Source organism: Dysgonomonas sp. GY75 (assembly GCF_015234155.1).
GTDB classification, from domain to species: Bacteria; Bacteroidota; Bacteroidia; order Bacteroidales; family Dysgonomonadaceae; genus Dysgonomonas; species Dysgonomonas gadei.
On the sequence record NZ_JADCLQ010000036.1, the window covers coordinates 57,672 to 115,342 of the forward strand.

Here is a 57,671-nt window from a genome sequence, read left to right on the forward strand (position 1 = left end):
TGCAGGAGAAGGTACTAAAATGATATTCTCAGGAGACTTGCAGCAGATAGATTCCCCATACCTCGACGCCCAGTCGAACGGACTCGCCTATATGATAGACAAGATGAACGGACAGGACCTGTTTGCTCATGTAAATCTGGTGAAGGGTGAAAGAAGTAAGTTATCTGAAGTGGCAAGTACATTATTATAATTAAAAAGCAGCGATTTGATACAGATTGTACCGAATCTTGTATCTTTGCACCAATTTTAAATAATAATACAGGAAATGAGAATTTTGATACTTGGAGCCGGAAAGATGGGTTCTTTCTTCGGCGATGTGCTTAGCTTCGACCACGAGCTTGCTGTATTTGATATTGATCCGCAAAAGCTGAGATTTATATACAATACCGTGAGGATGAGTGATCCAAAAGAAATTGCGGATTTCGATCCAGAACTTGTTATCAATGCTGCTACAGTTAAATATACGATAGATGCATTCAAAACGGTACTGCCATACATCAGCAAAGATTGCATCATCTCGGACATAGCATCTGTAAAAACAGGATTAAAAGAGTTTTATGCAACTGTGGAACAGCCTTTTGCTTCATCTCATCCTATGTTCGGCCCTACATTTGCCGACCTGCGCAACCTGAGTACACAAAGTGCAATCGTGATCTCGGAATCGAGCGAAGCTGGAAAGAAATTTTTCCTTGATCTATATAAAAGTCTGAATTTAAGAGTATTTGAATATACGTTTGAAGAACATGACGAAACAATCGCTTACTCTTTGTCTATACCTTTTGCATCCACCCTTGTTTTCACATCGGTAATGAAACATCAGGAAGCACCGGGTACAACATTCAAACGACATATGGATATTGCTAAAGGTTTGCTCTCGGAAGACGATTATTTACTTACGGAAATCTTATTCAACCCATATACACCTGCTCAGGTCGAAGGTATCCGTAAGGAGTTGAAGAACCTTCTGGAAATAATAGAAAAGAAGGATAGTACGGCCATGCTCGACTTCCTGACCAAGGCTAGAAAGAATATAGCAGAAAAGGAATAATTAATGAGAAAACAATATGAGCTGCATCTTGAGAAATCAGGGTGCAGTTTTTCGTTTCAATCTATACCGGTAATATTGCAATGCATTCAGTAATACCGATGTAACCATCAGTATTTCGAACGGATAGCTGAACCGTGAATTTGTCCCGTATGTAGCAAAAGCCTGAAGGAGCGAAGCAAATAATATAATCAAGGATATAATTGCTTCGGGCGTCAACTTCCTTCTGCGTATAGCAACTACAATATTGTAAGGGATAAGTAATACAAAAAGAATTTTCACCAGTTGCAGAACAATACGCCCCGCATAGCACACATACATAACTACAATATGCGACTCGGGTACAGAGAAACTATAAACCTCCCAATAAAGCGAGGTTTTCCAAAAATCGCGCCACGAGACAAGTACCTGTTCAAGATAAAGCCCCGGATTCTTTTTAATAGTAGCAATACTGTAATCGTACATTTTTTTTGACAAATCGGGGAATGATAAACCTGTGCGGGCTTTCAGCTCGGGATAGGCCTCCCAGATAGTCATAGCGATTTCTTTATCTTTAGGGTTTTCGTATCTGTATCTCACATATACATTTCCGATTTCCCTGTATTCTTCAGTCGTATTATCTGCAAACCATACACAATTCTGCGCAATATTGAAACCATAGAAAGTAGAAGAAACGAAAAGACCTGTGTTCAGTTTATTTACATAAGACCATCCTAAAAAGACAAATAGAGGTATCAGTAACGTCAAAGCATATTTACGGGTTATAATCTTCAGAGAACTATGATTGTGCAGTACCAGTATTATGAACAAGAGGATAGCCAGATAGACATAAAACATCTTTATCAGCACAAGGTAGCCACAGAGCAGAGACAGCCATAAATAGTTTTTCGAACTGCTTTCCTTATCCTTTATAATACTAAAAAACACATAAAATATAAGCGTGACAACCAGCAATATAAACGTCTCGGTAAGTATAGCGAATTCAAAGAAAACCGAAGGTAGGTAAGTTGTTCCGAAAAGGGTCATTACCAATGCAATCCTTTTCTCCACATCCATCAGCAATAAGGTCTTATAGCCTGCCACAAGTGTACAGACACCCATTACCAACTGGAATATAACCGTTACCAGATCAGACAAACCGGAAAAGCAAAGCAACAGCGGATAGCCGGGCGGCCTCTCACCTTCGTATCCGGCAAGATTTAAACTAAGAATGCGTTCTGCCAATACCTTGTAATCTTCGCTGTCAGGATATAATGTAATATGCCCGTAAAGGATAGCTATCAATAAACGGACAAATACCGCAACAATAACAATCGTTTTTACGGGGTGATTGATACACCACAGCCATATTTTAGTTGTTGATTCCAAATTATCTGACTTTAAATAACAGACCGGTATGATTATAACTAACAGGGCCTGATTATGTTCGCCAAGATATTAATATTTTGTGAAAACATTCCCATTAAAACTTTAATACTTTATATCTTTACAGACACAATTTTTATAAACATGGCAATAGTACTTATATCGTGGTTCATAATTTTCTTTGTATTATTCACTGCCGGAGATTTTTTTATTTCCATATATAATCTGATTTGCAAGAGAAAAGAAGTATATTCGGTTCCCGATACAATTCTATTCGGCCTGTTTTTTACAATCATACCTCTCTCTATCACCTCTTTCTTTATCCCTTCCAATCATTATATCTTGTTCGCCTGTATTGCATTATGCATAGGATACTGGATTTGGAAAAGAGAAAGAATAAGTCTGTTATTACAGAAATTGAAAGAAATTAGTAATCTGGCCTTCTATCAAAAAGTTTTACTCGCATTTCTCTTTTTATCCTTTATCTTAATTGCTGTGTGGGCACCAAACGGTTTCGACGCTATGTCGTACCATTATGCGAATATCCGCTGGAATGAAGAATATCCCGTAACGCCGGGCATAGCAAACCTTGAAGACCGTTTCGGATTCAATTCCAACCTGTTTTTGCTGGATGCCATTTTCACACTCAGGCTTTTTCTCGGTTATCCGGTTTATACTGTCCAGTCATTAATCGCCATTCTCATATTCTCGTGGATACTCTTAGAGGTTTTCAGGTCAAAATTTGAATTGAAACGGGTAATCCTTTTTATCGTATCAGTCGTTTATTTCTATTATGAACATAGGGGCATAAGCGATACATCGACCGATATAATCCCCGGACTGGTTACGTTTTATCTGGTTGTCAAAATCATTTTATATCCTGAATCTTTCAGGCAAAACTATTTACTATATATCTTCGTTCCTGTTGCTCTGGCCGGATTCAAACTGTCGGCCGCACCGGTTGCCCTGCTCAGTATTTTCCTTGCTATTGCTGTTATCCGTCAAAAAGAATACAAGCCGTTAATCTTTATCACCTCCCTTCTATTCTTATATTTTGTTTTGTGGATGGCACGGACTGTAATTATATCGGGTTACCTCATATACCCTCTTCACGAAATTAACCTTTTCGCTTTCGACTGGCAGGTACCTGTGGAGACTGCGGTCAAACAACGTTTCCTTATCGGCTATTATGCAAACGAATACATGGCAGAGGCTTTCCGAAACGGGATAGCAGTACACAACAAATATTATATAATACTTTCATTTATCTATTTGCTTACCGCATCATCTGTCGTCGTCTCCTTATACACAACCTTTAAAAGCAGGAATACAATATACAAATATGTACTGGCAACCCTGACACTCTGCTTGTGTTACTGGTTCTTTTTTGCGCACGATTTCCGTTTTGGCAGCGGCTATGTATTCGCGGCCATATTTACAGGGGCAGCATGTCTATTGGGAAAAAAAATATATTTCTTTCCTCGCTTAAGCATTGCTTCTATATCCTTACTGATCTTGTGGATGACTGTCTTTTCTTTTCGTTCAGCGTCCTATTACGACGAATGTCTGAAGGATCAGCTGGATGTGACTGAAAAGAGCAAACGCATAACAAGAATATTGTTGCATCCCTACTCTGCCAAAGATAAAATGGCCGCGTTAAAAGAAAACGAAGCTGCGGATGAAGACTTTTCGATAAAACAGCATAAGTTGAATAATTCGGTCTCCATCGGCATCAGCACCTACCCCAGTGGCTGGTATGGCGACAACATTCCTTGTATAGCCAATAAGGAAGGTACGCCGGATTTCTGGACAATCCCGGATATCAGGTGGATAGAAGCAAGAGGAAATTCAATAAAAAATGGGTTCAGAAGGAAAAGGGAATTTATAAATAAATGATTAATTTTACCCTCAATTTCACGAACTTTTTATTCTCTGAGTTTTTATAAATCTAAATCAATAATCCGATGTTCGACAACGAAAAAAGGGCTTTTATCGCCATATCACAAGATGCAGAGGTTTGTCTGGTTCCTAAGATGGCAAACCGTCACGGGCTTATTACCGGAGCCACCGGAACAGGGAAAACCGTTACCCTGCAAACATTGGCGGAGACATTCAGTAAAATGGGCGTACCTGTTTTTGCCGCCGACGTAAAAGGTGACCTGTCGGGTGTAGCCGCCACTGGAGGCAACAAGGATAGCGTAGTACAGCGCGTAGAGTCGTATCATCTGGCTGGCAAAGGATTTGAATTTCAGGCATTCCCCGTACAGTTCTGGGATGTATTCGGTGAACAGGGAACTCCTATCAGAGCTACAGTAGCCGATATGGGACCATTGCTGCTCAGCCGCCTGCTTTCGCTGAACGACACTCAATCTGCCGTTCTGACCATTATATTTAAGATAGCAAAAGACGAGTCTCTGGCGATAATTGATCTCAAAGATTTACAAAAACTACTCCAATATGTAGGCGATAATTCCAATAAATATACAACAGCATACGGAAATATATCGACAGCCAGTATCGGAGCCATACAGCGTGGATTAATAACGCTTGAGCATGATGGAGCAGACCAGTTTTTTGGCGAGCCTAACCTCAATATCGACGACCTGATACAAACAGAGGGAGAAAAAGGAGTAATCAATATCCTTGCGTCGGACAAGCTGATGAATTCTCCGAGGGTGTATACAACCTTCCTGATGTGGCTGATGACAAAACTGTTTGAAGTAATGCCGGAGGTAGGAGACCCTGATAAACCGAAAATGGTTTTCTTCTTCGATGAGGCCCATTTACTATTCACTGATGCGCCAAAAGCATTATTGGAAAAGATAGAGCAGGTCGTACGGCTTATCCGTTCGAAAGGGATAGGTATATATTTCATTTCCCAGACTCCTGCCGATATACCCGATTCTGTTTTGGGGCAACTGGGAAACCGTGTACAGCATGCACTCAGGGCATATACACCGAAAGACCAGAAAGCCGTAAAAGTAGCAGCACAAACATTTCGTGCCAATCCGAAATTCGATACGGAAACCGCTATCTCCGAACTGGGAACGGGTGAAGCATTAGTCTCTGTCCTCGATGAAAAGGGACGGCCAAATCAAGTGGAAAGAGCCTATATATTGCCTCCGGAAGGACAGATAGGCCCATTAGATGCAGATGTAAGAAAGAAAATGATAGCCGGTTCATTGCTTTACAGGCATTATGCACAGGTACAGGACAGGCAATCGGCCTACGAAATCCTTACCGAACGCCTGCAAGGCACATTGAGCGAAAAGGAACAGGCAGCACAAGAAAAAGCCGATGCCAAAGCTCAAAAAGAACAGGAAAAAATACAGAAAGAACAAGCAAAAATAGAACGTCAGGAAGCAGTGCAAAAAAAGAAATTCTGGGGAGCAATAGCAACTACGGTTGTAGTTCCATTGGCAAAGCAGGTTATTAACGCCTTCTTCAAAGGTTCAAAGAAAAGATAAAAAACAGATTGATGCAATTATTACAACCTCAGCACTGGATCGATTACGAACTGATCGACTCGGGAGAATATGAAAAGTTGGAGAGATTCGGCAAATACATTATACGCCGCCCCGAACCGCAAGCCGTATGGCGTAAATCATTACCGGAAAAAGAATGGGAGGATATACCGGATGCCATCTTCAGGAGGGAGAAAGGAAAAACTTCCCAGGATGGTAATGACAAGGGTGTATGGACTCAAAAAAAAGGAATGCCTGACCAGTGGTTCATCAATTATAAATATAAGGGAATGAACCTTAAATTCAGATTGGGACTAACCTCTTTCAAGCATGTCGGCATATTTCCCGAACAGGCCGAAAACTGGAATTTCATCTACGATACGATCAATGAAATAAAAGCAGAGGAACCTAAAATTCTCAATCTCTTCGCATATACGGGCGGAGCCTCTATCGCTGCTAAAAGCGCAGGAGCAGATGTAACACATGTGGATTCGGTGAGGCAGGTAATTACATGGTCGCGTGAGAATATGGAAGCTTCGGGACTGGACAATATCCGCTGGATAGTGGAAGATGCCCTTAAATTTTGTCGCAGAGAGGTAAAACGCGAAAAGAAATACAATGGTATAATCCTCGACCCTCCCGCTTATGGACGGGGACCTGACGGTGAAAAATGGATATTGGAAGAGAATATTGCCGAACTGATGGAGCTATGCCGTGAACTATTGGCTGAGAAAGATTCGTTCCTTATACTCAATCTCTACTCGATGGGATTCTCGGCTGTCATTGCTGAAAATCTGATAAAGGATTATTTTCCGGATGTAAAAAATTGCCAGTTCGGAGAACTTATTGTTCCGGAAAAATCGGGTAAGAATCTTCCGCTTAGTGTGTATGCCCGTTTCAAGAAGTAAGTGATGAAAATATCGATCTATGATCTTTCAAAGAACCAGATTACCATACTTAAAGGGCTTGGTATGATAATTATAGTTCTGCACAACTTTCTGCACTGGACAAACAAAATAGGTGAAAATGAGTTCTCTTTCGATCCCGGTCGTATATTCAGGTTTATAGATGCCGTTATTCATTACGATGCGTGGTTAATTATAGGAGGTAGTTTTTCTTTCTGGGGATTCCTTGGTATTGAAGTATTCATCTTTGCCAGCGCCTATGGTTTGACTAAGCAATTTCTGAAGAAAAAACCCGCATCATACAAATCATACATTGTACCGAAGTTGATAAAGATATACGGTCTGATTATAATAGGCCTCGTCTGCTACTTCATGTTGATGTATCGTTTCAATCCGGCAACCACAGACCGTTTTCCCGAATTTGTAATATCGTCTCTGCTATTATATAATAACTTCTCTTTCGATATGATTTTTTCGTATCCTTACATAGGCCCATGGTGGTATTTCAGCTTTATTATTCAATTATATCTGATCTTTCCCCTACTCTACTTCATAATAGATAAGTATAAAAAAAGGGGATTGTATATTATGTTTGCTATCAGTTGTATTCTGATATATGCGTTGTTACCTGTTTGCAATAAATTAAATATACCCCTCTTTGCCAATTTCATTGGGCATTTACCGGAATTTATTCTTGCTATTGGTTTTGCCATGTATAAAGACTGGTATATCGATTATAAAACGGTATTGCCTGCTCTCTGCATATTTATACTGTCATGGTTTTCCGAATACTTTTTTCCGTTGAGCTTTGTATCGGCAACTATTCTGATAATTTATTCTTGCTATCCTATATATAATTGTTCTTGGAAAATTATACAAAAGCCGCTCTTATTTGTTGGAGGCATCAGTATGTTTATGTTCCTTATCAATGGCCCTTTACGTGCTTACAGCCTCAGGTATATGTACGGAAAGGAACAACCCGAAATATTATTACTGACACTTATTCATTTGTTGATAACAATAGTTATATCATTTGTTATCAGTATATTTTATAACAACATGATCTCTCCCCATCTTAACAGATTGATAAAGAAGGTGAAATAATAATGGAAAGAAGAAAAAGTATCGGCGACCTTTGCGATTTTTGATATCATGTCAAAAAAAGTAGTAACTTCGGCTTGATTTTATGGAAAAATAAAACAAACACACAAACTTTCCGTTATATATAGATATACAAACAGAACAAATTACGAAAAATCAATAAATTATGAAGAAAGTATTAACCATTATTGGCGTAGTATTGGTAGTCATTATAATAGCAATGATATCGATACCTTTTTTGTTTAAGGACAAAATTAAAACCGCAGTACTGAATGTTGCCAACGAGCAACTGAATGCCAAAGTAGACATTAAAGACTTTGGTCTCAATTTATTCTCAAATTTCCCCAATGCCACATTATCTCTCGAAGATGCAAGTATTACAGGTATCGGTGATTTCGAGAAAGACACGCTAATACAGGCTAAATCGGGTAGTGTAACAATTGATTTGATGAGCCTCTTTGGAAATAACTACAATATTTCCAGAATCAATCTGGACAGGGCTTCCGTATATGCGAAAGTGCTGGCCGACGGGCGTACCAATTATGATATAATGAAAACGGATTCCACTGCGACCGGCACCGAAGCAGAAAACAGCACTCCGTTTAACCTGAATCTGAAAAGAATTACAGTGAATGACTGTAACATTGTTTATCAGAACGATTCTACAAAGATGAAACTCGTGCTCAATAAATGGAGCGGTGAAATCTCCGGTGATTTTTCTGCCAGTGAAACAACGATAAAAACGACGTCCGAGATCAGTGAAATTTCCTTTTACATGGATGGTATCCCTTACCTGAATAAAGTAAAAGGAAATGCGGATGCAACCATTAACGCGAATTTCGACAATATGAAATTCACATTCGACAAGAGTGAAATCAGGATAAATGAGTTGAAAGCCTCTATCGACGGATGGTTTACGATGCAAGGCAAGAACTATGAGGATATGGACTTCGACCTGAAACTGAATGCTCCCGACACGCAATTCAAAGATATACTCTCCCTTGTTCCGGCCATGTACACAGCCGACTTCAAAGATGTGAAAACATCGGGCACAGCAACCCTCGATGCCTATATCAAAGGGCTTTGGCAAGGAGAAAATTACCCTGCTTTCGATGTGAAGATAGGTGTAAACAATGCTATGTTCCAATATCCGTCATTACCTAAATCGGTGAACGACATCAATGTTGCTGTGGATATAAACAGTAAAGGCGGTTCGTTGGATAATATGATCATTGACATCAGCAAATTCAGCTTCAATCTGGGAGGAAATCCGTTCAGCGGAAACCTGAATATTACCACTCCTATGAGTGACCCTAACCTGAAAGCGCATGCCAACGGTACAATCAATCTGGGTATGATAAAGGAAGTATATCCTCTGGAAAAAGGCACGGAACTGAACGGTATAATCACAGCCAACATCAATCTGGCAACAAGAATGTCGGCTATAGAAAAAGAACAATACGAAAATGTATCGGCAACCGGAAAACTGGAACTGAACAATATGGCATATAAAGCTACCGATATGCCTGAAGTATTGATAAACAATGCATCCCTCGAGTTTACCCCACGTTATGTAAACCTTCCTTCGCTGGAAGTAAAAATCGGCAAGAACGATATCTCGGCAAACGGCCGTCTGGAAAACTTTATCGCATATGCGCTGAAAGATCAGACACTGAAAGGCCAGTTGAATATAAAATCGAATTACCTGAACGCTAACGATTTCATCAGCAGTGAAACGTCCGGCACAGCCGCATCTGATACCACATCGGCGACATCGGAAGACATCATTATCCCTAAGAATATAGATTTCACGCTGAGCGCTGTCCTTAACCAGATTGTATATGGTAAAATGAACATTACAAATATGGCAGGGAATATGACTATAAGAAACGGCATATTGACTTTGAATAATGTAGGTGCTAATGCTTTAGGTGGTTCCGCAAAAGTAAGCGGGTCATACAATACGTCCGACCCTAAAACACCAAAGGTCGACTTTGACATCGCATTGTCGAAAGTATCATTTGCAGAAACATTCAAATCAGTAGAATCAATACAGAAATTCGCTCCTATCTTTGAAAGCCTGATTGGTACATATTCCATGAATCTGAAATTTAATACATCACTGGGACAATCCATCATGCAAACCCTTGCTGGCCTTACCGGTAGCGGCGCATTGCAGACAAGCGATGTAAAGGTAGAGAATGTAGCTGCACTTACAGCCCTTTCATCTGCGCTGAAAACCGACGCGCTAAAATCTATATCACCGAAGGATCTGAACCTTCCCTTCAATATCGATAACGGACAGATTATTACCAAGCCATTCAATATAAATATCGGCAACGGAGGTATGATGAAACTGGAAGGTTCTACCGGACTCGACCAGAGTATCAATTACAAAGGAACTGTAACCCTGCCCAAATCATTGGCTAATAATTATATCAACAATGTGCCTATCACTATCGGCGGTACCTTCTCCAGTCCTAAAATCGGAGTGGACACCAAAGCTCTGGCAACCGATGCCGCATCGTCAATTGTCAGCGGTCTGCTTGGCGGAAAGAATAGTGACGGTACTGCAACTTCTTTGTCGGATGAAAAAGCTAAACAGATAGAAAAAATCAGGGCTGAAGCAGACAATACGGCTAAGAAGCTCGTTGAAGAAGCTCAAAAGCAATCAGATAATCTGGTAGCTAAAGCCGGCAGCAACGCCCTTGCAAAAGTTGCAGCAAAAGCCGCAGGTAAAAAACTGGTGGATGAGGCCGAGAAACAGGCTCAAAACCTAAGGAACAAAGCCGAAGAGCAAATCAAGAAGATTGAAGGCGAAACGGCTGCGGCTACAGAATAAAAACAGAATATATATCTTGCTCAGAGAGGTGCTTTAGTAATTGCTAAAGCGCCTCTTTTTGTTATGAAATACCCAAATGTTTATCTATACTATTTTTTCAGGAGGTATAAGAAAATAATTATTAATTGTTCATTCATAATTATTAATTGGTTTCTTGTTACGTTTGTTACCTTTTAACTATAAATTGCAAATATAGGTTAATAGTAAGCGGTCTTTGAAATGATTATTGTTAAGGAAGAAGAGAAAAGGTTATAGTTGAGAAGACAGAAAGAGTGTTACCTTTGTTACCTTTTCAAAGTAGTAAGTATTGAGTAATAAGTTGAAAGTTATATAAGATACGAGTAGACGAGTTATTAACTGATGACTGTTCACTGACGAGATGCTTCACTCTATTCAGCATGACAAGCTAATTATTAATTTTTCATTATTCATTCTTAATTGCTTTCCCTGTTACCTCTGTTACTTTTCATCTATATATGATTAACAGATGCAAAAATGACAAGGTATAAATAATGAAAAAACTGTCAGAAGTGTCAGGTTTTAACTAAATACCCCGGCTAGCGCGGACTTCCGGTGTCTGTTGCACAACTGAAAAGGGAAGTCTGCGCGAGCGAGGGACAAGATAATTATTAATTTTTCATTCTTAATTATTAATTGGTTTCTGTGTTACCTTTGTTACCTTTTTTATCCGGATTCGATTTGCTACATAAAAATTCCAGAAAAATATACACGCTGAATTTATGGAATCGTCAATAAAAATATATCTATCCAATAAACACAAATTATTAACTCAATACAGATAGATTATGAAAACATCAGCAATCGGATTGATTATTTTATCAGGTATATTTATGTTCTCGTGTAATACGAAGACTAAAACAGAATCTCCAAATGAGCAATACACTGTAATAGAAACACAACCCGAACAGTTAACAGAATTAACTCCACCGTCACCACCGATGACAGTCCAACAAAAGTTTGTCCCTCCTACGATAAGTAAGGACGAAGCAGTAAGTAATGATTATATGCTTAGCCAAAACGAAATTCAGGAATCTCAAATGCAAATTTCAGTAGCTGATGTAAAAGGTTCAGACGATAAGCAAGCTGCTGATATTGCCGAACTAAGGGAACACAAAGCGATCGTTGCAGAGGTCCCGGTCGCAAAACCCTTTATTATGGCTGAATCACCTCGCTACGACAGACAGCGCAACGAAGAATACAGCCAGTTTACGGAAAATAAGTTCAAGATGGCAAGAGAAGAACCTCTCTCTACCTTCTCCGTAGACGTAGATGCCGCATCGTACAGTAATATGCGGAGGTTTATAAACAGGGGGGAATTGCCTTATAAAGACGCAGTCCGCATTGAGGAACTTATCAACTATTTTAGTTATGATTATGCCGAACCTGCCGGAAATGATCCTGTAAGAATAACTACCGAAGTGGGTTCTTGCCCGTGGAATTCTCAAAACCGTCTGGTGAAAGTGGGTTTAAAAGCCAAGAGTCTGGCTTCGGACAATCTGCCTGCATCCAACTTTGTATTCCTGATAGATGTTTCTGGCTCGATGAGCGGCCCTACCCGCCTCGACCTGGTGAAATCGTCCCTGAAGCTGTTGGTGAATAACCTCCGGAAGAAAGACCGTGTAGCCATTGTTGTCTACGCAAGTTCTACGGGTGAAGTACTGCCATCCACATCGGGAGAGAATAAGCAAAAGATAAAAGAAGCGCTTAATAACCTTTCGGCAGGAGGCTCTACCGCCGGAGGCGCAGGTATTCAGCTTGCTTATAAAATAGCAAAGCAGAACTTTATAAAAGGAGGGAACAATCGCATCATCCTTTGTACCGACGGCGACTTCAATGTAGGTGTGTCAAGTAACGAGGGATTACAGAGGCTGATAGAAAACGAACGAAAAACGGGTGTATTCCTTTCTATCCTCGGTTATGGCATGGGTAACTATAAAGACAGCAAAATGCAGACACTGGCACAGGCCGGGAACGGAAACCATGCTTATATTGACAATCTACAGGAAGCTAATAAAGTATTGGTAAATGAATTCGGGGCAACAATGTACACTGTAGCCAAAGATGTAAAACTACAAATAGAATTCAATCCGAACAGAGTGCAGGCATACCGTCTTGTTGGCTATGAAACCCGGATGCTGAACAAAGAGGATTTCAATGACGATACAAAGGATGCAGGAGAAATGGGTGCGGGACATACCGTAACGGCTTTCTATGAAGTGGTACCGGTGGGTGTAAAAATGAATATGCAGGGAAACGTAGACCCGTTGAAATATCAAACCGAAGCGAAAAATCCGATACAGAAACGGCTTGGAGAAAGTATGCATCCCGATTTGCTGACTGTGAAACTAAGGTATAAGCAACCGAATGGCAGTACCAGCAAGAAGATTGAAGTACCGCTAATAGATAGTAATACAAATGAAGTATCGGATGATTTCCGTTTTGCCGCGGCTGTTGCGATGTTCGGGCAGGTAATGAAAGACTCGGAATATAAAGGAGAAGGAACATTTGACAAAGCCATTGAATTAGCACAATCTGGCTATGGAAACGATTCGCAAGGGTATAGGCGGGAATTTGTGCGGCTGATGGAAACTGCAAAAGGCTTAACTAGAAATTAAGGAGGAGGATGTCCTCGCTAAACTACTTATTACTAACTGAAAGCAAGAGAGGATGCAACCACACGGAAGCATCCTCTCTCTTATATATTTCATACCGGATTACCAGATATCCGCACGTTTTTCTTTTGGTATAAACAACGAATCTTTCTCTGTGATACCGAATGCATCATACCATGCATTGATATGAGGAAGAGTACCATTTACACGCCATTTTCCCAATGAGTGAGGGTCCATTTTGGTGCGGCGGAGAATTTCCTCGTCACGGATATTGCCAGCCCATACACCTGCATAAGAAAGGAAGAAACGCTGAGCCGGAGTGAAACCGTCAATATCTTTACCAGCTTTGGCTTCATCCGTTTTCTCAAATGCGTTGTATGCAATCTGAAGACCACCGAAGTCACCGATATTTTCACCCAGAGTAAATTCTCCATTGGCGAATACACCCGGTAGAACTTCTATTTTATTGAAATGTTGAACAAGCACCTGTGCTCTTTCAGTAAACTTCTTGGAGTCGTCTGCTGTCCACCAGTTTGCAAGATTACCGACTTTATCGTACTGGCTGCCCTGATCATCGAAGCCGTGAGACATTTCGTGACCGATAACAACGCCGATTGCCCCGTAGTTTACCGCATCATCAGCACCCAGATAGAAGAACGGTGGTTGCAAAATACCGGCAGGGAAACAGATTTCGTTAGTTGTAGGATTATAGTATGCATTCACCATTTGCGGCGGCATATGCCATTCTTCCTTATCCACAGGCTTGTTGATCTTCTTAATCATCTCGTTGTAAGAGAACTGTTCAGCTCTGACCATATTGGCCCAATAGCTTTCGTCTTTCTTGATTTCGAGGGATGTATAATCTTTCCATTTGTCAGGATAGCCGATCTTCACATTGAAGGCATTCAGTTTTTCCTGAGCTTTCTCCTTGGTTTCAGGGCTCATCCATGTGAGGTTGTTGATACGCTCACCCAAAGTCACTTGCAGGTTTTTCACCAGTTTCACCATTCTCTCTTTGGCTTCGGCAGGGAAATACTTCGCCACATACATTTGTCCTACAGCTTCGCTTAATGCACCGTCGACAGTGCTTACCGTACGTTTCCAGCGGGGTTGTAATGCCTTACGGCCACTTAGTTGCTTACCATAGAAGTCAAAATTGGCATTTACGAAGTTATCGCTCAGATACGAAGCCGCAGCATCGATCACACACCAAGAAAGATATGCTTTCGACTCTTCAAGAGGCAGTGTCTGAATAAGTTTTACGGCTGTAGCAACCGGTTTTACCTGAGCCACATTGATCTCAGTAAAGTCTTTCGCGTCGGCAGCGTCGAAAAATGCTTTCCAGTCGAAGTTGGCAACGGATTTGTTCAGTTCATCAACTTTCATCTTATGATAGTTCAGTTCAGGTTTTCTGGTATCCTCTTTCTTGAAGTGGTCCTGAGCCAAAGCCGTTTCTATTTTAAGAACTGCACCGGCAGCTTTCACCGCATCGGCTTCTGCATACCCTGCATTTACAAACTGTATCCGGATCAGATCGCTATATCCTTTACGGATAGCAACAGAAGTAGAATCGGTAGCAACATAATATTCACGTTCGCCAAGACCAAGTCCACCCTGATATAGCTGAACGATATTCATCGCACTGTTCTTATCGTCAGCACCCACATAAAGAGCAAGGAAAGGGGAGCTTGCATATTTCCTCAATTCACCGGATAATTTAATGATATCCGCTGTGCTGGCTGCTTTGTTAATCGCATCAAGCTGCTGTTGAATAGGTTTTGCCCCATCTGCATTGAGTTTTGCACTATCCATACCGATAGCGAACAAGTCTCCGATCTTTTGCTCTACAGAACCTTGTTTATGCTCTGTCTTTCCCAGGTCTTCAATCAGACCTTTTACTTGTTTCTGATTCTCTTCTGCCAGCTGGTCGAAAGAGCCGTAACGGGCATATTCATCCTTCATCGGATTGGCTTTTGCCCATCCTCCTGTAGCATACTGATAAAAATCGTTGCCGGGGATAGCTGTAGTATCCAGATTGGCAATGTCAAAGTTTTTCACTTCCACGTTCGTCTGAGTATTTGTCTTGTCTTTGCAACTGACGGAAGCAAAGGCGAGAACAGCAATTGGTAAATAGTAGATTGTTCTCATTTGTTATAAATTAATAGATATATGATTCTAATTGTTCTTTCCAAACGGCATAGCCTGCATCATTCAGATGAAGCCCGTCGCCCGTATATCCGGCATTCAGCAATCGTTTCTTTGCAAGGAAAAAGGGGTACAGGTCTATAAATGGAATGGATTCCTCTTTGCAAAACCTGCGTATCTCTTTATTCAGGTCTTCGATTTGTTTTTCCTTTCCCTTCATCCGTTCATATATACACACATCCTTATTCATCGGCAGCACACTCTGTACAAATATCTGTGTATCGGGACTTCCACTTTTTATCTGATAAATGAGGGATTTGATGCCGACCATTATCTTTTCATTTGGGCGGCCTAACGAAATATCATTGATACCTGCCATTAGAAAGAGTTTCATGGGTTTGGCATCGATTATCTCGCGGAGGCGTCCCAGCATACCGAACACATTATCACCGGCAATACCCCGGTTTGCGATATTCATTCCGGGAAAGTATTCTTCCCATTTCCCTGCTTGGGTAAGGCTGTTGCCAAGAAAAACAATCTGTCCTTCTTTCAGGGGATTCGCTTTAAACACAGCCATCCGGTCTATATAAATCTGATTACCCAAAATATTCTCTTTTATTTCCTGCCCTATAGCGTGGAACGAAAGTAATAACAAGGATGCCAGTAATATGGTTCTCATATTTGAAGAATTTGTATAGGGTTAGTTATTATTCATATTCTCCAATTCCACTGTCAGTTCCTCCCAGTGTTTCATATCATCCTGTAAATCCTTCGTCAGTTGTCCATGCTTTTCGAATAGCGATGCATCGGCAGCGCCTTCCGGAGAGGTTAACTTAACTTCTATTTCAGCTATATGGCTTTCCTTTTTTTCGATAAGTTGCTCTAACTCCGATATCTGTTTCTCCACACGCTTAATCTGCCGGCTTAGTTCCTTACGTTCTTCATAAGATAGTTTATTGACAGGTTCAGACTCTGGCATACTTTCTGTCTTCGCAGTTGACGGCACAGCAGTTGACACTTCCAGTTCTTTAAGGCTATCCATCTTTTTTCGTTGCAGGAATTCATAAATTCCTCCAAGATGCTCTTTCACCTGCTGATTGCCAAACTCATATACCTTATCCACCAAGCCATTCAGGAAATCACGGTCATGCGATACAACAATCACAGTACCCTCAAATTCCCTCAATGCATCTTTCAGTACATCTTTCGATTTCATATCGAGGTGGTTGGTAGGCTCATCCAAAATTAGCAGGTTTACAGGTTCGAGCAGCAAGCGGATCATTGCCAGACGGCTACGTTCTCCTCCCGAAAGGACTTTCACCTTCTTATCAGAGGCTTCGCCGCCAAACATAAAAGCGCCAAGTATATCCCGTATTTTAGTACGAATATCGCCGACAGCGACATAGTCTATTGTTTCAAAGACAGTTCTTTCTTCATCCAGCAATTGCGCCTGATTCTGTGCGAAGTATCCGATCTTTACATTATGTCCCAACTCTAATTTTCCTTTAAAGTCGGTTTCACCCATGATACACTTTACGAGTGTAGATTTACCTTCACCGTTCTTACCTACAAAAGCGACTTTGTCTCCCCTGTTGATAGTAAAGGTCACGTCCTTGAATATAAGATGGTTGCCATAGCTTTTCTCCACAGTTTCAGTTATCACGGGATATGAACCGGAACGTGGGGCCGGGGGAAACTTCAGATTCAGCATAGCATTATCTTCATCATCCACCTCGAGCCGCTCTATTTTGTCGAGCTGCTTGATACGCGATTGTACCTGCACGGCTTTCGTAGCCTTATAACGGAAACGTTCGATAAATTCTTCAGTCTTCTGTATCTGTTTCTGCTGATTTTCGAAAGCACGCATCTGATGTTCACGGTGCTCTTTTCGTAATTCTACATATTTGGAATAAGGCGCTTTATAATCATAAATCCTACCAAGGGATATTTCAACAGTCCGCAAAGTAACAGCATCCAGAAAAGCCCTGTCATGCGAAACAAGAATCACTGCATTAGCCCGGTTTGCCAGAAAATTTTCGAGCCATTGGATAGATTCAATATCCAGATGGTTGGTCGGCTCATCTAGGAGTAAAACATCGGGACGCAAAAGTAGTATTTTAGCCAATTCTATACGCATACGCCATCCTCCGCTGAATTCGCTGGTGGGACGGGTAAAATCCGTACGGCTAAAACCTAAGCCCGTCAGAGTCTTCTCTATTTCAGCCTGAAAGTTATTTCCGCCCGACATAAGAAACTGTTCGTTCAGATGGGCTGATTTTTCTATCAAATTGTGATATGCTTCCGATTCGTAATCGGTTCTTTCGGCAAGTTGTTGGTTAACATACTCCAGCTCGGCTTCCATTTTCTGAATATGTTCGAAAGCCAGAGATGCTTCTTCAAAAACCGTATTCCCTTCTTTGAGGGTCATATGCTGTGGCAAATAGCCGATTGTTATATCTTTAGGATATGAGATATTGCCTCGTGTAGGCGGTTGCAATCCTGCAAATATTTTGAGCATGGTAGATTTACCTGCTCCATTTTTTCCTACAAGGGCAATCCTGTCTTTTTTATTCACTACGAACGATATATCGTCAAAGAGGGTAAATCCTCCGAATTCTACCGTAAGTCCTTCTACTGAAATCACAATTAATATATTTTAAATCTATGCAAAAGTAGGGAATTTTGTTGATAGCTAAATAGAAACAAGGCTAAATAAGCAATTTGGGAAAATAAAATTATCTTTGACAAGATAAACATTTATAATATTATGGACTTCAAATTAAGGGAATGGCATAACGATGACTTAGATAGTATGTTCAAGCATGCCAACAATTACAACATAGCCAAATTTCTTACAGATAGGTTTCCGCATCCCTATACCTATGATGATGCAAAAGAATATTTTTCCTCTATTTCAAGGCAATACCCCACTCAGGTCTTTGCAATTTCTATTGACGGCGAAGCTGTGGGGTCAATCGGATTATTCCCTCAAACTGATATCCATGCCAAGAATGCAGAAATGGGCTATTGGTTATCAGAAGAATATTGGGGAAATGGGATAATGCCTGAGGCAATAAAGCAGATTGTGGATTACGGCTTTAAAACATTTGACATAACACGTATCTTCGCTCGTCCATTCGGTACAAATCTTCAATCCCAACGCGTATTGGAAAAAGCCGGCTTTACACTTGAAGCCAGATTTGAAAAAGCCCTATTCAAAAACGGAGTGTTCATTGATGAATTAATATACGCAATAAGAAAAATTTGAAAATAACTCTGAAATAGATTCTCCAATATAAGATTAAGCACCTCCCTCTTCGATAGGACTGATCTGTATTTTCTTATTCATTGTAGAAAACTTCCAACCATATCTTTTATAGAGAAATAATATAAGCAAGGTCCCGGCAATAACCACTTCGATAAGCCCGCCAACCGGATCAACCTCTTTTATACTGAATATCGCATCCGTCTGAAAAGCTGACGAAGCATGCGTTACAAACAGGCTGGCAAATATATTATTTGCAGCATGTATTCCCATAGCCACTTCAATACCATCATCGAGAATACTTACCAGACCTAGTATCAAACCCATAGATAAATAATTAGCCATCATGATGAAAAAGCCAAACTCTTTTACTTCCGGATTAGCTACATGAAGTAAAGCAAAGATTAAAGAAGGGATAATCAGCGCAGTCCAACGGTTTTTAGTCAGATTACCTAATCCCTGAGCCAGATATCCGCGAAAGGCAAGTTCTTCGAAACTCGTCTGAAAAGGAATCAATATAAGCGATATAAAGACTAATGGTATAAATGAAGTTATATCCAATTGAAAAGTAAAAACCGACGGAGATATAAAATACTGGATGACCAAGGGAATTAACATCAATAATGACCAACAAGCAGCTCCTGTAAAAAAACGGGGCCAGCGAACTTTGGGTGTTCCGTTTATAACTTCCTGAAAACTTTGACCGTTTAATAGTTTTATGAAAAATAATAGAATAAAGAATCCTAATACCAGCGGAAATAGCAGTAATACAAATGCAAAGTTGGATGATATCCCCAAGGCTGTGGGGTCAGACATCATAGCCATCCCCGAAACCATATCCCCTCCGTTCTGAATTATTTTGATTACTGCTACAATCATCAAGGGTACAACACCAACAAAACTAGCGAGTATAAAGGAAATAAACAAAACAACAATATATTTCCAAAAACTGTTCCTTTTGTTTAATGCACTTTCAAGATGTTTCATAATATACAGACTTTTTAGTTTACTTATTCTTATTTATATAAGTCGCAATTACCCTGACAGAATCACAAACTTAAATAGTTTTATCTGTATTCTCGCATACCTTCATTCATTTTTGTCATAGATAAAGGAAAGGCTGCATAATGATATAATCACTATGCAGCCTTTCTAACCACTTACATACAGAACTGAATATTATTTAATAAACAGCCCAACCTAAAACAACCTTACCTTAAAAATAACCAAACCAATCTTTTATTTTTTATGCTTAAATAGCCAGGGAACCAATCCTTCTTCAGCGAAAGCATTCACCCAACTGCCATGATTTACGCCTTTATATTCAGTATATTCTACGTCACACCCCAGAGCCTTTAGCCGTGCATAAATATTTCTGGAATTATCTACCGGAACCACCGAATCGTCATCCCCGTGAAAAAGCCATACTGCTGTATGCCTGGCATATAACGGCAATTTACTCAAATCAGTACCTCCACATATAGGGAACGCAGCAGCAAAAGTCCCGGGCATGCGCCACAACATTTCCAGCGTACCCATACCACCCATAGACAGGCCCCCGATATACACTCTGCTCACATCTACTTTACCGGACGACAACCAATCCTGAATAAGCCACATAGCCGTCTTCATCGATTGTGTAGGTTCGTCAGACAGTCCGAAAGTCAGGGTCATCTTATCATCGATCTGATGACGGGCTACATTAGACCAATAATTATTGGCAGGACATTGCGGCACAATAACGATAGCCGGATAGGCTGACTGAAAATGTTCTGATAAGAACTGCTTGCCATGCGTCAGTTGCTTTTGGTTATCATCGCCCCGTTCACCTGCACCATGCAACATTACTACCAATGGATATTGTTTAGTTGCATCATAATTTTCCGGGTACATCACCAGATAAGGCAAGGCATATCCGTTTACCATATACGACGCATTCTTAAACTGGGCAAAGCCATACACAGTACATACAAACAAGATAAAAATGAAGATACTTCTTTTCATACTTATATATTTAATATTAGACTTACAAAGATAACTATAATGCCTCTACCCTAACCCATTGTGAAGTCCCGTTTTCATCAATCGCTTCAATCGCGAAATAATAAGGCTTCGTCTTATCCATTCCGGGATAAAAGATATGATCGCGGATCTGTTTACATTCATGTATTTACTTTTTTGTAAGAAAAACTAAAAGGCCGTACCTGAATACAGCCCCTTAGCTAAAAAAAGAGTATTTATTTTAATGCGGATGATTCAAAACCTAATTTTTTCAATCCTCTTTGCACATCAGGATGACTCATAAAGAGATTCCACAACAGTTGTGAACGGTAATTCTCGATCATAACCGCTATAGGCCCCTGATCGATAGCCAGATAACGTTGCGGATACCAATTATCAGTTTCACTATATGCATCATAAAACCCATATTGTCCCCATACTTTATCTCCCATATTATACAGATTCCTCATTACTTTCATCGATTCTTCCGGTGTGTAAACAATAGAAGATAATGCTGCGGTAGGGGATATTACACCACGATCACCGGCTTCATCCGGTTCGTGGGCAGCATATCCTTTTACGGAATAACTGGCGGTCAATCCCCATGCATCTTCACCATATCCCTTATATCCTTTCGGATTGCGGATACAGTAAACCCGGTTTATCAGTGTATAGTTCTTCATTTCCTGAAAGTAATCGGCATATTCATCTTTCAATCCGGTAGGATTAAGTCCAAGAAAAGAATAATGTGCCCAGAACAAAGGGCCCACTCCGCTATTACTTTGATAACGCATGTTTAATGTATAGCCTTCCAGTTCATGCGGCCCGATGATTTTACCACCTTCGGCCCATCCTTCATGATATACTTCGGCTGGTACGCCATGTGTGGGAGAACAGGCAGCCAGTACATATGTAATCAGACATTCGTTATATCCACGTATAGGAAAGTTCATTTCCCATGAGTGATTGGGACTCCAATGCCAGTATAATACATTTTTACTGTTGCGATGCCAGTTCCAGTCCACATTCTTCCATATTTTATCAATCCGTGCAGCTAATGCCCTTTCGGCATCAGAACCGTCAACATAGTATTGATGCAAGGCTAGTAGTCCTTGTAGCAGGAAAGACGTCTCTACTAAATCACCTCCATTGTCCTTATCACTAAATCCCTGAACTTTTCCGGTCTTACCATTCCACCAATGAGGATAAACCCCGTGGAAGGAATCTGCTTTTTCCAAAAAATCTATAATCCGGGTCATTCGTTCCAGACCTTGTTCACGAGTAACATACCCCCGGTCAATACCTGCAATTATAGCCATTATGCCAAAGCCGCTACCACCGGATGTTACCACATCCTTATCGTGCCTTCCATAATCTCCATCTACATGGAAACGCTCGCGCGCCATCCCGCTGTTTTGCTCGGCTCCATCCCAAAAATACAGGAATGTCCTGCGTTGAACACTATCTAACAACGCCTCATCCGATATCTCTGTTGTATCACTGCCATTAGCAGTTTGATTCGCTGATGGCTTCTGTTTACAACTAACAATACCTGATAAAAGGGCTAATAAGATAAAAGCAAAAAGATGTATCTTTTTCATATTTTTTTCTGTTTAATGACTTAATTCAACGTAAATCGAGCCGATTTAACATCATGACTATTTCCACCGATCATTACATCGAAATCTCCGGGTTCGAATACATAATCAAGATCGTAATTGTAGAACTTCAATAACTCGGGAGTGATCTTAAAACTTACCGTCTTAGACTCTCCTGCCTTGATAAATACTTTTTCGAAACCTTTCAGTTCTTTCACCGGACGGGTAACACTGCCTACGAGGTCGCGAATATACAGCTGTACAACTTCCGCTCCATCTGCTTTCCCTTTATTGGTTACGGTTACACTGGCTGTCAGTTCTCCTTTGGCATCAATAGATGCAGAACTTAATTTCACATCGCTATATTCGAATGTTGTATAACTAAGACCATATCCGAACGGATAAAGCGGATCATTATCTATATCGAGATAGTTGCTACGGAATTTTTCAAACCATTTACCTTCCTGAAGCGGACGACCTGTATTCTTATGATTATAAAATAATGGTATTTGTCCTACATTTTTAGGAAAAGTAGCCACCAGTTTACCGCTTGGGTTTGCATCACCGAATAATACATCGCCTATGGCTTCTGCAGCTTCTGTCCCGCCAAACCAAACATTCAGGATAGCATGCACATTCTCATTCTCCCATGTCAGGTTCAAAGGACGTCCTGTGAATAATACCAATACGACCGGTTTTCCTGTTTTTAGTAATTCCTTCAAAAGAGTTTTTTGTACATCCGGAATATCCAGATTGGTACGGCTGCTTGCCTCACCACTCATCTCCGACGATTCACCGAGAGCAGCAATAATTACATCTGCACTCTTAGCTACATCCAATGCCTCTTTCAGCATTTCTTCATCCGAACGGGTTTCCTTATCTCTATGTAAAGTACGTCCAAACATAGTGGCATTATTCTCATAAACAGGATCGCTTATAAGATGGCTGCCTTTCGCATACACCACTTTTACATTCCCTCCGGCGACAGCCTGTACTCCTTCTACAACTGTTTTGGCTGTATCCAGATTCACAGCCACACTCCATGTACCTGGCATATTGGAACGGGTGTTTGCCAATGGACCTACTACAGCAATAGTGCCTTGTTTTTTTAATGGCAATGTATTATTAGCGTTTTTAAGCAGAACGAAACTTTCCGATGCTATTTTACGGGCAACTGCACGATGTTCGGGAGTATATATTTCTGTTTTTGCCCGATTTACATCACAGTACTTGTAAGGATTGGAAAATAAACCCAGTTTGTATTTGGCCTCCAATACACGGCGGCATGCCTGATCTATTTCGGCCTGAGTAACTTTTCCTTCTCTGAGCGATTTACCTACGGTAGCCAGTCCTTCACTTACCATATCCATGTCTATGCCTGCCTTTAATGCACGAGCCGAAACGGTTTGCAAATCACCTATACCGTGGTCTATCATTTCGCTGATACCTGTATAGTCGGTTACTACAAATCCTTTGAAACCCCATTTGTCGCGCAAAACATCTGTCATCAGCCATTTATTTGCAGTAGCGGGAACCCCGTCCACTTCATTAAATGAAGCCATCACACTACCTACACCTGCATCCACAGCAGCCTGATAAGGATAAAGATATTCATTGAACATACGAATGCGGCTCATATCCACTGTATTATAATCGCGTCCGGCTTCGCCTGCACCATACAAAGCATAGTGCTTCACACAAGCCATGATATTGGAGTTAAGTGTATAAGCCTTATCTCCTACTCCCTGATAACCATGAATCATCGCTTTTGCAATCTGTCCTCCCAGGTAAGGGTCTTCACCGCTCCCTTCCGAGAAACGTCCCCAGCGAGGATCGCGGGAAATATCCACCATAGGGCTGAAAGTCCAGCTGATACCATCCGCACTGGCTTCAATCGCCGCAATGCGGGCCGATTGTCCTATGGCAGCCATATTCCATGTAGCAGCGAGACCTAATGGAATAGGGAAAACAGTCTCGTATCCGTGGATAACATCCATCCCAAAAATCAACGGAATTTTAAGGCGGCTTTCTTCTACGGCTATACGTTGTACATCCCTGATTTTTTCAACACCTTTTATATTGAACAATCCCCCGACTTCTCCTTTCTTGATCTTCTCGGCAATGTTGCTGCTTTTTGCCTGTCCGGTAGTAATATCTCCCGAACTTGGTAGATTGAGCTGTCCGATCTTTTCTTCCAGCGTCATTTTGCCCATCAAGTCATTTATAAACTTATCCATCTTAGGATCCTTAGTCTGCGCCTGTATGCAACCCACAACAGCCATACACGCCAGAAACACCTTTAAAAGTTGTTTCGTCTTCATTTTCCTTAATATATTAATTATAACCTAAACCTTTTACCTAAAATCTCTTATATATCAGGGCTTTGAAAGCCCAGTTTTTTCAGTCCGTCCTTTATTTCAGGGTCTGCCATGAACAGAGACCATAACAAGCCTGTCCTGTAATTTTCAATCATCACAACGATTGGCCCCTGGTCTATTGCTATATTCTGATTATCGTACCACTGTTCCGAAAGATTAAATGCATCCACAAATCCATAATCGGACCATAATTTATCCCCCAATTTGTAATAGAAGAAGTGTAAAGCCCTCATTGATTCCTCAGGTGTATACGGCATAGATGATAATGCAGCAGTAGGAGCAATCACCCCTTTATCATTCGTTGGGGAATGCGCACTATAGCCATTATTACCATCGCTGGCAGTAAGCCCCCAGCAATCAGCGCTATATCCACCATATCCTTTCGGATTAGTAATGCAATAAGTGTAATTTATCAATGTATGATTTCTGTTCTGAGTCCAGTAATCCGTATATTGGTCTTTCAGATCCTTAGGGTTAATTCCTAAGAATGAATAATGACTGAAAAATAACGGGCCTCCATACTCTGTACCCAGAGGCAGAGTATATCCATAATATGATTTGCCATTAGCAAAGGCTCCATTCCTCACCCATCCTTGTTTATATACCTCTGCTGAAATGGGATAAGTAGGTGAAGCTGCAGCTAGAGCATACACAATTAATGATTCATTCCATCCTGTTATCTTCAGATTCATCTGCCATCCGTAATCAGGACTCCAATGCCAGTACAAGACATTCTCTCCTCCTTTTTGAAACCAAGTCCATTCTATAGCTTCCCAAAGACGGGTTATATCAGCCCTTAACTGAATTTCTACGGCATCATTCGACTTAAAATATTGCCTTGCTGTAAGTAATCCCTGAAACAAGAGGGCGGTTTCCACCAAATCGGCCCCATTATCATATTGGCTAAAAGGATAAGTAGCACCTGTCGCTCCATTGACCCAGTGTGCAAATGCTCCATGATAACTTGTACATTTAGTATCTAAGAATGTTACAATCTTCTGAATACGGGATAATGCATCATTTTTAGATATAAAACCTCTTTCTGCCGCCGCTATCATAGCCATTACACCAAAACCGGTTCCACCGGTGGTTACCACATCTCCGGATGTTGTCCTTTCACGAGCCATGCCCGATGTCGGGTGTCCGAAATCCCAAAAATATCTGAATGTCTGGCTTTGTACTTTATCTAACAGATCTTCATCCGATATGCGCGGGAATTTATCAGTCAGATCAATTGTCGTAGATATACTAATTGTTTTGCCTGTCAAAATTTTGCTTCCCGATTTTGATTTTAAATTAGGATATATAAGAAGTTCATACTTAGTGTATGATTTTAAAGCCAATTCACCTTTTATCTCAATAGTATAATGTCCATCATAAACCGGAGTAATTGCCAAAAATTGCCCTGATTGTTCTCTTATTTTTATATTATCAATTATTGTAGCCTGATCTATCTGATCCGAAAACTTGAGATAAATAGAAGAAGTTGGATTTACATCTACATACAAATCTTGATTTGTTTTCCCATCTATTGTTATTCCGTCCAACTTAAACTCTTGAACCGGAGTCCCATCTTCATTATCACTACTACATGAGATAGATGAAAGAAGAAATATGAAGAATAAAGAATTGAGTAAAATTTTCATAATGTATTAATTTAATAATGAGAGGGAGTGACTCCCTCTCATTATTTGTCTGATCAGGTAATTATTTAACGAACTCCATCAATGGAATCCCATTAATTCTTACTGTTATAAAGCTCTTTTACTTCGTCTCCGGTTAATGGCTCACTATAAAAATGGAACTGATCCAAAGCGCCTTTATACCATCCTGCCCAACTTTGATTAGTTGCCCCACTAGTTAAACTAGGGTTGGCCTGATATGGAAAAGTTCCGATTATCATTGGACCAACATCTTTAAACTGTAATTCTCCCAAACCGGTTATAACCGATTGAAATACGCTATTACCATCTTTATATATATTCATTGTAGAGGTAGTACCATCATAAACAAAAGCCATATGTACCCAGTCTCCAAATACATTATCAACTCTGGCTTCCACCCATTTCTCTACCCTGCTTCCGGTACGTTCATTGTAGATATGTACCTTGAAAAAGGCTTGAGTCTCACTGCCGGTATTTTCCAGAAAAATATCAAGATTGGACCAGAATGTTTTAGTATTTGTAATTGAGAACAAACCTGTTGCTGCTGTATTCCGGGAAGATTTCATCCAAAATGAAACTGTAAAGCTACCAAGATTTGTAATTTCACTCTCTACAATTTTAGATATTGCAGGATGGTTATTGATTAGAACATAAGTCGTATCTGCATCTCCTTTATAAGCTTTACCCTTTACTCCATCTATAAATGAGTATACGCCCACTCCACTATTTACAAACTGATAGGTGCTTTGGTCATAAACATCACCTTCAAAAGGAAGATTTAACTTCTCAGGCTTGTATTCGCCTGTGGGATCAGGGAATCCCTGAGGATAATCGAATGCAGGATCATTCTCTAAATCCTGAAAGCAAGATTGAGCTCCAAACAATAATACAGTTAAAACTATTATTGCAGATATATATTTTTTAATTTTCATAGTCATTAATTATTTAGTTGGAATAATTTGGATTCTGAACTAAAACGCCATTCGATTTATCAATCTCAGCTTGAGGCAGAGGTAGTAAAGCATGCCTGTTTTGGTAATTGGTTTTACCTGCTGCATGAAGTACCTGCTGCGCTGTACCCCAACGTACAAGATCATAGAAACGATCCCATTCCATACCTAATTCCACGCGTCTCTCATGTCTTACGGCATTTCTAAATGCAACCTGATCTGTTGTAGTAACCTTCGGTAATATAGCACTGTTTCCAGCTCTTGCGCGGCCACGTACCCTTTCGAGCAGTTCGATAGCCTCATCAGCTTTTCCGCCCATTTCATTTGCAGCCTCGGCAGCCATCAATATGACATCCGATAATCTGATAAGGCGAATATTAAACCAGAAGCCACCCTTTGTATAGAGAGTTCTTAATGCAGGATTTGTATACGCTTTTTTGTTATAATATTTATTTAAAACATCTCCATTTGCCACAGGCTTTTCTCCCCACGGTTTATTTGCCGGAATAGTAGCCGGATCTTCTCCTGTTTTTACAAAATATAATAATGTTTCGTCTTTGCGAGGGTCTCCCGGTTCAAAAGCATCGGCAAGTAGTTGTGTTGGCGTATGCCATCCCCAACCCATATTCCAGTCACCTGCACCTCTTACTCCCTGAACCTGACAAAATTGGCTGCCAATATCGTTAGATCCGGGTAATGCTGATGTGGCTGTACATTGCAATTCGAGTATCGATTCACTACAATTTTCACCAGTTTCTCTGAATATTTGATCGTAAGGCGTATCTAAATTATATATATTTGAATTAATAACTTCCATAGCTAAGCTATAAGTATTGGCCCAATCGTTTCTCATTAAATAAGTTTTGGCATGTAATGATTTAGCCGCACCCCAAGTGAGACGTCCTACAAACCTGCTTTCCCACATAGGAGGAAGACTATTTTCGGCTTCGGTCAAATCTTTATCGATAAGTTCATATATTTTAGTTGCAGGAGACTTAGGTAGAATAGCTTCTGCCGCATCTTCTATTTTGAAATCAATATATGGAACTTCACCAAAGGCTCTGACAAGATTGAAGTAGGCAAACGCCCTGAAGAAATGTGCTTCTCCTCTACAGATAATATCCCCTTCGGTAAGAGTTTCTCCATTCTTTTCGGCTGTACTCATCTTGTCCAATACACGGTTTACAATATGAATCATATCAAAATTACTTGCATAATAGCTTTGGATAAGTCCATTTGATGCATTATACTCAAAATCGTCGTACATTGGTCTCTGAGCCGATCCATCCGAAGCTGTCGTTCCTGTTTCCACGTCTTCACTTCTAAAGTTATGAATAGCTAAAGCCGGAGAACCTGATGTTACATTAAAACCTCTCATCTTAGCATATAATGTAAATATATCCGTCTGATAAGATCCCCCTTTATTATCGTCTTCTGTCCATTGACCTTGTGGGGCTTGATCTAAAAGGTCTCCGCATCCGGTCAATACAAATGCAAACACTATTAATGCAGATGTACTAATTGCTTTTAATATATATTTTTTCATGTTATTTCTCTGTTTGGATTAAAATGTAAGATTTGCACCGAAAGTATAAATCACAGGCATAGGGTAAGTACCGCTATCTATACCGAACGAAAGTGCACTACCTCCGATTTCGGGAGTATATCCTGAATTCTTCGACCATGTCTTGAGATTCTGAATATTTCCATAGATACGAAGTGACTTCATGTATATCTTATCCAGGATAGACTTAGGGAAAGTATAACCCAACTGAACATTCCGAATACGGAAGAAGCTTCCATCTTCGATAAAATAGCTTGAAGCCATCTGATTCATTGCTCTGGATGGATCCAATATCGGTTCCCAGTTTGAAGTACCTTCACCATGCCATCTGTTCATTCTTTCTGTTCTGTAATTGAATTGAGCGAAAGAAGAAGCATCCCAATTGCGGTAGATATCATTTCCATAAACGCCCATCATGTCTATACCAAGATCAAAGTTCTTATATGATAAGTTTAGATTGATACCATAAGTAAAATCAGGTGTTGGATTACCTATTTTGGTTCTGTCCTTATCTGTAATTTTACCATCTCCGTCAATATCTGCAAATATCAAATCACCGGGTCTGACAGTTCCAAGGGCATTAGGCGTAGAATTTTTTATATGTTCATAGTTTTGATATACACCGATTACCTTATATCCGTAGAAATAGCCGATCGGCTCTCCTTTGATAGTACGCGATACACCGTTCTCCAATTTAGCCGCAGTATCTTCAACATCTATTTTATTCACCTTATTGCTTATAGTAGTGAGATTACCTGCGATGGTGTAATTGAAACCCGATTCTCCGATTTTATCAGACCAGGAACCAGCCAATTCAACTCCTCTGTTTTGTACCTCGCCCAAGTTTTGCATTTCATTTTGTACCCCGGCAATAGCTTCTGTTACCACAAGAATATCTTTTGTGTTCTTACTGTAGTAAACCGGTTCTATTCTCAAACGGTTGTTCAAAAATTGAGCCTCAAATCCGGCTTCCCATGAATATGTCTTTTCCCAGCCAACATTCTGGAGAAGATACGCTGTACTATATCCAGTCAGTATATTATCTCCGAAAACAGCACTACCTGAAGAGTTTAACCCCGGATAAGAAGGATAATTACGTCCTCCCGTATTCTCAGAACCTAGAACACCCCAAGAACCTTTTACCTTCAGGTAATCAATAGCACTCTGATTCTCCATAAAAGATTCGCTACTCACGATCCAACCTCCACCAAAAGAGTAAAAGTCATCCCATGTATTTCCTACATTACGGAATACCGAAGATCCATCCCTTCTGTACGAAGCATTAAACAAGTAACGGTTGTCATAGTTGTAAAGACCCCTCAAGAGATAAGACATCGTAAATCGTCTAAACTGGCTACCAGTATTCGTCATCGATGAATTGGAGATTGATGTCAACCACCACTTGTCAGGATCATCATTTGGTATCGAGAAATCAAAATCTCCATATTTTTGGCTACGACCACCACCCAAGCTGGAAGATTCCCTATAATTAGTTGTAATACCAGCAGTCGCTGTTACACCATGTTTATTAAATTGATTGCTATAAGTCAGAATATAATCCTGTTGAGCAACCAAACTATGATTCTTACTTTGGTTGATAGTTTCATATTCGCTTATCATCTCCTTATTCTTTATATCCGGATTATATACATTTACTAACGGGGAATAACTTCTTGAGTCGCCCGTAGAATAGTCTAAAGAGAATGTTGCTTTAAACGTTAGAGATTTCATAAGATCTACCTCTCCGTATATATTTCCTGCAACCCTATAGTTCGTCGCTTTGTTATGATCACCTTGCAGCTGAGTTGCAATCAAAGGATTCCATACCTGCGAACGTTGAAAATCGGGCATCGTATGCAGTAGAGTTTCTTCTTTACCGGTAAGCGGATCAGTATATACGCCATAGACAGGAGCTATAGGTGCTGCTCTGACTGCTCCTGCCACGCCTTTTGCATCGGGTGGTAAAGATCTGGATCCATTAACCTGAAATCCGAATCTCAAGAAGTTAGTAACATTGTAATCACTGCTCAGATTAACGGTTGCTTTAGTATATTTCTCTGACTTTATAGATCCCTCTTCCGAAGTATATCCCAATCCTAAATAGAATTTATTCTTCTCGCTGGAACCGGTAATACTAACATTATTATTGGTCACAAATCCTGTTTGAAAAATCTCATCCTGCCAGTCTGTATCAGCTTGCCATGCAGTATAATCAAACGGAGTAGTTACCCCCTGATTAAGTCTTTGTTCATTATACAACTCTTTAAATTGGGCTGCATTAGTCACACTTATCCTGTCGGCGATATGCTTAAATCCTACCGAAGCGTTTATGTTAACTATTGTTTGTCCGTCTTTAGCCCTCTTTGTAGTAATTATAATAACACCATTTGCTCCCCGCACACCGAATATAGCCAATGAAGAAGGGTCTTTAAGGATTTCCATAGACTCTATATCTGCCGGATTCAAGTAATTAATATTATCGGAAAACAATCCATCCACTATATACAAAGGTGTATAACCATTAAGAGAGTTTGTTCCACGAACACGTATCTCCGGATCCTGTCCGGCACGTCCTGTATTTACAATCTGCACACCTGCAACTTTACCTTGCAGACTAGCCAATGGGTTAGCAGATGGCCTGTTCGCAATTTCGCCAGCCTTAATACTAACAATAGAGCCTGTCAAGTCGCGTTTTTTCGCTGAACCATATCCAATCACAACCGTTTCGGTAAGCAGTTGGGCATCGTCTTCCAGGGTTATGTTTATAGTAGACTGAGAACTTACTGTAACCAATTGTGTTTTCATCCCCACATAAGAGAATTCCAAAACATCACCTGATTTGGCCGACAGGGAATATACACCATCTATATCTGTAACAGTGCCAGTGGTGGTATTTTGTATCTTAATGCTCACACCAATCAGAGGTTCGCCAGTCACATCTGTCACTTTACCTGTGATAGTCTTTGTCTGAGCATAAATACTTACTGTACTCACCAGTAAAAGGCAAGCAAGGAACATAAATCCCCTCATAAGGAAGGAACTGGCTCCAGACGTAATAAATGTTCTTTTAGGTTTAATTTTCATAGTTTTACTTTTTATTTAAACACACATTATCAAACAAAAATCTACTATGAACGACTGAAAAGGAAATGGTAATTATTCTTAAGATATTTTTAAGGCATTATTTCTGGTTGCGAATGAGATACTGGATTACCATATCGTATCGGGGTCGTGATATTAGATTTTATGTCAAATGTAGATAATCTGACAAAAGTGTTTCGAAAAGTTAATACATCGCAATTACTTACCGCCCGATTTTAACAGTACCACTACCTCATTATTACCTCTCAAATAAAAATAAGCATCTTATTACAAACACATTAAATCAATCAGTCTATCTCTAAAAAAAACTCATTTAAATTCTGGGAAGGCTGAATATTTAACTTTTTCCGTAGTCTGTAGCGGCTGTTTTCTACGGCTCTTATAGAAAGATTCATTAATGAAGCTATTTCTTTTGTCTCCAAATTTAGTTTAAGACAAGCACAAAGCCGGAGGTCATTATTTGTCAATTGAGGGTATAAAGCTTTCATTTTTTTAAAAAATCCGGTATGTTTCTCTTCAAATTTTATAAGGAACATTTTCCAGTCATCTTCCGAATTCATATTATTATTGAGTAGTGAATTTATCTTATGATATAAAGGTAATAAAGCATTAATCTTGTTCTTTGAATAAAAATCGTCTACAATATCCTTAATTCTCAGAATCAGCTCATTCTTCTGTATAATAAATGAAGTCTGTGTAAGTAACTCCGCACTTTTTTGTTCCACTTCCTGCTGAAGTTCCCCTGCTAATACTCTTAAACGTCTTGTTTCACGATGCCTGATCTTCTGCAAATGCAGATTGCGGTAGCGGCGAAGGATAAGTAGCCATGTAATATATAATATCCCGACTATCATTAATACATAAAACATATATGCCCAGATAGTCTGATACCAGGGAGACAGGATCTCAAATCCGTAGGATACCGGCTCGGAATAATTTCCTAAATTATCTATAGTACGTACCATAAACTTATATTTTCCTTCCGGAAGCCGCGCATAAGAAATACTATTTATCTTTTGTGGAACAGACCAATCCTTATCTACATCCTCCAGCATATACTGAAACGATAAATTGGAAGCGAATGCATTATTTGATGAAAAACCAAATGTAACAGTATTGAAAGTATAAGAGACTTCTGCACTTTCTGTTAAATCCTTATATTCTATGCGATCGTCGATATTTACAGTCCGCATAAACTCAATATACGGAGCGGATAATTCTTTATAGAGATTTCGTTTTGTCTCTTGCGTTTTATTGTATAGTAAAAAACCATTATCAAGGCATATGAGGCTGGTAATATCGTTTAGTATGGAAACATTCTCATAGGCATTCACTAAGGACAGATTCATTCCTAAGTTGTAATTCTCCAATATAGATATTTCATAACCATCGTAAAAGAATTTGTAAATGGCGGCATCTGTCAATGCCCAAAACTGATTTTCTCTTATAGGAATTATCTGCCTTATATTATGCACGGTGCTGAAAGATTCATTCAGCAATGAACTGGGCACAATCTCATTCTCTATATCGTCATATGTATAAAACCGGTTGTCTCCAAGCAAAACGATACGCCCTCCAACCTTAAACATTTTTAGTTTATAGGGAAGTCCATCCTTATTATTACCTCCATAGTATGAAAAGGACCTGAATCCCGAAAAATTATCATCCAGTTTACAGCGGTACACTCCTCTGTTGAAATGTTCCAGCCATATATTACCTAAATGATCAAACTCTGCATTTATAATTGGTTCGGATATCTGACCGGGAGTAAAGACACGGTTTGTTTTCTTATCTACTATTCTTATTGAGCTATATGTGGATAGTACTAATAAATCATGATCCCTTACTTTAGCCTCAGACAAATTATATACACCTGTACCTATAGCAAATGCGTCTGTAACCGACAGGTTTTTATGGATTTCCTTCAATCCTTTGTTGTGACAACAATACAGGACACCATCAACCACCTTGAGAGCCCAAACCTGGCCTTGTGTTCCATCTATCAGTTTCATATCGGAAAGAGCATTCGGCTTATTCAAACCCTCTGTTGTAATGTAAAATACACCCTGATTGGTTCCGATAAATAGCTTATTATCCCAAAGTACAGCACAATACACAGCTCCTGTCTTTCCACCGGGATCTGTATAACAACTCATATTTTCGATATATTGAATGTATGCTATTCCACGGTCAAGAGCAGCCCAGATATTGCCCAGATTATCCTCATACAAAGAAAGCACCGTATTATTCTGGAGCGTGCTTTCGGATGATATATGATCTACAATACGGCCGTTAATATCAACCTCGTAAATTCCATCCAAAATAGTGCCCAGATAATATGACCCTTTTGAAGACACCACACCACAGTTCAGCTCCTTCAAGTTCATTATACCCGAAAGTACAGGACTCCACTCCTTAAAGCTTTCACCGTCATAAATATAAATACCTTTGGATGTAGTACCTATAAGATACTGATCTTCCTTATAAGGTAAAATAACACGAACATCTGTACCTTGAAAGACCTCACTGCCCTCTATTTTTTCAAGTTTATCTCCCTTAAGCCGGAAAAGTGAGCCCAGCATTTGCTGTACAAGAAATTCATCCCTGACTTTAGTAAGGAATAGAAAAGCTTTCTCGGATGGAATCCGTTTTACCGTATTATAATCATAGATATATATAGAATTAAATGACTGAAAATAGACGCAATCACGCGCAATCCAGATTTTCCAAAAATCATCATTTTTGAAAAGAGCCTTGTCCAGATTATCGCTCAGGGAAGTATAAACGAGCTTTCCGGAAATATCCCTGTCCCAGCGGCCAAACTCTTCATAGCTCCCCGTGAATATGGTTTTGTGCGACAGTACCGCCACAGACCGGACAACCAATGAATTTGGTATCCGGTTAAGATTCCATTCTATACCATCGAATTCGAGCAGCCCTATATCATTACCAAAATACATAGTCCCTCTTTCATCCTGTCCTATCGCCCAGTTCTTGTTATCTGCCTGATATTTTTCCCTATACAAGTTTATAATATGCGGCTTATTGGAAAAAGCAGAGATGGTAGTTAATAACAGTATGATTAAGATAATATGTCCGGATAATCGCTTCATAGGATCTACAGTTTTAAGGAGGGTTCAATTATATTAGTCGTTTTTCGTGACTCGGCATAATCAAAATAAACTTTGCTTCTGCTCTCGCTACTTAAAACGTTCTATTTCGACATTCAAAAATAACACAATTTTATTAAAATAACATTCTTAAACCATCTTGGTTCACCTGATACAGACAAAGTGAAGGCATCCGTTGACAATAACGGATGCCTTCCATATATAATTAATAATTTAAATTATCTTTCCCACTGCTGCAACTCGCTTACAGCAAGCTGATAGTCCCGTTCCGTTTCATAATACTTGTCTATCGTTACATAATATACAGAAAGCTCCAACAAATAGTTTATGAGAGACAACTGGCCTTTATCCAATGCCTTTTTCAACAAGTCGCGATTGTTCGTAACTTTCAGCGTTTCCTGATATTCATTCAGCAATACAGAAAGCTTAGAAGCCTTATCATATTGATTCTTTAATGTATTCTGAAACTGCAATTTGGTGTCAGCATGCTGCATCTGCAAAGCTACAGTCTGCGCTTTCTGATGTTTTACAGTATTCTTTCCTTCCCACAAAGGGATGGAAACACCTACTGTAAAACCTTGCAATGTAGTACCGAGAATGCGCTCACTTGTATATCCGGCTGTAATCTTCGGCAAATTCAGAGCACGGGTCAGTTGTTCCTGTTTTTTGCTTAACTCAACTTCCTGTTCGGCCAGACGCAAAGAGGGATTATTTTCTTTTACTCTTTCAAACCATTCTGTAAAGTTAAGCGGAAAAAGATAATCCGGATAATTACCGAACGGATATACGAGTGGCTCCCCGCCATTCAGCCGTTGTAATTCAGCCCTCAGCGTATTTATTTCAACCATATTTATCTGATATAGCTTTTCTGTATTGAGTAAATCCAGTTTGGTTTTATTTCTCTCCAGGATATCGATATCTCCCTGGTTGAACCGTTTCTGGTAAGCATCAGATAACTCCCGTGCAGATTCCAGACGTTGGGTTAGTTGCTCATTCAACTTTGTCTGGTAAGTAAGTTCGACACACAAAGCACGCGCCTGTTGCATAATTTCCCTGTGCTGTTGGTCATAGGTCAAATCAACCTGCTTATTCTTACCTGCCGCTAACTGTGATTTGTAACGGTAAGCAGTAGGAAAATCGAAAGACTGCGTAACATTCAGGTCCGTGCGGTTACCTTCTCCGGCAGGACTCCCCCACAGATAACCGAACTCAACTTCAGGATTAGCCATATTTATCCCGGTCTTGTTGCCGATCTTATCGGCATTAGCTTGCTCCCGGTACGCCTTCAGTGTTGTATTGTTCGCTTCTATACTTTCCAACACCTTACTGAATGTATCCTGTGCCTCAACGCTAACAACACATAGCAGCGATAATAAAAGTATATATATTACTCTTCTCATAATTTGATTCTTTTTTGTCAAACAACCTCTTGTTTTACCTCTTTACGGTTTTTCAACATCCTGTAGATAATGGGTACGACATACATATTTAATAAAGTAGATGTCAATAGCCCCCCGAGTATAACTTTTGCCATCGGGCTTTGTATCTCATTCCCCGGAAGGTCTCCCTGAATAGCCAATGGAATAAGGGCTAAGCCCGAACATAGAGCAGTCATCAATATTGGGTTCAGACGATCGAGGGATCCTTGCAGGATACTCTTATTCACAGAATATCCATGATTACCCAAATCATTATAATGCGCCATCAGCAGAATACCATTTCGTGTCGCAATGCCAAACAACGCTATAAATCCGATAATGGCAGGAATACTAATTTCACCCGAAGTGAATAAAATGGCATATACTCCTCCAATGAGAGCCAATGGCAGATTAAGAAGTATTACTGCCGATTGAGTTACATTCCTAAATTGATTGAACAACAATAAGAATATAATCATAATAGCAAAGACAGACACAATAAGCAATATCCTCGATGCAGCCTGCTCACTCTCAAACTGTCCGCCGTACTCGATATGATAACCCTCCGGCAACGTAATTTCTCCGTCGATCTTTTCCCTGATATCATTAACTACACTACGTAAATCGCGATCGGCAACATTGGCAGAAACAACAATCTTACGCTGTGCATTTTCACGGTTTACCGTGTTGGGGCCTGTGGATGAAGTTATCACCGCGACATACTCGAAAGGTATTTTCTTATCACCGGCATCTATCATCAGGTTCCGTATTTTGTCCGCCTGATCTTTGTAATTATCCGATGCCTTCAATGTCAGGTCGAAGCTTTTACCATCCCTGTAAACTTGCGATACAACTTCCCCGGACAACATCACTGTTACAAAATCGGAGAATTGGGGCAATGTAATTCCGTATTTTGCCAGCATCTCCCGCTTTGGGGTTATCTTCAATTGCGGACGCTCTACCTGTTGTTCTACATTCAGGTCGGCAACCCCCTCGATACTTTCTATCGAAGATTTGATTTCATTACCTAACGAATACAACTTATTCAGGTCCGTACCAAACAACTTAATCGCAATATTGGCTTTAGTACCCGAAAGCATATGATCGATACGGTGCGATATAGGCTGCCCGATTTCGACACTGATACCAGGAATAGCATTCAGTTTTTCGCGAAGTTCGGCTAACATATCTTCCTGAGAACGGTCTTTGAGCATAAACGGGGCTTCTATCTCGGATGTATTTACACCGAATGAATGTTCGTCAAGTTCTGCCCGGCCTGTCTTACGGCCTACTGTCTGTATCTCGGGAACGCTAAGCATAGCCTGTTCGGCCATAATTCCTACTCTGTCCGATTCTTCCAGCGATATGCCGGGTAAGGTATTTATCGTAACAGTAAATGAACCTTCATTGAACGGAGGTAAAAAGTTACGTCCGAACGTAAAGAATATAATAATGGCAGAGACTAACAATACTCCTGTCACACCAAGAACGATCTTCTGTTTTTCCAAAGCCCAATGCAGACTTTTTTCATATACAGCTTTTAATTTAACCACAAAGACAGGTTCTTTCTCTTCCTTATTCTTCTTGTTGTTACCCAACAGATAACTACATAATACGGGAGTCACTGTAAGAGCGACAACGGTAGAGGCAAACAAGGCCACAATAAAGGCAATACCCAGTGGAACAAGCATACGCCCTTCCATCCCGCTAAGGAAAAACAACGGGATAAAACTGGTAACAATAATCAGTGTGGAATTCAATATCGGCATGCGGACTTCTTTCGAGGCCTCGAAAACAACCGTTAGTACAGAAAGTTGTTCCTCTTTCGGTTTCTGCCTGTTTTCGCGCAGATGTTTGAATACATTTTCCACATCGATAATAGCATCATCTACCAGAGAACCGATAGCAATAGCCATCCCTCCCAGACTCATCGTATTTATTGTCAGTCCCATTAGTTTCAGGGCTAGAATAGACGTGAGTAGCGACAAAGGCAAAGCCATCAGGGAGATGAATGTAGTACGACCGTTCATCAGGAATATAAACAAAATAATAACTACAAATATCGCTCCTTCATACAGCGATTTCTGTACATTATTTATCGAGTTGTTTATAAATCGTTCCTGACGAAATATATCCGTGGATATCTTTATATCAGCAGGAATATTCTTCTGTAATTCGGCAAGTGAAACATCCAGTTTTTCAGACAGTTCTATTGTATTGGTATTCGGTTGTTTAGTGACAGTTATCAATACGGCAGGTTTTGTCTTTTCCGAAGCTATCCCTAATTTTGGGGTCTTCGCTCCTATCTTTATTTCGGCCACATCACTGATCAGAATAGGGCTTTCACCGACCTTTTTCACTACAGCCTTCCCTAATTCCCCTACATCTGCGCTTTGCAGTACACCCCTTACAATATATTCATTTCCATATTCATACAAGATGCCTCCGGACGCATTCTGATTCATATTGCGTGTTACCTGCAATACTTCATCCAGTGTTATGCCATAGTGCTTCATTCGTCCCGGATCGAAGAGTATCTGATACTCTTCTATATCGCCGCCTATTACCGTAACCTGAGCTACACCACCTGTAGATAAAAGCCGTGGGCGGATTGTCCAGTCAGCGATAGTACGTAAATCGAGTAATGAAGTAGAGTCGGAAGTAAGGCCGATAATCATTACTTCCCCAAGTATTGAAGATTGGGGCCCCAAAGTAGGTTGGCCTATATTTTCGGGCAGGGCATCGCCCAAAGCTGTCAGTTTTTCGGTAACGATCTGACGGGCCTTATATATATCGGTCCCCCAATCAAACTCAACCCAGACCACTGAAAATCCGGTAGTAGAAGACGACCGTACACGACGCACATCTGTAGCTCCGTTTACAGCCGTTTCTATAGGAAAAGAAACCAGGCGTTCCACTTCTTCGGGAGCCATTCCGTTTGCTTCGGTCATTATCACCACGGTAGGCGCATTCAGATCGGGAAATACATCTATTTCCATATTCTTTGCGGTATAGAACCCGCCGATAAGCAGGAGCACCGCGCCAATCAACACCACAAGACGGTTGTTGAGAGAGAATTGTATTATTTTATTCAACATTGTCTATTCCTCCCATCTTTAGTGTTCATGGGCATGAGGTATAGCCGCTGAAGCCGATGCCAGTTTAATATGATATGCACCTTTACTTACAACCTTATCTCCCGCCTTTAATCCCGAAAGTATTTCTACAAGACTTCCGTCATTTGTTCCTATCCTGACTTCCTGCTTTTTGTAAGCATCGGGATGAATCTGCAAATAGACGAAATAGATACCTTGCTCCTCTGTAAGAGAAGAAACCGGGATTGCCATAACATTTTCCCTCGGTTGTGCCAACAGGTAAACTTCCACATAAGAACCGGAAACAACCTGCCCTACATTATCAAACTCAAAATTAGCCGGTAGATAATACTCCTGACTGTTTGTCGAGCGACCATACGAGACAATGCGACCGTTCAGATCTGAAAGACGGTATACGGTATTATCATACGAAGTTTTGAAGTTAGCGGATGTTATGCTTCCCAGATCTTTATAATAGCGCTCCGACACATCGGCCCGAAGTTGCAACTTCCTGTTTTGTGTCACAATCATTAATGGTTGGCCTACATCCACATATTGACCCTCAGTTACCAGTTTGCTTTTTACAAACCCGTTGATAGGCGAAGATATACTAATACCTCTTGCTGTAGAACGCTGGCCTATGGCCTGATATGATACTTTTGCATTCTCATAATTCAGCTTTATCTCGTTGTATTCTTTTTGCGAAATCAGTTTATCCCCGATCAGGGATTCTGCACGTTGGTACTCGCGTTGAGCTATATCGTAGGCTGTTTTCGCTTTTATGGAAGGGTCTCCATCGACAAGGTTTTTCGAAGAGATGCTAACCAGAGATTCGCCTCCTTTTACAGCTGCGCCCTCATTCAGCGATGCTTTATTAAAAGATACGATACCGCTCGAAGTTGCAGAAACAGTTACTTCATCGCCTTGTGCCGATAATATCTGGCCACTGGTCTTTATCACCTGATGAAACTTGTCAGGCTTTACTGCATATACCTCTAAGCCCGCTTGTTTTGCTTGTTCGGGTGTAAATAATATTTCATCACCATGAGACTGTTCTTCTTTTCCATGATCGTGATCGCATTCTTCACCCTCGGCATGCTTATGATCTGCCTCTTGTTCATGGTCATGATCGCACTCCTCGCCTTCTGCATGGTTATGTCCCTCTTGCGATTCGGATGTATGATTATGTCCTGCGTGATCGTCTGTTTTAGGTTTGGAATTGCAACTCCATGATATCGCCAACAGACAGGCGAAATAAATAATATATTTTTTCATTATTCTTATTTCTTAGATTTTTTGCCACAACAAAGAGTGAGGAAATCCCGCCCTCTTCACAATGACATAGATAAAGTTTCTATAAAATATTAACCTAAAAAATAAGATACGGGAGGAGCACGCAGGCTTTTTATTGAACCTACGAACGGTGGAATATAGTTTTCTAAATAAGGTTTTTGTTCTAATCGCTGTCCGAATTCGGGAACTTCAAGATAAAGTTCACTCAGTGGATTTATTGTAAACAGTAACGACAGACAATTAGCGCAAGGTAGTATATCGTCATGAAGATCATTATTCTGTCGAAGGACAATTTCCTTCAGATTACAATCTTCTGATGCCGAATGGTGGTGATGTTTATGTTCACAACAAGTGTTCCCCACATTATCATGTTGACCAGAACAATTATGTTGGTGAACGATTTCCTCCAGAGAGAAACAAACAGCACCATCGTGATGGGAATGAGGTAAAACTGTATGCGCCAATAAAAATATATTGGCAAGCATCAATAAAGACAAAGTGATCAGTCGTTTTACCTTTTTCATATCACAAAGATATGATTTTTTCTTAAAAAGCCCGGCACTTATCCGCTTCATTAATCGGAAAATAGCATCGGATTATGATCTTTCAGATAAAATTCGATTTTCTGAGCTGTTACATCCTTCAGTAATACCCGCTTCTCCTTATCCAAAAGATAAAGTGTAGGTATGGCTTTCAGGTCATAGACCTTTTTATTCAATACAGTCTGGTTCTTATCATAACCATTTACCCATGATACAGGAATATCTTTCAGATGATTTTGCCAAATACTTAAGTCTGCATCAGGATAGAAAGTCAATACTTTAAGCCCGCCCGATTCGTGTATCTTATTTATAATGGGGGATTGCTTCAAATAAGCTATATTTTCGGCACAGGTATGGCAATCGGGATTGTAGAACATCAACAATGTATATCCTGCTTCTAATCTGTGGAGTGTTCCCGTTTTCCCCGAACCCAGGGTATAGGTAATATCAGCAGCTATCTGCCCAGGCCTGTTTTTCTCCATCATTTCCAGTTTGAATCTGACTTTCTCTTTTTCGACATCCCCTGTTGCCGAATCAGCCATTACGTATTTAGCCACCGGAATATAATATTCTTCGTTACGCATGAAGGAATTAGGATCATACAGATACTTCTCGAAGTTTTTAGTAAAGAAAAAATACATCTCCGGTGTTTTCTGATGTTCAGCCTTATCTAATAAAGCCGCTATAGATTGCTCGGCAATATTCTTATCTGCTATCGGAAGAATCTGGACATAGTTTGCCAGAGCCTGTTCGGTAATGTCAGGCAGATGAATATATGTTGTATCTGAGAAATCGAAGTTATCCCAATAATGGGCAATTAGAAAATTGGCTCTGTCGACAGGCGTCGTCAGCTCTTTCGGTACCTCCGGTAGTTCCAGTGCCGTTCTCTCCTCTACCCCCGTTTCCTGTGCAGATACGTTATTCTGAAAAGGCTTACTGTTACTACATGAATAAAGCCCGAGTGCGGCGACAACCACTATCCGTATAAAGTATTTCATATTCTATATCAATTAAATATCAGTAAAGATAATATTTTAACATTTTATATTAAAACAAAAAAGAACAGCAATAGTTTCATTCTCTTCGTTTTTCGTATTATGTCAGACACCTTCAAAATAACAGGATATAAAGACAAAATGGACAGGGAATAAACTCCGGGAATATAATGAGTATTGAGTAGAGAGCAGTATTTACTTCACCGAATTTGAAACAGTTTCTTAACCGGTTCTAGATAATCTCCAGACAAATAATCCCTATCTTTGATTCAAAAATACGACCTAATAAAAAACAATATGAAAAAAATCTTAGTCCTATTATTATCTGTTATAATACTCACTCCATCCTGTAGCAACGAATCGGAAAATGAGTTCTCGCCATTGGTAGACGGCCAAGATGAACAGAAGACAGAAACTTATGTATTTAGCGGTATCAAGTATTCCTTCCGGGAAGGCGACGGAGTAGAGGAATCTCTATATACAGCTCCTTCTGTGGTATTTACAAATAAGACTGCCTCTGAAATGACTGTTTCCTCTGTAAATCCGGTTTGTGAAGACCTGAAACAGAAGTCCCAATTTATACCTGAGAACAAGCCAGAACAGAATATAGAGATAAACGATTCTATAACAATCGGAATACCATACAGCGTAGATTCTGACACGTTTGAGAAAGAGAAATGGTTTACTGTCAGCGGCAATACCGAATGGAAATATTCGGAGTTACCGGAGGAATCGGCAGATACAACTAAGATTGCAGATAAACTGACAGTACCATCATTCAAAAGCCTGAAAGTGGACAGGACTTTCAAGAAGCGTGTAGTACAGACATCTTACATCGCTACGTTCGTAGGCAAAGAGACAGGCAAAGTAGTTGAAGTCTCTGGAAAATGGAAAGGTGTTGGATATTCCACATTCTCAGTAAAACTTAATGAATTGGAGATTGAATAAAGCCGCACGATATTGATATGCCAGATAAAAAAGAGTACCACCAACGTGGCACTCTTTTCTTCTTTATTATATTCAGATTGATCAGTCTTCCTCTTTCTGACTTGACTCGTACTCTTTCAACAGCTTGTCCTGAACATCAGACGGCACAAGTTCATAACTTGCAAACTTCATTGTAAACGAAGCCCGGCCTCCGGTCAGTGAACTAAGCGAAATGGAATAGTTAGCCATTTCTTTCAGCGGCACTTTAGCATTCAGTATCTCTATACCCCTGTCACTTTCCATTCCCATAATCATGGCACGGCGGTTCTGGAGGTCTCCCATCACATCCCCCATCCTATCCGATGGAACAGTTACTGTCACATCATAGATCGGTTCAAGGATTTTCGGACCTGCATTCTTAAATGCTTCGCTAAACGCATTTCGTCCGGCAAGCATGAATGAAATTTCATTCGAATCTACCGGGTGCATCTTTCCATCATAAACAATCACACGAACATCACGCGCGTATGAGCCGGTAAGAGGCCCCTGCTCCAGACGCGACATCACACCTTTCAATATAGCCGGCAGGAAGCGCGCGTCGATAGCGCCTCCGACAATACTACTGACAAAGACAAGCTTGCCACCCCAATCGAGATCGTAAGTCTGCACATCTCGTGACTGCACCTTAAATTCCTGTCCGTTAAACTTATACGTTTCCGGCAATGGCATACCATCCACATATGGCTCTACGATCAAATGCACTTCTCCGAACTGTCCGGCACCACCCGACTGCTTCTTATGACGGTAATCCGCGCGTGCGGACTTTGTTATGGTTTCACGATACGGAATCTTAGGTTCGGAATAAACAATGCCTATCTTATCGTTATTTTCTATTCTCCATTTCAATGTTTTCAGGTGAAATTCACCTTGTCCGGATACGATAAGCTGCTTCAGCTCCTTCGAGTTTTCAATCATCCATGTAGGGTCTTCCTCATGCATACGTTGCAACACCTCGTTCATCTTCTCCGTATCTTTCTCATTTTCAGCCTTTATAGCGCGACGATATTTAGGGTCCGGATATTTTATGAAATTAAACTTATTATCTGTGCCTTTTGCATTTAAAGTATTACCTGTACGTACATCTTTGAGCTTCACTGCTGCCCCGATATCTCCGGCTACCAGCTCTTCTATTTTTGTACGCTGCTGTCCGGCCGGACAGAAAATCTGGCCGATACGTTCTTTCGAACCTCTGTCGGCATTTATCAGGTCGTCTCCTTCATGTACTTTACCGCTCATTACCTTAAAGTAAGAAACTTCTCCTACATGCGGCTCAACCATTGTTTTAAAGAAGAACAGGCTGGCCGGTGCTTCCGAATCGGGCTTCACTTCCACTCCTTCTGTATTCACAGGGGCAGGCTGGTCGCGCACGTAAGGTACTACATTACCAAGGAATTCCATTGTACGGCGCACACACATATCTTTTTCTGCAGATACGCAGAATACCGGGAACAAATCCCTGTTTACCAACCCCCAACGTATACCCATACGCATCTCGTCTTCGGTCAGCGTGCCTTGTTCAAAGAATTTCTCCATCAGGGACTCTTCGTTTTCCGCAGCTGCCTCTATCAGTTTTTGCTGCAATTCGGCTGCCTTATCTAATTCTTCGGCAGGTATATCGAGAACCTCCGGAACACCACCTTCAGGCTTCCATCGGAACATTTTAAATTTCAAAACATCAACAACAGCATTGAAACCTTCCCCACAATTGACCGGGTATTGTACCAATACAGCCTTTTCGCCATAATCGGCTTTAAGTTGAGAAACCACATTTTCAAAGTCTGCCTTTGGATGATCTAGTTGGTTGACAATAAAAATCACCGGTTTCTTAAATTTTTGAGTATATCTCAATTGGTTTATGGTACCTACTTCCATACCATACTGGGCATTCAGCACCATCAGTGCTGTATCTGTAACATTTAACGAAGTAACTACATTTCCGACAAAATCATCTGATCCCGGACAATCAATAAAGTTAAGTTTTCTATTCATCCATTCCACAGAGAAAATGCTGGAAAAAACGGAATATCCGTATTCTTTTTCCACGGGGAAATAGTCCGAGACAGTATTTCCGTCCTTAACACTTCCTCTGCGTTTTATGACACCCGCTTCGTAGAGCATGGCTTCGGCGAGAGTGGTTTTGCCCGCTCCCGAACTACCAAGAATAGCTATGTTCTTGATTTCTTGTGTTTGGTAAGTTCTCATGGCTAAAAATGTTTTACATGGTTAATATTATTATACCTTTTACCAAAATAGCCTCATTTTGAGGCGATATTTCCAAAATTAGTGAAATGTTTTGAGGATATTATCATTTTTAGTATGCTAAATATCATAACATGTTAAAAAATATCTATTCTTCATCCCGTTTTCATATCTATGCTTACTACTATCCAAGATAAAAAGATGAAAATCAATATAAATAACTACTCTTCGAGATAATTTTATGCCCTTAAAAGGCAACAAAGGTTACACTATTTCACTCATTTGCTAATATGCTAATCTACAAATTTACGAATCAATCTTTCAAAGAACTACAAGCTAACAGCTAAAGGCTACCAACTCCAACTATATAGATAAAACTTTTCTCATGAGTCACTCTCTATAAAGCATTATTTGCAAGGAATCACAGAAAAGGCAGCTATCATCTGGCAGAACAATTAAAAATATTTTTTAAAATAATTATTTAATCATTTGATTAAATCGATAATTAAATATACATTTGCATCATAACAATAATAATTTACTTATGGAAAAAGATATATCGACAGAAGAAAGAATAAAGGAAGCTGCCCGAAAAGTGTTTCAGGAAAAAGGATACGGACAAGCGCGAACACGTGATATAGCCGATGAAGCCGGTATAAATCTGGCATTACTAAATTATTATTTCCGCAGCAAAGAGAAACTGTTCGATATAATAATGGAAGAAAGTATGCAACAAATGTTCGGACTGATAGTTGGCGTTGTCAATAATGAAAGCATCGGACTCTCTCAGAAAATAGACTTGATTGCAAACCGTTATGTAGATTCTCTTTTAGAAAATCCCAATTTACCATTATTTGTATTAAGTGAAATACAAGCCAATCCAAAGAAGCTGATAGAAAAAATCGGGATTTCAGAGAATCTCATAAAAAATAATTACTTCTACAAGCAGATACAGGAACAGATGGATAAGAAAGGAATAAAAGGGATTGCTCCGCTTCAAATCTTTATAAACATCGTATCAATGACTGTGTTCCCAATTGTAGGCAAACCCTTATTGATAAGTATACATAGTCCGATGACTGAAGATGATTATACAAACTTTATCAATGAGCGCCGGAAACTTGTTCCACAATGGATAAAAATGATGTTGAAAATAGACGAATAATTACTGGAATTATGAAAAAATACCTGTTACTTTTTTTATTTTCAATCCCATCCCTGGCTTTCCCTCAAGCAACTCTCCCGCTAGAGGTTTGTCATCAGAAAGCAAAAGCAAACTATCCGCTTATCAGACGGTATGAGCTGATAGAGAAATCGAAAGAATATAATCTATCGAATGCAGGGAAGGGATATCTGCCTCAGTTCTCATTGTCGGCAAAAGCATCTTATCAGTCGGAAGTAACCAAAATACCAATTTCCGTTCCGGGGATAGATATCAAAGGGTTAAGCAAAGACCAGTATTCTGCAACGATAGATATTACCCAGACTATCTGGGACGGAGGAGCAATAGGCTCAAAAAAAGAGATAACCAATGCAAATGCCGATGTAGAGAAAAAGCAACTGGATGTAGACCTATATACAATAAACGACAGGGTCAATCAATTATATTTTGGCATCTTATTACTCGATGCCAGAATAAAACAAAATGACCTCTTACAGGATGAATTGCAGCGAAATTACAACCTGATTTCGTCCTATATTCAAAATGGGATAGCCAATCAGGCCGATCTGGATGCTATTAAAGTAGAGCAGTTGAAAACTGTGCAAAACAAAACACAGTTGCTATCGAACAGAAAGTCTTATCTGGATATGCTAGCGCTGTTAATCGGAGAGAATCTGGATAAAAGTACCACATTACAAAAACCGGAGGGGAAAGACCTGATAATTGCATCAGAAGTGAATCGCCCTGAACTGGAGCTTTTCGATGCACAACTCAACAGCCTTGAAACACAAAAAAGATCAATCAAAACAAGCTATATGCCAAAGCTGGGTTTATTCCTTACGGGAGGTTATGGCAAACCGGGATTGAATATGCTGGATAATGATTTCTCTCCCTATTATATCGGGGGAGTCCGTTTGTCATGGAACTTTGGAAGCCTTTATACTCAAAAAAACGATAAAAAGCTGATAGAAATTAATCAGGATAACGTTCTTACTCAGCGTGAGACTTTTCTTTTCAATACAAATCTGGAAACTACCCAAGAACAACAGGAGATAGAAAAGAACCGGGATTTATTGAAGTACGATGATGAAATAATCTCGCTCCGCAACAGTGTAAAACGGGCAGCAGAGGCTAAGGTCGCCAACGGAACACTGACTGTTACCGACCTGATGCGCGAAATAAATAATGAGGATCTGGCTAAGCAAGATAAAATGCAACACGAAATAGAACTGCTGTTATCTATATACAATCTGAAATATACAACAAATAACTAATCGCATGAATACAATAAAAAATATACTTTACTTCAGTTTTGTCATCCTTTTATCAGCTTGTGGCAGGGGTAATGGCGACTATGATGCATCAGGCGTATTTGAAACAACCGAAGTAATTGTCTCTGCCGAAGCGAACGGAAAAATAATGCAGTTTGATATTACAGAAGGCCATCTCCTCGATGCAGGGAGGGAAATAGGTTATATAGACACTGTACAGCTATATCTGAAAAAGATGCAGCTGCTGGCCAATATGAAATCGGTAAAAACCCGTTATACAGATGTACCTCGCCAGATAGCAGCCACGAAACAACAAATAGCTACTCAAAGAAATGAACTCAAACGTTTCGAGAATCTGGTAAAGTCCAATGCCGCCAATCAGAAACAAGTAGATGACATCAATGCTCAGATACTGGTATTGGAAAGGCAGCTGGCTGCACAAACCGAGACTTTGGAAAACTCTAACAGAGGAGTATCCGAAGAAAGTACAGGGCTGGATATACAGATTGCTCAATTGAACGACCAATTACAAAAATCAATTATTACAAGCCCGATAAAGGGAACTGTGCTATCCAAATACGCAGAACAGGGAGAACTGGCAACCCAAGGCAGAGTCCTATTCAAGATTGCCGATATGGATAATATGTTTCTGCGGGCATATATCACCTCCGGTCAGCTTACCGAAGTAAAAATAGGGCAACAGGTCAGGGTATTCGCCGACTTCGGAGAAAAAGACATGAAAGAGTACGCAGGCACAATTACATGGATATCGGATAAATCGGAATTCACTCCAAAAACCATTCAGACCCGGGACGAACGCGCCAATCTGGTCTATGCGGTAAAAATAGCCGTAAAGAACGATGGTTACCTCAAAAAAGGGATGTATGGAGAGTTGAAACTGAACTAAAACCAGCATAATCCTGAGATCCTGAATTGACATATAAGGATACCGGTTTCATCGGGAAATAGCATCTGTTTGTCGATTTTTCATTGCCTGTAAACTATAGCGGACATATTTTTATATCGGGAACTAATAAAACATATTCTTACGGAAAGATGCTTTAAAGATAAGCATCCGTTTAAAAGAAGAAGTTGTGGAATCTTGAAATTTTATTGCATATGTTGAATAATCTTATTGGTGCTGATGCCGGATTAGTATGGCAATTACTCTGCGAAAGGGGTATGATGACAATTGATGACATAGAAAAAATAACAGGTTACAGGCAGATGTATGTATATCTCACCCTCGGCTGGCTTTCGAGGGAAAATAAGATTCATTATCTGGAAAAGAATGACATTCTGTATGTCGAGTTAGTAACTGTTTAAATTTTAGAGGTATTCTACTATGCGTTATTTTGAGATAGCTTTTTAGAAGCAGTTTGAGTTATAACGGAGATTTGACTATTATAAGCGTAGTGTTTCGGTGTAGCCGACAGAAGGAGGGCCATAACACGAAGCTTCTGCCACTTACCTCTAAACTGTTAAAATTCTGCATAAATAGAAATCCTGTTTATCTATATTGCAAAAACATTATGGCAAAGTACAACACAGAATTGACAGAAAAGATTGTAAGCCTGCTTGAAGACGAGTTTTTCACCGTGTCGCAGGTATGTAAGGCAACAGGCATCAGCCGTGAGACATATTATTGCTGGATGAATACCAGAGGCGATTTCCGCAGTGAAGTGGAACAGGCGGTAGCGCGCCGCGAAGCCGAACTGATGACGATGGTGCATGCTTCGCTGAAAAAGAAACTTGAAGGCTATTACACCACGGTAGAAAAAGACATCTATGTCCCCGATGGATATACAGGCGAACTTGTTTTCAAGCAAAAGACTGTTACGAAGAAGGAATGCCCGCCCGATCTGCGTACGATAAAGATGCTGCTTGACAGACAGGATAAGAGCCGGCAAGGAGAGGAGAAGTCCGCTAAAGAATGCGTAATGAAGAGTAAACCCGAAACTCTGAAGAAAAGAGTAGAACCTGAAGAAGAAATTATCCTGAATCCGGCGGAAGAAATATTGGGAACCTGCGCGGAGGGCATCACTGAGTTTCCCCCGAAAAACGGACATACAAAAAAGGATATGCAAGTACTTACATCTTCACAGAAAAGAAAGGCCGAACACAAAAAGAAGAAAAATAAGGCCCTGCGGGCAGTTATAAGTGATGAGTTTTAAGTAATAAGCGCTAACGCGCCACGACTGTTAACTGATGACTGCTAACTGCTAACTGCTAACTGACAAAACTGTCAGATGTGTCAGGTTTTAACAAAAACAGATAAGTGATATAATTCAAACAGCTACTAAACAGTTACTTAAACAAATGAAAGCTATCTCTGTACAAAATATAAATAAAAAGTACCGTGATATTCAGGCCCTGAACGATATCAGTTTCGATGTGGAACAAGGCGAGATATACGGTATTATCGGCCCCGACGGAGCCGGAAAGACAAGCCTTTTCCGTATCCTTACCACTTTACTTCTGGCTGATGGTGGCACAGCTACAGTCGACGGGCTCGATGTAGTGAGAGACTATAAGGAGATACGCAATCATATTGGCTACATGCCGGGTAGATTTTCACTTTATCAGGATTTGACGGTGGAAGAGAATCTCGAATTCTTCGCTACCGTATTCAATACGACCATTCAGGAAAACTACCATCTGATAAAAGATATTTACCAACAAATAGAACCATTTAAAAACAGGCGAGCCGGTAAGTTATCAGGAGGAATGAAACAAAAGCTGGCACTGAGTTGCGCCCTTATACATAAACCCGCCGTATTATTCCTTGACGAGCCTACAACCGGAGTAGACCCGGTTTCTCGAAAGGAATTCTGGGAGATGCTCAGGAAACTGAAAGAACAGAATATCACCATTCTTGTATCTACTCCTTATATGGACGAGGCTACGCTTTGCGACCGTATCGCACTTATTCAGCAAGGCAGCTTTTTGCAGGTAGATACACCGCAAAATATTATAGACCGGTTTTCCGAGCCGTTATGGTCGGTAAAGAGTAATCAGATGTATCAGTTATTAAAAGATTTACGGCAATACGATAAGGTGAAGACCTGCTTCACATTTGGAGAAACACATCATATCACAGTCAACAATAATCTGACTGAGGCCGAACTGAAAGCCTTTTTGGCCGAAAAGCAACATAAGGATATAGAAATACATACCATTCAGGCAACTATCGAAGATTGTTACATGCAATTGGCTCAAAATAACGAATAATGACAGAAAAAGTAATACATACGGAAAACCTCACAAAGAAATTCGGCAATTTCACTGCCGTAGATAATATTTCTTTCAGTGTAGACAGAGGTGAGATATTCGGCTTTCTGGGGGCAAACGGCGCAGGAAAAACAACCGCTATGCGGATGCTCTGCGGATTGAGCTACCCAAGCTCAGGAAAAGGCATGGTTGCAGGATTCGATATTGCCCGACAACAGGAAGACGTAAAGAGAAACATAGGCTATATGAGTCAGAAATTCTCATTATACGAAGACCTGAAGGTATGGGAAAACATGCGCCTGTTTGGAGGAATATACGGAATGAAAGACAAAGAGATATCAAGCAAAACGGATGAAATACTGACCGAACTGGGTTTTATAAATGAACGTAATACACTTGTAAAAGAGTTACCTCTCGGTTGGAAACAGAAGCTGGCTTTCTCGGTCTCTATCTTTCACGAACCGAAAGTCGTTTTTCTCGATGAACCGACCGGAGGTGTCGATCCTGCTACCCGCCGTCAGTTTTGGGAACTTATATATCAGGCCTCAGACAGAGGGATCACTGTATTTGTAACTACGCATTATATGGATGAAGCCGAATATTGCCGCAGGGTATCTATTATGGTCGATGGCAAGATAGAGGCTCTGGACACTCCTGCCAATCTCCGCCACCGGTTTAATGCGGAGAGTATGGATGGAGTATTTCAGCAGTTGGCGAGGAAAGCTCTTAGAGTTGACAATTGAAAATGGACAATTGACAGTGAATAGCAAAACCTATTTACTACTAACTTCTGTTTAATCGTTCTTTTGTTGTTTTTACAATACTTATAAGAAGTTTTATTAATTCTTGACAATCTAAATGAATGGAAACAAATTCTTTCTCCGATAAAAAAACTGCATCTTTCAAAAGCATAAGCCAATATTCGGTTTCGTTGGCTTCTTTTAAAGCGATATTCATTTTGTTTAGAAAATCAGCTTTAGACTGGGCATGTTCACCTTCTTTTATCAAGGCCCCAATAGCTGTTCCACTACGAAGTAATTGTTTTGACAAAACATATTCGTTATGTTCTGCCACAAGCCACTTATACAGATTTATTATTCTTAGAGCAAAGTTATACGATTTTTCAGCAACCATTGGTAAATTAATAATTAACGAAAATAATCATAAACTTTGAAATATCCATTGTCAACTGTCCATTATCAACTGTCAACTATTAATTAAATGAACTCATTTCTAAGCTTCGTCAAAAAAGAATTCTTCCACATATTTCGCGACAGGCGTACTATGCTTATCCTGCTTGGCATGCCCATAGTGCAGATTATACTTTTCGGGTTCGCTATCACAACAGAAGTGAAAAATACGCAGATTGCGATATTTGACCCCTCAAAAGATATTTCAACACAGCGCATCACGGAACAATTACAGGCCAGTGAATATTTTACTGTTACGGAAGTACTAAATAATCCCGATGATATAGACAGAGTATTCAAAGAAGGGAAAGTTAATCTGGTAGTCGTATTCGGAGAGAATTTCAGTGATAACATGCTGCATACCGGGGAAGCGTCTGTACAACTTATCACTGATGCCACCGACCCAAATCAGGCAAGCATGCTTTCCGGTTACGCGACCAGTATTATCACCTCCTATCAACAAGAACTAATGCAGGAATATAAAGTTCCGTTTCAGATTATACCTGAGATAAGAATGCTATACAATCCTCAGCTTAAAAGCGCCTATAACTTCGTTCCCGGAGTAATGGGACTTATACTGATGCTTATATGCGCCATGATGACATCCATAGCTATTGTTCGCGAAAAAGAACAGGGTACTATGGAAATACTATTAGCATCGCCGATTAAGCCGATATACATCATTCTCGCAAAGATGGTTCCATACTTCACCCTATCATTTGTCAATCTGTCTACTATACTCCTTTTGTCGGTCTTTGTATTGCAGGTGCCCATCGCAGGCAGTCTGTTCTGGCTGACAATCGTGTCCGTCCTGTTCATTATGGTGGCATTGGCTTTAGGCTTGCTTATCTCTACTATTGTAGATACACAGGTCGCAGCCATGCTGGTCTCCGGTATGGGATTGATGATGCCTGTGATGCTGCTTTCGGGAATGATATTCCCTATAGAAAGTATGCCTGCGGTTCTCCAATGGTTTTCTGATATCATACCGGCAAAATGGTATGTATCATCTGTAAGAAAGCTTATGATAGAGGGGGTGGATGTAGTATTTGTATTAAAAGAGATGATAATACTATTAGTTATGGCAGTATCCCTGATAGTGGTAAGTTTAAAGAAGTTCAAAACAAGGCTCACTTAATAAATAAGCTGTTAGCTTATGGCCTTTAACTGTTAGAAAATACAGAAAAGGCTATAGGCTAATGGCTGACAGCTAAAAGCTAACAATATGATAAAGTTTCTTATCGAAAAAGAATTCAAGCAGATTCTGAGGAATAAGTTCCTTCCGAAATTGATAATGGTATGGCCTGTTATGATGATGCTTATCATGCCCTGGGCAGCGAATCAGGAGATAAAAGACATCCGCCTGAGTATTGTCGACAATGACCATAGTTCCTATTCGGAGCGTCTTGTTAATAAAATAACTTCTTCCGGATATTTTCTTCTTACAGACGTATCTGCATCGAATAATAAAGCCTTGGAAAGTATAGAATCCGGCAAAGCGGATATTATACTGGAAATACAACCTGACTTTGAAAAAAATCTTGTAAGGGACGGCCTGGCCAATGTAATGATTTCAGCCAATGCGGTAAATGGAGTCAAAGGTGGGCTGAGCTCATCTTATATGACTTCTATTCTTAGCGACTTTGGAAGTGAAATACGTGGCGAATGGGTGCAAACAAGCTCAAAGGCTATTCAGCCTGTTATCAACATAGTACCCTTGAATAAGTTCAATCCGCATCTGGACTACAAAGTGTTTATGGTGCCGGCACTGATGGTAATGTTACTTACCTTACTAGCCGGATTCCTTCCTGCCCTGAACATTGTAGGGGAAAAAGAGACCGGAACTATCGAACAGATGAATGTGACTCCTGTTAATAAATTTACCTTTATTCTGGCAAAATTGATCCCATACTGGATTATCGGAGGTATTGTACTCACGGTTTGCTTCTTGCTTTCCGCTTTAGTGTATGGGCTGACTCCTTCGGGAAGCCTTCTCACTATCGGACTCTTTGCCGGGGTTTACACGCTTGTAGTTTCGGGACTGGGATTAGTTATATCAAACTATTCGAACACTACACAGCAGGCCATGTTTGTCATGTTCTTTTTCCTTATTGTTTTGATTCTGATGAGTGGTATGTTCACTCCCATAAACAGTATGCCGGAGTGGGCAAAAATCATTACTATGGCTAATCCTTTGAGATACTTTATAGAAGTTATGCGTATGGTATTTCTGAAAGGGAGCGCATTAGCAGATATGACAACACATATGGTTGTCCTCATAGGGTTTGCCCTCTTCTTTAATATATGGGCGGTTATAAGTTACAAGAAGACGAATTGAATACATATTATAAAAATAAGAAAGGATATCTTGCTTAAGATATCCTTTCTTCATATTCTATATAAGAGAGTCTCTATTTTTCCAACTCATTCAGATTTTCATCGATGGCCTCTATTTTCTTAACAAGCAAGTCCATCTCATTTTTCAGATTCTCTATTTTATGAGTAATATCTTTCAGAAGGCCGCCGCCCCCCTTCGATGAAACGGAAAGGAAATTCATATTATTCTCATAAGTTTGAAGATCTGTTTTCACCTTATTATATTGGTGCATCAGATGATCCCTTTCTTTGTATAATACCCGCTTTGGATTGTCTTGTTTCGACATATCCTTCATATTCGATTTGAAAGCCTCGAAACGACGTTCCGTCTTATCCACTTTCAAGCGATCATAATGGGCATCCACAGCCTGATGGAATTCTTTATAAATCCTGTCTTTTTCTTTAAACGGAACAAATCCTATTTTATGGAATTCATCCGCTAAAGCACGCACCTGAGCGATTGCTTCCGATGCTTCTAAAGATTCGTCTATATTATTTATCTTCTCTATAATTTCTTTCTTAGCTGTAAGATTTTCAAGCTCCTCACCTTTTTGTGAAGATTCGTTCTTCTTTTTCTGCTCGAAGAAATAATCACAGGCTGTAACAAATTCTTTCCAGATAGCATCCGAATATTTACGGGGAACCGGACCGATGGTTTTCCACTCTTTCTGTATACCGATGAGTTTATCTGCTGTAGATTTCCATTCGGTGCTGTCTTTCAACATTTTTGCCTGTTCGCACAAAGAACGTTTTTTCTCGAGGTTGATATCCATCTCGTCCCTCACCCCTCTGAAAAATTCGCTTTTACGTTCGAAGAATGTATCGCACAATGCCCTGAACTCTTCAAATATCTGTGTGTTCACCTTTTTAGGCACAAACCCAATGGTTTTCCATTTAGCCTGCAATTCAATTACTTCCTTGCTTTTTTCATCCCAATCTTTGAATGAATTAAGCGTAGAATAATCAATTGTTTTGAGGGTTTCGCAAATTGCAGTCTTTTCTGCCAGATTCTCCTCTTCTTTTCCTTTCAGAGATTCGAAATGTGTCTGATATTTTTTATTTATAGCAGTAGATGCATCTTTGAAGCGTGTCCAGGTTTCTTCTCTGAGTTCTCTGGCTACAGGACCTATCTCACGCCATTGTTGATGGAAATTCTGAAGCTGATGGAATGCTGACACTGCATCTGCGTCATCTATTAGTTTTTCTACAGCATCAATTATAGATGTTTTCAGTTCCAGATTCTTCTTAAAGTCATAATCACGGAACTCGTTGTTTATCTTAATCAGGTCATAGAATTTTTCCGTATAAATCTGATATGATTTCCACAACTCCTTAACCTTAGCCTGAGGAACCAATGCAATATCGCTCCATTGTTGCTGTAAATCTTTGAACTCTTTATATAACTTATTAAAGTCGTCTGAACTTTCAGTCAGATTCTTAATCGAATCTATTATCTGAAGTTTTTTATTATAATTATCTTCCTTAAGTCTTTCTTCTGCAATGGCGTTGCTTGCCCGCTTCTCTTTTATTTCATTTAAGAAAGTTTTTACCACATCCTCACTAGGGTCGGGTGTAGACGTGAAAGTTTCAGCATCATTGCCTGCTTCGGCAAATGCTGCTTTCTCCGCTTCCACACTTGCAGAACGAAGTTTATAATATGCCTGTTTCAAAGCTTCCACCTCTGCACGCGAAGGTAATTCGGATTGCGATGCCAGATTTTTTAAGTTCTCTATTATCTCATCCTTTGTCAAAGATGCGTGCTTTGTCACATGAGCCTCTGTAGTTGCCTCAGGTTGCTCTGTATCGTCTTCCGACTCATTATTTTCTGCTGACACAGTTGGCTCTTCCGGGTCTTCCGCAGTTTCAGCCACTGCCTCTATTTCAGGAGTAGTCTCTGCTGCGGGCTCAGTAACATCCGAAGCCACAGGTTCGTCTACAGGCTCAGCTTCTTTTGCTGACTCCGGTTCTTCAACTGTTTCTTCCTCTTTTACTGGCTCAACATTTTCAGCCGGGGTTTCTTTTTCAGCAGATTCATTCTCTACCGCTTCAACGTTAGCTTCTACAGGCTTTGTTTCTTCGGCTTTGTTCTCGTCAGAAGGGTCTCCCACAGGCAATTTGGGCTCTAGGTTCTCGTTCATATAGTTAGTTTTTAATGGATGAAGGTAATACCTTATGTTTTTCGCTCGGCAAATTAATCATTTTTTTTTGTCATATCAACTAATAATATAAAGTTTTTTAACTAACGTAGCTAAAATAGGGTATTATCATCGATCTTTCTCTTATTGTTTCCGCTTTTCTTCGGCTTGTTTTTCCTTTTCTTTACGTTCAGCTTCACGGGCTTTTTCTTTTTCATCGCGCTCTTTTTCACGTTGACGAAGACGTTCTTTCTGTATGCGTTCTTTCTCCTTACGTTCTTCTTCGCGGGCTTTCTCTTTTTCTTTTCGTTCCCGTTCCTGTTGTCGTTGCCGTTCTTCCTGCTGACGGATCCGCTCTTTACGCTCCTCCTCTTTCTGTTTACGTTCGTCCTCTCTGGCCTTAATCGCCGCACGTTCAGCATCTTTCTTCTGCTGTTGTTCCAGTTGTATTTGTTGCAGACGTTGTTTTTCTACAGCTTTTATAGAGTCTTGAGCCGCCTTTTCGGCTTTGGCAATGGCATCGACTTTGGCCTTTTCAGTCTTGTTGATAGAATCCTGCCGGGCTTTTTCTATTGCTTTCAGTTCTTTCTGACGCTGTTTTTCCTGACGTTGTTGTTCTTTCTG

General features: G+C 40.2%; 40 protein-coding genes and 1 pseudogene (2 of these 41 cut by a window edge). 19 read left to right on the forward strand and 22 right to left on the reverse strand.

The genetic code is table 11. The annotated features are described in order from the left end of the window. Both IR083_RS12780 and IR083_RS12785 read left to right on the forward strand, forming a co-directional pair. Nucleotides 1–190: the final stretch of a PhoH family protein gene (locus tag IR083_RS12780; RefSeq protein ID WP_194224603.1), read on the forward strand. Its footprint begins 1,142 nt before the window's first position; the window shows 190 of its 1,332 coding nt (coding positions 1,143–1,332); its start codon lies beyond the left edge, outside the window; it ends in the stop codon at nucleotides 188–190. Nucleotides 191–265: 75 nt separating this feature from the next. Continuing rightward, complete coding sequence (locus IR083_RS12785; protein WP_194224604.1) at nucleotides 266–1,048, forward strand: prephenate dehydrogenase/arogenate dehydrogenase family protein; 783 nt, start codon at nucleotides 266–268, stop codon at nucleotides 1,046–1,048. Between the two features lie 36 nt (nucleotides 1,049–1,084). Here the strand turns inward: IR083_RS12785 and IR083_RS12790 are convergent, their stop codons facing one another. Then, nucleotides 1,085–2,413, reverse strand: coding sequence for a glycosyltransferase family 39 protein (locus tag IR083_RS12790; protein WP_194224605.1), 1,329 nt, complete (start codon nucleotides 2,411–2,413; stop codon nucleotides 1,085–1,087). A gap of 141 nt (nucleotides 2,414–2,554) precedes the next feature. Between IR083_RS12790 and IR083_RS12795 the strand changes: the two genes are divergently transcribed. From IR083_RS12795 to IR083_RS12820, 6 genes are all read left to right on the forward strand, one after another. Then, nucleotides 2,555–4,306 (forward strand): LIC_10190 family membrane protein, encoded by a 1,752-nt coding sequence (locus tag IR083_RS12795; RefSeq protein WP_194224606.1) that lies wholly within the window; start codon nucleotides 2,555–2,557, stop codon nucleotides 4,304–4,306. A 68-nt stretch (nucleotides 4,307–4,374) separates the two neighbouring features. Further along, nucleotides 4,375–5,877, forward strand: coding sequence for a helicase HerA-like domain-containing protein (locus IR083_RS12800; RefSeq protein ID WP_194224607.1), 1,503 nt, complete (start codon nucleotides 4,375–4,377; stop codon nucleotides 5,875–5,877). 11 nt (nucleotides 5,878–5,888) lie between these two features. Beyond that, nucleotides 5,889–6,782 (forward strand): class I SAM-dependent methyltransferase, encoded by an 894-nt coding sequence (locus IR083_RS12805; protein ID WP_194224608.1) that lies wholly within the window; start codon nucleotides 5,889–5,891, stop codon nucleotides 6,780–6,782. A gap of 3 nt (nucleotides 6,783–6,785) precedes the next feature. Beyond that, nucleotides 6,786–7,883, forward strand: a complete 1,098-nt coding sequence (locus IR083_RS12810) for an acyltransferase family protein (RefSeq protein ID WP_194224609.1) — start codon at nucleotides 6,786–6,788, stop codon at nucleotides 7,881–7,883. 163 nt (nucleotides 7,884–8,046) lie between these two features. After that, nucleotides 8,047–10,722, forward strand: a complete 2,676-nt coding sequence (locus tag IR083_RS12815; RefSeq protein ID WP_194224610.1) for an AsmA-like C-terminal region-containing protein — start codon at nucleotides 8,047–8,049, stop codon at nucleotides 10,720–10,722. An 806-nt stretch (nucleotides 10,723–11,528) separates the two neighbouring features. Then, nucleotides 11,529–13,358, forward strand: a complete 1,830-nt coding sequence (locus IR083_RS12820; RefSeq protein WP_194224611.1) for a vWA domain-containing protein — start codon at nucleotides 11,529–11,531, stop codon at nucleotides 13,356–13,358. A 99-nt stretch (nucleotides 13,359–13,457) separates the two neighbouring features. On the opposite strand, the gene IR083_RS12825 is transcribed toward IR083_RS12820, so the two are convergent. From IR083_RS12825 to IR083_RS12835, 3 genes are read right to left on the reverse strand one after another with little or no spacing between them, the layout of a single operon-like run. Next, entirely contained in the window at nucleotides 13,458–15,503 is a 2,046-nt protein-coding gene (locus IR083_RS12825) for a M13 family metallopeptidase (protein WP_194224612.1), read from the reverse strand. Between the two features lie 10 nt (nucleotides 15,504–15,513). Next, a complete protein-coding gene (locus IR083_RS12830; RefSeq protein WP_194224613.1) occupies nucleotides 15,514–16,179 on the reverse strand; it encodes a GDSL-type esterase/lipase family protein in 666 nt (221 codons plus the stop codon). A gap of 21 nt (nucleotides 16,180–16,200) precedes the next feature. Next, the gene (locus IR083_RS12835) at nucleotides 16,201–18,144 is read right to left on the reverse strand and encodes an ABC-F family ATP-binding cassette domain-containing protein (protein WP_194224614.1); all 1,944 of its coding nucleotides are present in this window, start codon (nucleotides 18,142–18,144) and stop codon (nucleotides 16,201–16,203) included. 123 nt (nucleotides 18,145–18,267) lie between these two features. Here IR083_RS12835 and IR083_RS12840 point away from each other — a divergent pair, with 123 nt between their 5' ends. Beyond that, the gene (locus tag IR083_RS12840; protein ID WP_194224615.1) at nucleotides 18,268–18,768 is read left to right on the forward strand and encodes a GNAT family N-acetyltransferase; all 501 of its coding nucleotides are present in this window, start codon (nucleotides 18,268–18,270) and stop codon (nucleotides 18,766–18,768) included. 33 nt (nucleotides 18,769–18,801) lie between these two features. Here IR083_RS12840 and IR083_RS12845 read toward each other — a convergent pair whose 3' ends face one another. The 14 genes from IR083_RS12845 to IR083_RS12910 form a co-directional block, all read right to left on the reverse strand. Further along, nucleotides 18,802–19,752 (reverse strand): CPBP family intramembrane glutamic endopeptidase, encoded by a 951-nt coding sequence (locus IR083_RS12845; protein ID WP_194224616.1) that lies wholly within the window; start codon nucleotides 19,750–19,752, stop codon nucleotides 18,802–18,804. A 252-nt stretch (nucleotides 19,753–20,004) separates the two neighbouring features. Continuing rightward, nucleotides 20,005–20,769, reverse strand: coding sequence for a dienelactone hydrolase family protein (locus IR083_RS12850; RefSeq protein ID WP_006799648.1), 765 nt, complete (start codon nucleotides 20,767–20,769; stop codon nucleotides 20,005–20,007). A gap of 233 nt (nucleotides 20,770–21,002) precedes the next feature. Beyond that, a complete protein-coding gene (locus tag IR083_RS12855; RefSeq protein WP_194224617.1) occupies nucleotides 21,003–22,367 on the reverse strand; it encodes a glucoamylase family protein in 1,365 nt (454 codons plus the stop codon). 20 nt (nucleotides 22,368–22,387) lie between these two features. Further along, complete coding sequence (gene bglX, locus IR083_RS12860) at nucleotides 22,388–24,685, reverse strand: beta-glucosidase BglX (RefSeq protein WP_194224618.1); 2,298 nt, start codon at nucleotides 24,683–24,685, stop codon at nucleotides 22,388–22,390. A 47-nt stretch (nucleotides 24,686–24,732) separates the two neighbouring features. After that, nucleotides 24,733–26,388: a glucoamylase family protein gene (locus tag IR083_RS12865; RefSeq protein ID WP_194224619.1), complete on the reverse strand. Its 1,656-nt coding sequence runs from the start codon at nucleotides 26,386–26,388 to the stop codon at nucleotides 24,733–24,735. Between the two features lie 92 nt (nucleotides 26,389–26,480). After that, nucleotides 26,481–27,338 (reverse strand): LamG domain-containing protein, encoded by an 858-nt coding sequence (locus tag IR083_RS12870; RefSeq protein WP_006799652.1) that lies wholly within the window; start codon nucleotides 27,336–27,338, stop codon nucleotides 26,481–26,483. Between the two features lie 13 nt (nucleotides 27,339–27,351). Beyond that, on the reverse strand, nucleotides 27,352–28,902 hold the full coding sequence (locus IR083_RS12875; RefSeq protein WP_199343231.1) for a RagB/SusD family nutrient uptake outer membrane protein: 1,551 nt from the start codon (nucleotides 28,900–28,902) through the stop codon (nucleotides 27,352–27,354). An 18-nt stretch (nucleotides 28,903–28,920) separates the two neighbouring features. Next, the gene (locus IR083_RS12880) at nucleotides 28,921–32,004 is read right to left on the reverse strand and encodes a SusC/RagA family TonB-linked outer membrane protein (protein WP_006799654.1); all 3,084 of its coding nucleotides are present in this window, start codon (nucleotides 32,002–32,004) and stop codon (nucleotides 28,921–28,923) included. A gap of 305 nt (nucleotides 32,005–32,309) precedes the next feature. Further along, nucleotides 32,310–35,135, reverse strand: a complete 2,826-nt coding sequence (locus tag IR083_RS12885; protein WP_194224620.1) for a triple tyrosine motif-containing protein — start codon at nucleotides 35,133–35,135, stop codon at nucleotides 32,310–32,312. Between the two features lie 236 nt (nucleotides 35,136–35,371). After that, nucleotides 35,372–36,553 carry a TolC family protein gene (locus IR083_RS12890; protein ID WP_194224621.1) on the reverse strand — a complete coding sequence of 394 codons (1,182 nt, stop codon included), beginning with the start codon at nucleotides 36,551–36,553 and terminating at the stop codon, nucleotides 35,372–35,374. Between the two features lie 17 nt (nucleotides 36,554–36,570). Further along, nucleotides 36,571–39,669 carry an efflux RND transporter permease subunit gene (locus IR083_RS12895; protein WP_194224622.1) on the reverse strand — a complete coding sequence of 1,033 codons (3,099 nt, stop codon included), beginning with the start codon at nucleotides 39,667–39,669 and terminating at the stop codon, nucleotides 36,571–36,573. Between the two features lie 18 nt (nucleotides 39,670–39,687). Next, nucleotides 39,688–40,941, reverse strand: a complete 1,254-nt coding sequence (locus tag IR083_RS12900) for an efflux RND transporter periplasmic adaptor subunit (protein WP_194224623.1) — start codon at nucleotides 40,939–40,941, stop codon at nucleotides 39,688–39,690. Between the two features lie 89 nt (nucleotides 40,942–41,030). Further along, a complete protein-coding gene (locus IR083_RS12905) occupies nucleotides 41,031–41,483 on the reverse strand; it encodes a DUF6769 family protein (RefSeq protein WP_242052409.1) in 453 nt (150 codons plus the stop codon). A 50-nt stretch (nucleotides 41,484–41,533) separates the two neighbouring features. Continuing rightward, the gene (locus IR083_RS12910; RefSeq protein WP_194224625.1) at nucleotides 41,534–42,499 is read right to left on the reverse strand and encodes a DUF5106 domain-containing protein; all 966 of its coding nucleotides are present in this window, start codon (nucleotides 42,497–42,499) and stop codon (nucleotides 41,534–41,536) included. 294 nt (nucleotides 42,500–42,793) lie between these two features. Between IR083_RS12910 and IR083_RS12915 the strand changes: the two genes are divergently transcribed. Further along, nucleotides 42,794–43,444: a hypothetical protein gene (locus IR083_RS12915; protein ID WP_194224626.1), complete on the forward strand. Its 651-nt coding sequence runs from the start codon at nucleotides 42,794–42,796 to the stop codon at nucleotides 43,442–43,444. Nucleotides 43,445–43,525: 81 nt separating this feature from the next. On the opposite strand, the gene IR083_RS12920 is transcribed toward IR083_RS12915, so the two are convergent. Continuing rightward, nucleotides 43,526–45,685, reverse strand: coding sequence for an elongation factor G (locus IR083_RS12920; protein ID WP_194224627.1), 2,160 nt, complete (start codon nucleotides 45,683–45,685; stop codon nucleotides 43,526–43,528). Nucleotides 45,686–46,226: 541 nt separating this feature from the next. On the opposite strand from IR083_RS12920, the gene IR083_RS12925 reads away from it, so the two are divergent. From IR083_RS12925 to IR083_RS12955, 7 genes and pseudogenes are all read left to right on the forward strand, one after another. After that, entirely contained in the window at nucleotides 46,227–46,847 is a 621-nt protein-coding gene (locus IR083_RS12925) for a TetR/AcrR family transcriptional regulator (RefSeq protein ID WP_194224628.1), read from the forward strand. Between the two features lie 11 nt (nucleotides 46,848–46,858). Continuing rightward, a complete protein-coding gene (locus tag IR083_RS12930) occupies nucleotides 46,859–48,118 on the forward strand; it encodes a TolC family protein (protein ID WP_194224629.1) in 1,260 nt (419 codons plus the stop codon). A gap of 4 nt (nucleotides 48,119–48,122) precedes the next feature. Continuing rightward, nucleotides 48,123–49,022: an HlyD family secretion protein gene (locus IR083_RS12935; protein ID WP_194224630.1), complete on the forward strand. Its 900-nt coding sequence runs from the start codon at nucleotides 48,123–48,125 to the stop codon at nucleotides 49,020–49,022. 212 nt (nucleotides 49,023–49,234) lie between these two features. Then, nucleotides 49,235–49,441 (forward strand): winged helix-turn-helix domain-containing protein, encoded by a 207-nt coding sequence (locus IR083_RS12940; protein WP_006799666.1) that lies wholly within the window; start codon nucleotides 49,235–49,237, stop codon nucleotides 49,439–49,441. A gap of 206 nt (nucleotides 49,442–49,647) precedes the next feature. Further along, complete coding sequence (locus tag IR083_RS12945; RefSeq protein ID WP_194224631.1) at nucleotides 49,648–50,289, forward strand: helix-turn-helix transcriptional regulator; 642 nt, start codon at nucleotides 49,648–49,650, stop codon at nucleotides 50,287–50,289. Between the two features lie 145 nt (nucleotides 50,290–50,434). Next, the gene (locus tag IR083_RS12950; RefSeq protein ID WP_194224632.1) at nucleotides 50,435–51,346 is read left to right on the forward strand and encodes an ABC transporter ATP-binding protein; all 912 of its coding nucleotides are present in this window, start codon (nucleotides 50,435–50,437) and stop codon (nucleotides 51,344–51,346) included. 14 nt (nucleotides 51,347–51,360) lie between these two features. Beyond that, a pseudogene (locus IR083_RS12955) lies at nucleotides 51,361–52,089 on the forward strand (ABC transporter ATP-binding protein); the annotation flags it as partial. Between the two features lie 40 nt (nucleotides 52,090–52,129). On the opposite strand, the gene IR083_RS12960 reads toward IR083_RS12955, so the two are convergent. After that, the gene (locus tag IR083_RS12960) at nucleotides 52,130–52,480 is read right to left on the reverse strand and encodes a four helix bundle protein (RefSeq protein WP_199343232.1); all 351 of its coding nucleotides are present in this window, start codon (nucleotides 52,478–52,480) and stop codon (nucleotides 52,130–52,132) included. Nucleotides 52,481–52,567: 87 nt separating this feature from the next. Here IR083_RS12960 and IR083_RS12965 point away from each other — a divergent pair, with 87 nt between their 5' ends. Both IR083_RS12965 and IR083_RS12970 read left to right on the forward strand, forming a co-directional pair. Next, nucleotides 52,568–53,674, forward strand: a complete 1,107-nt coding sequence (locus IR083_RS12965) for an ABC transporter permease (protein WP_194224634.1) — start codon at nucleotides 52,568–52,570, stop codon at nucleotides 53,672–53,674. 87 nt (nucleotides 53,675–53,761) lie between these two features. Continuing rightward, nucleotides 53,762–54,874 (forward strand): ABC transporter permease, encoded by a 1,113-nt coding sequence (locus IR083_RS12970; RefSeq protein ID WP_194224635.1) that lies wholly within the window; start codon nucleotides 53,762–53,764, stop codon nucleotides 54,872–54,874. Between the two features lie 73 nt (nucleotides 54,875–54,947). On the opposite strand, the gene IR083_RS12975 is transcribed toward IR083_RS12970, so the two are convergent. Continuing rightward, nucleotides 54,948–57,050, reverse strand: a complete 2,103-nt coding sequence (locus IR083_RS12975; RefSeq protein WP_194224636.1) for a DUF349 domain-containing protein — start codon at nucleotides 57,048–57,050, stop codon at nucleotides 54,948–54,950. 141 nt (nucleotides 57,051–57,191) lie between these two features. Next, nucleotides 57,192–57,671 carry the final stretch of a tetratricopeptide repeat protein gene (locus IR083_RS12980; RefSeq protein WP_194224637.1) on the reverse strand. 3,135 nt of this gene lie beyond the right edge of the window, so the window shows 480 of its 3,615 coding nt (coding positions 3,136–3,615); the start codon falls outside the window, past its right edge; its stop codon occupies nucleotides 57,192–57,194.

Coding starts and splice junctions, on each gene's coding strand:
- IR083_RS12870 (WP_006799652.1), bottom strand. CDS start 27,338: ATGAAAATTAAAAAATATATATCTGCAATAATAGTTTTAACTGTATTA.
- IR083_RS12855 (WP_194224617.1), bottom strand. CDS start 22,367: ATGAAAAAGATACATCTTTTTGCTTTTATCTTATTAGCCCTTTTATCA.
- IR083_RS12900 (WP_194224623.1), bottom strand. CDS start 40,941: ATGAAAAAATATATTATTTATTTCGCCTGTCTGTTGGCGATATCATGG.
- IR083_RS12795 (WP_194224606.1), top strand. CDS start 2,555: ATGGCAATAGTACTTATATCGTGGTTCATAATTTTCTTTGTATTATTC.
- IR083_RS12950 (WP_194224632.1), top strand. CDS start 50,435: ATGAAAGCTATCTCTGTACAAAATATAAATAAAAAGTACCGTGATATT.
- IR083_RS12930 (WP_194224629.1), top strand. CDS start 46,859: ATGAAAAAATACCTGTTACTTTTTTTATTTTCAATCCCATCCCTGGCT.
- IR083_RS12915 (WP_194224626.1), top strand. CDS start 42,794: ATGAAAAAAATCTTAGTCCTATTATTATCTGTTATAATACTCACTCCA.
- IR083_RS12850 (WP_006799648.1), bottom strand. CDS start 20,769: ATGAAAAGAAGTATCTTCATTTTTATCTTGTTTGTATGTACTGTGTAT.
- IR083_RS12830 (WP_194224613.1), bottom strand. CDS start 16,179: ATGAGAACCATATTACTGGCATCCTTGTTATTACTTTCGTTCCACGCT.
- IR083_RS12840 (WP_194224615.1), top strand. CDS start 18,268: ATGGACTTCAAATTAAGGGAATGGCATAACGATGACTTAGATAGTATG.
- IR083_RS12825 (WP_194224612.1), bottom strand. CDS start 15,503: ATGAGAACAATCTACTATTTACCAATTGCTGTTCTCGCCTTTGCTTCC.
- IR083_RS12940 (WP_006799666.1), top strand. CDS start 49,235: ATGTTGAATAATCTTATTGGTGCTGATGCCGGATTAGTATGGCAATTA.
- IR083_RS12890 (WP_194224621.1), bottom strand. CDS start 36,553: ATGAGAAGAGTAATATATATACTTTTATTATCGCTGCTATGTGTTGTT.
- IR083_RS12895 (WP_194224622.1), bottom strand. CDS start 39,669: ATGTTGAATAAAATAATACAATTCTCTCTCAACAACCGTCTTGTGGTG.
- IR083_RS12810 (WP_194224609.1), top strand. CDS start 6,786: ATGAAAATATCGATCTATGATCTTTCAAAGAACCAGATTACCATACTT.
- IR083_RS12865 (WP_194224619.1), bottom strand. CDS start 26,388: ATGAAAATTTTACTCAATTCTTTATTCTTCATATTTCTTCTTTCATCT.
- IR083_RS12880 (WP_006799654.1), bottom strand. CDS start 32,004: ATGAAAATTAAACCTAAAAGAACATTTATTACGTCTGGAGCCAGTTCC.
- IR083_RS12935 (WP_194224630.1), top strand. CDS start 48,123: ATGAATACAATAAAAAATATACTTTACTTCAGTTTTGTCATCCTTTTA.
- IR083_RS12815 (WP_194224610.1), top strand. CDS start 8,047: ATGAAGAAAGTATTAACCATTATTGGCGTAGTATTGGTAGTCATTATA.
- IR083_RS12910 (WP_194224625.1), bottom strand. CDS start 42,499: ATGAAATACTTTATACGGATAGTGGTTGTCGCCGCACTCGGGCTTTAT.
- IR083_RS12970 (WP_194224635.1), top strand. CDS start 53,762: ATGATAAAGTTTCTTATCGAAAAAGAATTCAAGCAGATTCTGAGGAAT.
- IR083_RS12965 (WP_194224634.1), top strand. CDS start 52,568: ATGAACTCATTTCTAAGCTTCGTCAAAAAAGAATTCTTCCACATATTT.
- IR083_RS12845 (WP_194224616.1), bottom strand. CDS start 19,752: ATGAAACATCTTGAAAGTGCATTAAACAAAAGGAACAGTTTTTGGAAA.
- IR083_RS12785 (WP_194224604.1), top strand. CDS start 266: ATGAGAATTTTGATACTTGGAGCCGGAAAGATGGGTTCTTTCTTCGGC.
- IR083_RS12920 (WP_194224627.1), bottom strand. CDS start 45,685: ATGAGAACTTACCAAACACAAGAAATCAAGAACATAGCTATTCTTGGT.
- IR083_RS12925 (WP_194224628.1), top strand. CDS start 46,227: ATGGAAAAAGATATATCGACAGAAGAAAGAATAAAGGAAGCTGCCCGA.
- IR083_RS12820 (WP_194224611.1), top strand. CDS start 11,529: ATGAAAACATCAGCAATCGGATTGATTATTTTATCAGGTATATTTATG.
- IR083_RS12960 (WP_199343232.1), bottom strand. CDS start 52,480: ATGGTTGCTGAAAAATCGTATAACTTTGCTCTAAGAATAATAAATCTG.
- IR083_RS12885 (WP_194224620.1), bottom strand. CDS start 35,135: ATGAAGCGATTATCCGGACATATTATCTTAATCATACTGTTATTAACT.
- IR083_RS12975 (WP_194224636.1), bottom strand. CDS start 57,050: ATGAACGAGAACCTAGAGCCCAAATTGCCTGTGGGAGACCCTTCTGAC.
- IR083_RS12875 (WP_199343231.1), bottom strand. CDS start 28,902: ATGAAAAAATATATATTAAAAGCAATTAGTACATCTGCATTAATAGTG.
- IR083_RS12800 (WP_194224607.1), top strand. CDS start 4,375: ATGTTCGACAACGAAAAAAGGGCTTTTATCGCCATATCACAAGATGCA.
- IR083_RS12905 (WP_242052409.1), bottom strand. CDS start 41,483: ATGAAAAAGGTAAAACGACTGATCACTTTGTCTTTATTGATGCTTGCC.
- bglX (WP_194224618.1), bottom strand. CDS start 24,685: ATGAAGACGAAACAACTTTTAAAGGTGTTTCTGGCGTGTATGGCTGTT.
- IR083_RS12945 (WP_194224631.1), top strand. CDS start 49,648: ATGGCAAAGTACAACACAGAATTGACAGAAAAGATTGTAAGCCTGCTT.
- IR083_RS12805 (WP_194224608.1), top strand. CDS start 5,889: ATGCAATTATTACAACCTCAGCACTGGATCGATTACGAACTGATCGAC.